Origin of the sequence: Brucella pseudogrignonensis (genome assembly GCF_002252525.1) — a bacterium.
GTDB lineage: Bacteria > Pseudomonadota > Alphaproteobacteria > Rhizobiales > Rhizobiaceae > Brucella > Brucella pseudogrignonensis.
The window spans coordinates 37,501-94,120 of sequence record NZ_NNRM01000012.1 but is presented as its reverse complement, the minus strand read 5'-3'; the positions used below and the strand labels follow the sequence as shown (position 1 = coordinate 94,120).

Sequence of the window (56,620 nt, the reverse complement as noted above, 5' to 3'; positions counted from 1 at the left end):
TGCGCGATTTCGCGCTGGTCGCAGGTGCCGATGTGATCGATCGCAAGATCGCCGATGAGGCGTTGTCGCGTCTCGAAGTCGATAATCGCGGGTTTGATCAGCTAGACCGGCGTTATCTCGATATGATCGCACGCAATTTTGGCGGTGGTCCGGTCGGTATCGAAACAATTGCAGCGGGATTGTCTGAACCGCGAGACGCAATCGAAGACATCATCGAACCCTATATGATCCAGCAGGGCTTTTTGCAGCGTACCCCACGAGGACGTGTTTTGACGGCACTTGCCTGGCAACATATGGGACTGGCCGCGCCTGCTGAGGTGACACAACAGTCGCAGTTCGGCCTTTTCATGGAAGACGAATAGTTATGGATCATGCACAGGTTGCGGGCGAACTGAAAGACGGGACCCATCATCTCTATGCCCGCATCTATTATGCCGATACGGATTTCTCGGGCTTCGTTTATCACGGTCGCTATCTCGAATTTTACGAGCGCGGCCGCACCGATTTCCTGCGTCTTCAGGATGTTCACCATATCGAGCTTGCTGAAGGTTCGCTTGGTGAGGAAATGGTCTGGGTCGTTCGCCGCATGGAGATCGACTATAAATCGCCTGCAAAGATGGACGACCTCATCCTGATCGAAACCCGTGTCAGCGAAATTCGCGGGGCACGGGTCATTATGGCGCAGAAGATCACCTGTGATGGACGATTGCTGTCAGAAGCCAAGGTCGAGGCGGTGATGATCACCAAGGAAGGTCACCCCCGCCGTATTCCCGATGAATGGCGTGAAGCTTTCACGAAAGCTGACTACAGCGTAACTCCCTAAACTTGGATCAGTTTAAGGTAAAATTATGCTGTAAAGATAGAGTGTTAGAGCGACCTTTGTGTGCCCAAGAGGGTGCAAGGCGCTCTAATAGTTTCAGAAACGCCCGCAATAATTAACGGGTACATGGCGCTTCTCTTTAAATGATAACGCATCCTTAACCATAATATTCCATTAATCATGCTGACGGAATCGGTTGAGAGGCTGGGTTGAAGTGCAGCGCCTTCCTTTCACCAAAATTAACCGTAACAAGCGCTGTGAGGATTTAAAGTTGAAATCCGACATGGCGGTTGTGGCGCAGAGCGTCAGCATATCCGTCAGGGTGTGCAAAAAGCTCGTTAGATAAAGCTGCGCAGGTTGGGGCGTTCGGAAACGGACGTTTCTAGAAGAATTTGCGATGCCGCCCGGTTATGACGCCGGGCGTTTGGATTCGAGGACGGTAGATCGATGGAAAATGTTGCGCTTGCGGCCCCTGCCGCCGATATTACCCTCTGGGGCCTGTTCATGCAGGCAGGCTGGGTCGTTAAGCTTGTTATGCTTGGTCTGATCGTTGCATCGGTTTGGACCTGGGCGATCATCGTAGACAAGATTGTCGCTTACGGTCGCGCACGCCGCGCAATTGATCGCTTCGAGCAGGCTTTCTGGTCCGGTCAATCGCTGGAAGAGCTCTACCGCAATCTCAATGACCGTCGCACAACGGGCATGGCCTCCATCTTCATGGCTGCCATGCGTGAGTGGAAAAAGTCGTTTGAGAAGGGTGCGCGGTCTCCGATTGCACTTCAGATGCGTATCGACAAGGCGATGGATGTGGCACTGGCGCGTGAAAGCGAAAAGCTGGAATCGCGGCTCGGCTTCCTTGCAACGATTGGTTCAGCGGCACCCTTTATCGGTCTGTTCGGTACGGTTGTCGGTATTATGACCTCGTTCCAGGCAATTGCGGCATCCAAAAACACCAATCTCGCCGTCGTGGCGCCGGGTATCGCGGAAGCGCTGCTTGCTACTGCTATCGGTCTTCTGGCCGCTATCCCTGCAGTTATCGCCTACAACAAGCTGTCGAGTGACGCGGGTAAGGTCAATGGCAGGCTCGAAGGCTTTGCGGATGAGTTCTCTGCCATACTGTCGCGCCAAATTGATGAGAAGCTGACGCCGCGCAGCTAAAGCATGTCGCGGAAAAGTGGGATCCGTTTTTCCGATAACGACAAGCGTGAAAACAAAATAGAGCGTTCCGGCATCAAAGCTAAATCGAGCCTTCGGGAATATTGAAATGGGCATGTCAGTTGGAAATCAGGGAATGCAATCGGGCGGACGCCGCAGGCGTGGCCGCAAGAAGGCATTGATGAGCGAAATCAACGTTACGCCATTCGTGGACGTGATGCTGGTGCTGCTTATCATCTTCATGGTCTCTGCTCCGCTTCTGACGGTTGGCGTGCCTATCGATCTGCCGGATACGCAGGCGAAAGCCATGAATGCCGACACGCAGCCGATCACTGTATCGGTCAGCAATGACGGCAAGATCTATCTGCAGGAAACTGAAATTCCGCTCGATGAAGTTGTTGCCAAACTTCAGGCGATTGCCAAGACCGGTTACGAAGAGCGCATTTTCGTGCGCGGTGACAAGGCTGCCGATTACGGCACCGTCATGAAGGTCATGGCTCGCATTTCCGCCGCCGGTTTCAAGAATATCGGCCTTGTGACACTCCAGGAGCAGGATAGCTGACGCCATCATGAAGGCTGGCCTGACATCTTCTGTAGCCCTCCATACCGTCGTTATCGCGTTGGGGCTTTTCTCCTTCTCCTCGCCGAAGGCTTTCGACGTGCAGGATTCGGAGTCGTTTCCGGTCGACATCGTGCCGATCGAATCGATTACCCAGATCCAGCAGGGCGATAAGACTGCGCCGATGAAGGAAAAATCGGCACCTGTTCCGACGAAAAAGCCGAATGTCGTTCCCGATGCTCAAAACGTCGGCGATAACGACGTCGATCTTCAGACGCCTCCAAAGCCTGATAACAAGGCGAAGCCCATTGAAGCGGCTGAGGAACCAAAAGCACAGCCGGAGCCGGTGAAAAAGCCGGAACCGAAGCCAGATCCAAAACCTGAACCCAAGCCGCAGGAACAGCCGACACCGGTGCCTGCGACCGAAGTTCAGACCAAGCCTGAAGAAAAGCAGGAAGTGAAGCCGGATCCGGTTGCGGAAGCAATCGAGAAGCAGGCGGAAGCACCTGATCAGACGGCTCCAAAATTGCCGGATAATGTTCCGGCACCACAGGCAAAGCCTAAACCTCCGCAGGCGCAGACGGCTAAGACGCCTGATCGCAAGCCGACGGAAGAAAAGAAACCTACGCAGTCGGCCTCGCAGACCTCGCAGTCGAAGAATGACGCCATTGCTGATGAAGTGGCAGCACTCCTCAACAAGCAGAAGGCATCGGGCGGCGGCGCAAAGCGTTCGACCGATCAGGCATCGCTGGGCGGCAAGAAGAATACAGGCGGCTCGAAGCTGAGCCAGAATGAAATGGATGCCCTTCGTGGTGCGATTTCCAAGTGCTGGAATGTGCCTGCCGGTGTGGCAGACGCTCGAGGCCTGGTCGTGACGGTGAAGATGCGTCTTAATCAGGACGGCTCTATCCAGGGTTCTCCTGAGGTAACATCTGGTGGCGGTGGTGATGGTGTGGGCCGTGCGGCGGCTGAAAGCGCCAAGCGCGCTGTGGCTCGTTGCGCACCATACAATCTGCCGGCAGACAAATATGATTCATGGTCGGAAGTGATCGTCAACTTCGACCCGAGCGAAATGTTCTGATCGGATTTCCGGTCGCAAACAAGTTGAATGCCAAGGACAAAAGAGGTCCCAGAAGATATGAAAATAGGCATCATGAAAACAAAGATCCGCGCAGCCTTGTCGGCTTTCGCCTGTGTGATCGCTGCAAGTCTTGTTTCCACCATGCCTGCTCGCGCGGTGGTGGAAATCAACATCAACAAGGGTGTGGTCGAGCCACTGCCAATTGCTATCACCGACTTCCTGTCGGCTGATCAGCTTGGACCGAACATCACTTCTGTCATTGCTGCGGATCTTGAGCGCTCTGGCCTTTTTGCGCCAATCAACAAAGGCGCGTTCATCGAAAAGATTTCCAATCCCGATGCATCGCCGCGTTTTGAAGACTGGAAAGTTATCAACGCGCAGGCACTGGTGACGGGCCGCATTACCAAGCAGCCAGATGGCCGTTTGAAGGCTGAGTTCCGCCTGTGGGATACGTTTGGCGGTCAGCAGATGATCGGCCAGCAGTTTTTCACCACGCCGGATAACTGGCGTCGTGTTGCGCACATCATCGCCGATGCTATTTATGAGCGCCTGACCGGTGAAAAGGGCTATTTCGATACACGTATCGTGTTTGTCGATGAATCGGGCCCGGCACAGAAGCGCGTCAAGCGTCTTGCGATCATGGATCAGGACGGCGCGAATGTGCGCTATCTTTCCGATGGCCGTGACATTGCTCTGACACCACGCTTCTCGCCGAACCGTCAGGAAGTCACCTATATGTCGTTTGCTGGTGGTCAGCCGCGCGTTTATCTGCTGCAGCTTGAAACCGGTCAGCGCGAACTTGTCGGCAACTTCCCCGGCATGTCGATTGCACCACGCTTTTCGCCAGATGGTCAGAAAGTTGTAATGAGCCTGCTGCAGGACGATGGCAGTGCGAACGTCTACACGATGGACCTGCGTAATCGCTCGACAACCCGTCTCACCAGCAGTCAGGCAATCGACACCAGTGCGTCTTATTCGCCTGATGGTTCGCAGATCGTCTTCTCGTCCGACCGTGGCGGCCGTCCGCAGCTTTATGTCATGGGCGCTGATGGCTCCAATCCGCGTCGTATCTCGGCGGGCGATGGCAGCTACTCGACCCCTGTCTGGTCGCCACGCGGTGATCTGATCGCCTTCACCAAGCAGTCGCAGGGCCAGTTCTCGATCGGTGTCATGAAGACCGATGGTACAGGTGAACGTCTGCTGACTTCTGGCTTCCACAATGAAGGTCCGACCTGGGCTCCAAACGGTCGCGTCCTGATGTTCTTCCGCAAAGCTGCCGGTGCCGGTGGACCAAAGCTGTTCACGATTGACCTGACCGGTCGTAACGAGCGCCAGATCCAGACTCCGAACTTCGGTTCCGATCCGGCATGGTCGCCACTGCTCGAATAGTGCCGTCAGCTGCATTGATATTTAACAAGGCGCGAAACTTCTGTTTCGCGCCTTTTATTTTGCACGACCAATACAGAGCTACAGGCGAATTAGGAGCGAACAGAGCTCTAGATTGGCTGATTATGCTCAAATTGCCACAATCTTAGCCTTTGGGCCGTGTTTCTGCCGCATTTAGCCATCAAGGGCTAGAAACAGAATTGCTGCCGGAAAAACCGGTTTGCATTTGGCCGAAAGAAATCGTTAACCATACTTCTTGAGCCTGCCTTAACCTAAATATGATTATTGGTTGGTTACGCAGGAACATCAAATCTTAAGGAGCTCCGGCCCATGCGCCGTTTCCAGTCGATTGCACGTAGCCCTATCGCTATTGCCCTTTTCATGACGCTCGCCGTTGCTGGTTGTGCGTCCAAGAAGAACCTTCCAAACAATGCCGGTGATCTTGGCCTTGCTGGTGGCGCTGCTACGCCCGGCTCGTCGCAGGATTTCACTGTGAATGTTGGCGACCGCATTCTGTTCGATCTCGATTCTTCGCTGATCCGTGCCGATGCACAGCAGACCTTGTCGAAGCAGGCTCAGTGGCTGCAGCGCTACCCACAGTACTCGATCACTGTTGAAGGCCATGCCGACGAACGCGGTACACGCGAATACAACCTGGCACTCGGCCAGCGTCGTGCAGCTGCAACCCGTGACTTCCTTGCAGCTCGTGGCGTTCCAACCAGCCGTATGCGTACCGTTTCCTACGGTAATGAACGTCCAATCGCTGTTTGCGATAGCGACTCGTGCTGGTCTCAGAACCGTCGTGCCGTTACCGTTCTTAACGGTGCTGGCAGCTAATAAACAGAATGAGGTGTCGAACATCTCATCTCGTTTGATTGCGTTCGCGCCTTTACTGGATATGCGATATCGCAACACTCATACGGAAAAGGCGGCCTTTTGGCCGCTTTTTTCGTTCTGGCAGGCGCATATTAGCCGCTTCGACAAATTTTGGCCGAAGTCGCCTGTGTCATAGGGAAAGCATCTTTGCTTTTTATGGATTTTCTCTAAAAGCTGAGAAGAGCCGTGAGAAATCGGGTGTTCAGATAATATTCAGGCGCGATACCTGAACATCGGGAACATGACGATATTTATCGCGGCCATAATTTCAGGGCACCATCATTTTTCGGAAATGAGCGATAGGGGCAAAAGGGAATGAGGAAACCAATGAGGAAAGTGACACTGGCTTTTGCCATGTTGCCGCTTTTGGCAAGTGCTCCGGTTCTGGCGGCATCTGTTTCTTCGCAGCAGGGGCAAATCCAGCTGGCGCAGGCGGGTAATCCCGGCGGCGACCAGTTCGCGCAGCAGGTATGTAATCTTGCGCACCAGAATGCGCAGTCTTATGCACGCATTCTGCAGTTGCGCGACAAGATGCTTAAAATTCAGCGCGACAATGAAACCCGCTTTCAGGCACTCGAAAAGGGCCGAGGCGGCGCACAGAATCATGTGAGCATCGGCTCAACGGCTATTCTTGACGACGCGATGCGCGATAATGGTGCTGGCGGTCAGGGTGGCTATCAGCAAAGTCCCGGCTTGCAGCAGGAAGTGATCCGCAATCTCACCGGTAAGGTAGAGGATGTGGATGCTCAGATTTCGTTCACCAACGAACAGCTGCAGAAGACGCAGGACGACAACCAGTTCCGCTTTGAAGAGCTTGAAAAGAAAAAGGGCGGTTCGACACCTGCACAGGCAAGCGCTGGTCAGGATGCTCCCGTTACGCCGCCGCCGGGCAGCGATCTTTGCGCACAGGGTATGCCGAATCCTACAGCGATTGCCGATACGCTTGGCGCTCGCGCTGAAGCCATGAACTTCCAGGTTCTCGAATTGCAGGACCAGATGCAGAAGATGCAGGAAGAAAATGAACGCCGTTTCCAGGCGCTGGAAAATGGTGGTCGTGCGGATGCCGTTGGTGCGCCGACAGATGGCAACAACGGTACATCGCTGGCTGATGCAGCTCCGGCTGGAAACCCCGATAACGGGGTTTCAGGTGGTGCTTCGTCAGATGGTAATTTCGGTTCTTCTTCTCAAACGGCGGCGAACAATCCATCGGGCGCCGATTCCACTGCTATTGGTTCTGGCACAGCTCCTCAGGGCGGCCCGCAGCGTGGGGAGCCGCCACAGTCGCTCGGCTCCATTCGTTTCGATAACAATGGCAATGTAATCGGCGAAACGATCAATGCTCAGCCGCGCCCGGTTGAACATGGCGCAGCACTTCCTGCAGGGCAGGCTGTCGCTTCTCTGCCGACCGACGACAATCCAAACTCGCTCTATCAGGCTGCCTATCAGTATCTGATGTCGGGCGATTACAAGGCCGCCGAGACTGGTTTCCGTGAGCATATCAAACGCTACCCTGCGGACCCCACGACAGCTGAGGCGCGTTATTGGCTGGGTGAATCGCTTTACGGTCAATCACGTTTCCCGGAAGCTGCGACGGTATTCATCGATACGCAGCGCGATTATCCGGATTCAAAACGCGCGCCAGAGAATATGTTCAAGCTCGGTATGACGCTTGAGAAAATGGATAATCACGATGTTGCATGTGCGACATTCAAGCAGATTCCGGACCGCTATCCGAATGCAGCGCCGGCAGTTTTGAAGCGGGTCACGGACGAGCGCACGCGTATTAAATGCTGATTTTGGAGACTATGAGTGGGGCTTTCCCCGATCAAAATTTTTGAACCCTTCGGACTTGAGCGTGCAAAAGGAATTGTTGCTGCTGTTTCAGGTGGCAGCGATTCTCTTGCGCTCCTTTTCCTCCTCAAAGATCATCTGGCGACATTGGAAAATCCGCCGCCACTGACAGCTGTTACCATCGACCATCGCCTGCGCGCTGTATCCGCCGATGAAGCGGAAAATGTCGGCAAACTGTGCCATGCCTACGGCATTGCACATCGCGTTTTTGCCTGGGAAGAAGCCAAGCCCAAGACCGGCATTGCGGCAGCAGCGCGGTCGGCGCGCTACCGCTTGCTGGTTCAGGCCGCACAGGAAGTGGGCGCTGATTTTATCGCGACAGGTCATACGCGCGACGATCAGATAGAGACGTTTCTGATGCGTCAGGAGCGAAGCTCTCATTCGGAAGCGCGTGGACTTGCCGCCATGGCTTCCCGTTCATGGCTGGAGAGTTCTGTTGAGTTGATCCGCCCCCTGCTTGATCAGTCGCGCATGACGTTACGTGATGAACTGACGAAGAAGGGTATCCGCTGGATAGATGATCCAAGCAACGTCAATACCAGCTATGAACGTCCGCGTGTAAGGCTTACTTCCGCTGCAGAAGCAGATCCGGAAACGATCCTCGCACAGATCGCTTTGGCAGGTGCTGCACGTAAACGCGACAACGCGGCGCTGATGTCAGCGCTGGCTGATCCAGACTGCGTGAAGATGAGCCCTCTCGGCACGATCTCGGTCGACGCGGAAATTTATGCAGCATTGCCAGAAAATGTTCGACGTCTGTTTTCAGGCCTGCTTGCATCTATTGCAGGCGGACGACGTTTTCTCCCCGGCGATGCCGAGCGATCACGCATAGAAAGAGTTTTGTCCGGGAATGAAAAAACTGATCGTATGACGGTTTTTGGAGCACTCGTCGAACTTGGGCGAAGAGGATTGCCGCACCGGTTTCGTCGTGAGAGGCGCAACCTGCCGATTATGCGGCTTGAGACAGGTCAGCGGATTATCTGGGACGGGCGGTTTCGTTTCACAAATGAGGGCAACCGCACGCTGGAGATACGGAGCCCGGATCGCCAAGAGCTGGCAGATTTCATAGAGCTTTCCGAACTCGACGTCGATTCCGTTCAAAGAGACGCTTTGCTGGTTTTGCCTGCTATCTATGAAAACGGCAAACTATTGCAACTTCCAGCAGTTAACGGGCAGCAGCTGCCTGCAGGAATCACTGTCGAGAAACACTTCGCAATCTTCGATCATGTGCTTCCGGGCTATGATTTTGGGCTGGCAAATGCCGTTGAAAAGCGGTTTGGCCGTGAATGTCCTAATTTTTATAAACCAGATTGACAAGAATCGAAGGTGAGGGGGCTCTCGCGCCTTGGCAAGGCCTTCCTTCGATCCTATGTTAAGCCGAAACATCGTACCGCCCTTTTCTCGGGTGGCCGTGGTATCGATTGGACCCGATATGAATCCGAACTATCGCAACTTCGCCCTCTGGGCGATCATTGCTCTACTTTTGATAGCGCTGTTCAACCTGTTCCAGAGTCCTGGCCAGCGCACGAATTCCCGTGAAGTTTCTTACTCCCAATTTATCGATGACGTTTCCAACGGACGCGTGAAAGCGGTCACCATCACTGGTGAACGGATCAGCGGTACGTTTGCCGATAACGGATCGACCTTCCAGACCTATTCGCCGGGTGATACCGGACTGGTTTCTCGTCTTGAAGAGAAGGGCGTTGCAATCACCGCTCGTCCTGAAAGCGACGGCTCCAGCTCGCTCCTTGGCATTCTGCTTTCATGGTTGCCGATGATCCTTATTCTCGGCGTGTGGATTTTCTTCATGCGTCAGATGCAGGGTGGCTCGCGCGGTGCGATGGGCTTTGGCAAGTCGAAGGCCAAGCTTCTGACCGAAGCGCATGGTCGTGTGACGTTCCAGGACGTTGCAGGCGTTGAAGAAGCCAAGCAGGATCTCGAAGAAATCGTCGAATTCCTGCGTGATCCGCAGAAGTTCCAGCGTCTGGGCGGTAAGATCCCACGCGGCGTTCTGCTCGTAGGCCCTCCCGGAACCGGTAAGACTTTGCTCGCGCGCTCTGTTGCAGGCGAAGCCAATGTTCCGTTCTTCACGATCTCTGGTTCTGACTTCGTTGAAATGTTTGTTGGTGTTGGTGCAAGCCGCGTCCGCGACATGTTCGAGCAGGCCAAGAAGAATGCGCCGTGCATTATCTTCATCGACGAAATCGATGCTGTCGGTCGTCATCGTGGTGCCGGTCTTGGCGGCGGTAACGACGAACGCGAACAGACACTCAACCAGCTCCTCGTTGAGATGGATGGCTTTGAAGCAAACGAATCGATCATTCTGATCGCTGCAACCAACCGTCCTGACGTTCTTGATCCAGCGCTCTTGCGTCCGGGCCGTTTCGACCGTCAGGTCGTGGTTCCGAACCCGGATATCGTTGGTCGTGAGCAGATCCTCAAAGTGCATGTGCGCAATGTGCCGCTTGCACCCAATGTTGATCTCAAGGTTGTCGCACGCGGTACACCGGGCTTCTCCGGTGCCGATCTTGCAAACCTCGTCAATGAATCTGCTCTTATGGCTGCGCGTCGCAACAAGCGTCTCGTGACCATGCAGGAATTCGAAGACGCCAAGGACAAGATCATGATGGGTGCGGAACGCCGTTCCGCCATGACGCCACAGGAAAAGGCCAATACGGCCTATCATGAGGCAGGTCACGCAATCGTTGCGATCAACGTACCGAGCACCGATCCTGTTCATAAGGCGACAATCATTCCGCGCGGTCGTGCGTTGGGTATGGTGATGCAGCTTCCTGAAGGCGACCGTTATTCGGCAACCTATACCTGGATGGTATCGCGCCTTGCGATCCTGATGGGCGGTCGCGTCGCGGAAGAGCTGAAATTCGGCAAAGAAAACATCACGTCCGGTGCATCCTCCGACATTCAGCAGGCAACCAAGCTTGCGCGCTCGATGGTGACGCAGTGGGGTTATTCCGACAAGCTCGGTCGCGTGGCCTATGGCGACAATCAGGAAGAAGTGTTCCTGGGTCATTCGGTTTCGCGCACGCAGAATATTTCGGAAGCAACCGCGCAGATCATTGATGGTGAAGTGCGTCGTCTGGTTGATGAAGCCTATGCCGAAGCAACCCGCATCCTGACTGAAAAGCGCGAGGACTGGATTGCTCTGGCCGAAGGTCTGCTCGAATACGAAACGCTGAGCGGCGATGAAATCAAGGAACTGATTGCTGGCAACAAGCCATCGCGCGATCAGGGCAATGATACGCCGTCACGCGGTTCGGGCGTGCCGAAAGCCGGTAGCCCGCGCAAGCGTAAGGGTGAGGAACCAGGTGGTGAACCTGGCATCGAACCAAACCCGCAGCCGCAATAAGCATCTGCAAAACTTACGAAAAGCCGGGCAGTTTGCCCGGCTTTTCTGCTTTTTTGGCAGACCAGATGAGAAAGGCTCGGTTAATGATTTCGGCGCATCATGGGAAAGATTTGGAGTTTCACGCTTTAAAGTAGTTTGTTTCTCCGAAAGGCGAAATTGCAATGACGGGTGGTTTTGCGGTAATAACGCAGACAATCGATTACCGGGCTAACAATCCCGGATGCCATTGCCGTCTCACGGATTAACAGCGACTGTATTTGATTGGTTCGAGACAGCTCTATGGCGCAACGCAAGGCTAAGAATATGACACGTAAATATTTTGGAACCGACGGCATTCGCGGCAAGGCCAACAGCTTTCCGATGACGCCTGATATTGCCATGAAAGTTGGTATGGCTGTCGGGCATATTTTCCGCCGCAAAGGCCAGGCCTCGCGCGTCGTGATCGGCAAGGATACGCGCCGTTCAGGCTATATGCTGGAAAACGCACTGGTTGCAGGTTTCACTGCCGCCGGTATGGACGTGTTTCTGCTTGGTCCAATTCCAACGCCTGCGGTCGCCATGCTCTGCCGTTCCTTGCGTGCGGATATCGGCGTGATGATCTCGGCTTCGCATAATCCTTTCTATGATAATGGCATCAAGCTGTTTGGCCCTGATGGCTTCAAGCTGTCCGATGAGATCGAGCTTAAGATTGAAAGCCTGATCGACAGCGATCTGTCCGCGCATCTCGCAACCCACGGTGAAGTGGGCAAGGCCAAGCGCGTCGACGGCGATATCTATCGCTATATCGAATTTGCGAAGCGTACGCTGCCGCGCAATATCTCGCTTAATGGTCTGCGCGTTGTGGTCGATTGCGCCAATGGCGCGGGCTACAAGGTTGCGCCTGCAGCTCTTTGGGAACTTGGTGCAGAAGTCATCACCATCAATGATGAGCCGAACGGCATCAATATCAATGAGGATTGCGGCTCGACCCATCCGATTGGTCTGATGAAGAAGGTGCATGAAGTGCGCGCCGATGTCGGTATTGCGCTGGATGGCGATGCGGATCGCGTTCTGCTTGTCGATGAAAACGGCACCGTGATCGATGGCGATCAGCTTCTGGCAGTTATTGCCGAATCATGGGCTAAATCGGATCGTCTGCAGGGCGGCGGCATTGTCGCGACGATCATGTCCAATCTCGGCCTTGAGCGCTTCCTACATGATCACAATATGACGCTGGCCCGTACCAAGGTTGGCGACCGCTACGTGGTTGAACATATGCGCGAGTATGGCTTCAATGTTGGTGGCGAACAGTCCGGTCATATTGTTTTGTCGGATTTTGCAACGACTGGCGACGGTCTGGTGTCTGCGCTACAGATTCTTGCTGTTGCTCAGGAAGAGAACAAGCCGCTAAGCGAATTGTGCCGCAAGTTCGAGCCAGTGCCGCAGCTCCTCAAGAATGTTCGTACTGCTGGCGGAAAGCCGCTTGAGAACAAGAAGGTCAAGAGCGCTATCGACGAAGCGACTGATCGTCTGGGTTCGCAGGGACGTCTGGTTATTCGTCCATCCGGAACTGAACCGCTCATCCGGGTCATGGCGGAAGGCGATGACCGCGCACTCGTTGAAAAGGTCGTCAATGACATCATCAACGTGATTTCTTCGGAAAGTGCTGCGGCCTGATAAAACACCGATCTCAATAGAAATGGCGCGGCTTGTCCGCGCTATTTTTTTGTCCGGTGCAGCAGAGATTGTAGTTTAGCAACTGTTAATAAACGTAGTTAAAAAACAAGGTTAAGTTGTATTTAACTTTTCCTGAATATTCTGCCTTTGAAAACTCGGTTCCGACGCGGTTGTGGCGTGACAGATTGATGGGGCAGATGAATGAACAGTCTTATTAAAACCTTTTGCGCAAGCCTTGCTGTATCGGCTGCCCTGACGGCAATGGCTCCTGCGGCTTTCGCTGCAGATTATATCGAGCCAGTGCCGGAAGTCGTTGTCGCTCCTCCAGCCGTTGGTGGTTGGTATTTGCGTGGCGATATCGGTTATTCTGCAGCGAAATTCCGTGGCGCAACCTACAGCTTGCCGGGTGGCGGTGGTTGCAACACCTGTGGTGAAGGCGACCCCGAAATTCATGGCGGCAAGCTGAAGGGCTCATTCTTGCTGGGCGGTGGTGTTGGTTATCAGGTCACTGATTATTTCCGCACCGACCTGACGCTCGACTATATGACGCGCGCTAAATTCACGAGCGATCGCGATGAAAGCAAGATGTCTGCTTTGTCGCTTCTGGCTAACGCCTATGTCGATCTCGGCAATTTCGGCGGCGTTACGCCTTACGTTGGCGCCGGTATCGGTGGCACTCGCGTCAAGTGGAACGACCTCGTCGACACCACCAATGGTGGTGTTCTCGAAGGTGATGCTGACTGGCGCTTCACCTACGCGCTTATGGCTGGTGCGTCAGTTGATCTGACACACAATCTCAAGCTTGATGCTGGTTATCGTTTCCGCCATATCAACGGCGGCAAGATGTTCAACGGAAACTATGGCGTTGGCGACGGCTACGACAAGGGCATGAACATCCACGATGTCCGTGTGGGTCTTCGATACATGTTCGGTGGCTGAAAACGCTTATCATTGAATTCAAAGGCCCGGATTTCCGGGCCTTTTTGCTGCGACAAATAATCTTTCGCGCCGCCTTGTGAAATTTTTGCTTTCCGATATTTTCATCAGCGGGCCACGCCTCCCCAACGAGGCGCGTGCTATCTGAGAGGATAGGAAACAAAATGACGACGATTGCGAAGCCGGCAGTTCGCCCGGCTAACCCTAATTTTTCTTCAGGTCCCTGTGCTAAACGCCCCGGCTGGTCGCTTCAAGCGCTTGCCGATGCGCCGCTTGGCCGTTCGCACCGTGCGAAAATCGGCAAGACCAAGCTGAAAGAAGCTATCGACCTTACCCGCGAAATTCTCGGCGTTCCGGCTGATTACCGCATTGGCATCGTGCCTGCATCCGACACGGGTGCGGTGGAAATGGCCTTGTGGTCGCTGCTCGGTGAGCGCGGCGTTGATATGGTCGCATGGGAAAGCTTCGGCTCGGGCTGGGTCACAGACGTGATCAAGCAGCTCAAGTTGGAAGATACCCGCAGCTTTGTTGCGCCCTATGGCGAACTGGTTGATTTTGCTGAGGTTGATTTCGACCGTGACGTCGTTTTCACCTGGAACGGCACCACATCCGGCGTTCGCGTGCCCAATGCAGATTTCATTCCTGCAAATCGTGAAGGCCTGACCATTTGCGATGCGACCTCGGCTGCTTTCGCGCAGCGTCTTGATTTTGCAAAGCTCGATGTTGTCACTTTCTCATGGCAGAAAGTGCTTGGCGGCGAGGGCGCACACGGCATTCTCATTCTTTCCCCACGCGCTGTTGCGCGTCTGGAAAGCTATAAGCCAGCATGGCCGCTGCCAAAGATTTTCCGCCTGACTTCTGGCGGCAAGCTGATCGAAGGCATCTTCGTTGGCGAAACAATCAACACCCCTTCAATGCTCTGCGTTGAAGATTATCTCGATGCACTGAGCTGGGCGCGTTCTGTCGGCGGTCTCGACGGTCTTGTCGGACGTGCGGATGCAAATTTCGCTGTGCTTGATGCTTTCATCGAGCGGACGCCATGGATCGCTAATCTGGCTCAGAAGCCTGAAACGCGCTCCAACACATCTGTTTGCGTGACGATTGTTGATCCGGAAGTGACGGCGCTTTCGGCTGATGCACAGGCAGCTTTTGCCAAGGGCATCGTCTCGGCGCTCGAAAAAGAAGGCGTTGCCTTCGACATCGGTGCATATCGCGATGCGCCTTCCGGTTTGCGTATCTGGGCGGGTGCTACGGTTGAAGCTTCTGATCTTGAAGCCCTGACTGCATGGCTCGACTGGGCCTTTGCTGCACAGAAAGCTGCTCTGAAAGCCGCTGCATAATCGCAAGCGATGACAGTGCTGTGGCCGGAGTTGGGACGGCCATAGCCTGCTTGCCTTTCATTTTCGTACAATTCGAAGGAGGCCCTTATGGCACCTCGCGTACTCGTATCCGATAAATTGTCGCCGACCGCCGTTCAGATTTTCAAAGACCGCGGCGTTGAAGTTGATTACCTGCCAGATCTTGGCAAGGACAAAGAAAAACTGCTCGAAGTCATTGGCCAATATGATGGTCTTGCTATCCGCTCCGCCACCAAGGCAACGGAAAAGCTGATCGCAGCAGCAACGAAGCTCAAGGTCATTGGTCGCGCCGGTATTGGCGTGGACAATGTCGATATTCCGGCAGCATCGCGCCGTGGTATCATTGTGATGAATACGCCTTTCGGCAATTCGATCACCACTGCAGAACATGCAATTGCACTGATGTTTGCAGTTGCGCGTCAGCTCCCCGAAGCTGACGTTTCCACGCGCGCTGGCAAGTGGGAAAAGAACCGCTTCATGGGTGTGGAAATCACAGGCAAGACGCTTGGTGTGGTTGGCTGCGGCAATATTGGTGCTGTGGTTGCAGCGCGCGGTATCGGCCTCAAGATGCATGTTGTTGCGTTTGATCCGTTTCTATCGGAAGCGCGGGCGCAGGAACTTGGCGTCGAAAAGCTGGAGCTTGATGAGCTTCTGGCGCGTGCCGATTTCATCACACTGCACACGCCACTGACCGACAAGACACGCGGCATCATCAATGCCGACGCACTGGCTAAGACCAAGCCGGGTGTCCGCATTATCAACTGTGCACGCGGCGGTCTGATCGTTGAAAAGGATCTGGTTGCAGCACTGAAATCCGGCCATGTTGCCGGTGCTGGTATCGATGTTTTCGAGACTGAGCCCGCAACAGACAACGAATTGTTCAATCTGCCCAACGTGGTCTGCACACCGCATCTTGGTGCTTCAACTTCCGAAGCGCAGGAAAATGTGGCGATCCAGGTGGCCGAGCAAATGTCGGATTATCTGGTCAAGGGTGCTGTTTCCAACGCGATCAACATGCCGTCGATCACGGCTGAGGAAGCGCCGCGTCTCAAGCCATTCGTCAAGCTCGCAGAAGTTCTGGGTGCCTTTGTCGGTCAGGTGACGGACGAGCCAATTCAGGAAGTCGAAGTGCTTTTTGACGGCTCAACAGCTGGTATGAACACCCGCGCTCTGGTTAGTGCCGCACTTGCCGGTCTGATCCGTCCGCAGGTGGCTGACGTGAACATGGTTTCTGCACCGATCATGGTGAAGGAACGTGGAATCATCGTTTCCGAGATCAAGCGCGACAAGTCGGGTATCTTCGACGGCTATATCAAGCTGACCGTGAAGACCACGGAACGTGAACGCTCGATTGCAGGAACGTGCTTCTCTGACGGTAAGGCCCGTTTCATCCAGATCAAGGGGATCAACCTTGATGCGGAAGTCGGTCCGCACATGCTTTATGTCACCAATGTCGACATTCCAGGCATGATCGGTCTGCTCGGAACGATCTGCGGTAAGCACAAAATCAACATCGCAAACTTCGCTCTCGGACGTAATCATCCGGGCGGTGATGCCATTGCGATGCTTTATGTCGATGACAGGATTCCACAAGCAGCACTTGACGAACTCATTGCTCAAGAGGCAATCAAGGCGGCAAGACCTTTGGAATTTAACATCGAGGAAGCTTGAGCGACATGACAGACGGGATTGAACAGGCAGAATGGCGGCGAATGCAAGCGCAGGACATAGCGCGCGTAACAGCCGTGGCCAATGTCGTTCACCCCGACTTCTTCGAGGATGAGGCGGTCTTCCGGGACCGCTTCAAAGTCTATCCGGCCGGTTGTTTTGTACTGGCCAATGGCAGCGAAATTCTCGGTTACGGCATCAGCCATCCATGGCAACTCGATTCGGTGCCTGCCTTGAATTCGATTCTCGGTGAGCTGCCGAAGGAAACCAGCACCTATTATATTCACGACATCGCACTTTTGCCGGTGGTCCGCTCAGGCGGGCAGGCATCGCGTGTGGTCGAACTGATGGCTGCTCAGGCAGAGCGGGATGGTTTCGTCACCATGGCTCTTGTTGCCGTTAATGGTTCTCAGGGATTCTGGGAGAAAAAGGGCTTTGTTACCCGTGATGTGACCGCACTCGAAGAAAAGCTGAAAGGCTATTCGGACGAGGCGCTCTATATGGTCCGCGCCGGCTAAAAAGCGTTTTGCCGCTAAATCGCCATATTCCTGACACCTCTTAGCCATGGTTTTCCACGTTTTGCGAGCCGCTTTTCCACGTTTTGGTGAAAATATTCGCATTTTCTGCATGAAAGAGTCGCGCAAGCGGGATTGAGTCTGTATAGAGACGAGGGATCAGCACCCCGCGTTTCATTGACGGGGTTTGCTTGCGATCCTTGGGCTATATTTACGGCTGAGATGCCGTACCGAGGAGTTTTCTCAATGGCGAATGTAGTTGTCGTCGGGTCGCAATGGGGCGACGAAGGCAAGGGAAAGATCGTGGACTGGTTGTCCGAGCGCGCCGATGTGATCGTGCGCTATCAGGGCGGTCATAACGCGGGTCATACACTTGTCATCGATGGCGTCAGCTACAAGCTTTCGCTTCTGCCATCCGGCCTTGTACGCGGCAAACTGAGCGTGATCGGCAATGGTGTTGTGGTTGACCCGCATCATTTCGTCATGGAAGTCGAAAAGCTGCGCGGCCAGGGCATCGAAATCACCCCTGAAGTTCTGCGTATTGCAGAAAACGCACCGCTTATTCTGTCCGTTCATCGCGAATTGGATGCGATGCGTGAAGGCGCTACCGAAGGCCTCAAGATCGGCACCACCAAGCGTGGTATCGGCCCAGCATATGAAGACAAGGTTGGCCGTCGTGCGATCCGCGTCATCGATCTGACCGAACCAGACACCTTAGAGCCAAAGGTTGAGCGTCTGCTTGCTCACCACAACCTGCTGCGTCGCGGCATGGGCCTTGAGGAAATCGCGGTTGCGACCATTCTTGAAGAGCTGACCTCGGTTGCAGACAAGATTCTCCCTTATATCGATCAGGTCTGGCGCGTTCTCGACGAACGCCGCAAGGCTGGCGACCGCATCCTTTTCGAAGGTGCACAGGGCGCGCTTCTTGATAACGACCACGGCACCTATCCGTTCGTCACCTCGTCCAACACTGTTGCCGGTCAGGCAGCTGCCGGTTCGGGTCTTGGTCCGACAGCAATCGGTTATGTTCTCGGCATTACCAAGGCTTACACCACTCGCGTTGGTGAAGGTCCGTTCCCGACCGAACTCAACGATGAAATCGGCGAGTTCCTTGGCACCAAGGGCCATGAATTTGGCGTGGTGACGGGTCGTAAGCGTCGTTGCGGCTGGTTCGATGCCGTTATCGTTCGCCAGACGGTTCGCACTTCGGGCATCACCGGTATTGCACTGACCAAGCTTGATGTTCTCGACGGTCTTGAAGAAATCAAGATCTGCGTGGCCTATGAGCTTGATGGCAAGCGCATCGACTATCTGCCATCCTCGATGGGTGCGCAGGCCCGCGTGAAGCCGATCTATGAAACGCTGCCGGGCTGGTCGGAAACGACAGCTGGTGCACGTTCGTGGAACGATCTTCCAGCGCAGGCTGTCAAATATGTCCGCCACATCGAAGAGCTGATCGGCGCGCCGGTTGCAATGCTTTCGACGAGCCCTGAACGCGAAGACACGATCCTCGTTACCGATCCATTTCAGGATTGATTGATCTGAACTTCGGTTCTGCAAAAATAAAACACCCGGTTTGTCATCATGGCGGACCGGGTATTTTTTTAAGGTTTTTTCGCGATCATTTTGAAAGCGTTCACTTAATCGTTGCCGCAACCTTTGCTTTCCATCGATTATTGTGATTATTGAGACATTTACTGCATTTCGAACTCGCGGAAACTGGGTAAAACGGCATGGCGGATTTTGTAGCGGTTCTGAAAAAGACAATCGATGCGCAGGCAGACAAATCGCCTGAACTGCGGCAGCGTGTCTATGCAAAGGCACGCGCGACGATTGAACAGAAGCTTGTGACGGCGAATGCCTCGCAAGTTGTCGCTGTTCGCCAGCGCAAAATCCTCGAAGACGCTATTGAAGAAGTTGAGGCCTTTTATGCGCCTCCAGCTTCCCAACCGGCTTTTGAAGAACCCCAGACCGATCCGTTGGAAGATTTTCTGCACGAATCAACGCGTGCGGCAAACACATCTTCTTATGCAGATCGCGAACCGCAGATTGCAACCGAGCCCCGCTACTCGGATGATGACCATGACAAAGAAGATGAAGCATCGCAGGTTCAGCCCGGTCGTCGCGATGACTGGGGAGTGGAACGCGACCAGAATCGCGCAGACGAGAAGGCCTTTGCACGTCGCGGTGAATATACCGAACGCAGCAGCCCGAAGGAAAAGCGTTCCTACAAGGGGCTAATCATCGGTCTTATTGCTGTACTCGCTCTTGGTGGCGCAGGCTATGGCGTTTGGGCAAACAAGGACAAGCTTCAGGAGCTGTCATCAAGCCTTGGTCGCAGCGACGCACCGGCAAGCGGCGATAGCGGTACAGCGCAACAGCCGGACGGGCAAACGCCTCCGGCGGGACAGACTGCAGGCTCTGAACAGCCGCAGACGGGCGAGACACAAACCGGTCAGCAGCCGTCAACGCCTGAAGAACAGAAGATGACGCAGCGTCTGATGCCGGATGGCAGCGAAGTCGATGACGGTCCATCGGGCGGTCAGAACGGTTTGGGTGAAGGCAAGTCGACCGCGGCTTCAACGCCTGGTGCCGAACAAACCAATACCCAGAATCAGCAGCAGCCTCAGCAGGCCGTGGCCGTTGGCCAGCAGGCGCTGCTTTATGAAGAACGTGGCGGCACGGAATCAGGTTCTGTTGAACGCGGCAATGTCGTCTGGTCGGAAATTCAGGAAAGCCCGAGTGAGGGTGAACCTGCAGCCCCAGCTATTCGCGCCAGCGTGACCATGCCTGACAGCAAGGTTGAGCTGAAAATGACGGTCCGCAAAAATACGGATCAGTCGATTCCAGCGAGCCATCTGATCGAAATGGTCTTCACCGTTCCAGATAATTTTGCCGGCGGTGCCGTCGATAATGTGCAGCGTATAACGTTCAAAGATACGGAACAGGCAGCTGGCAATCCGCTGATTGCAGTTCCTTCCAAGATTGCGGATAATTTCTTCATTATCTGGCTTAATGACGCAAAGACTGCACAGGACACCAATCTTTCGCTGATGCGTCGTTTGCAGTGGATCGATATTCCGATTTCCTATCGCAATGGCCGTCGCGCACTGATCAGCCTTGAAAAAGGTGTTCCGGGCGAGAAAGTCTTCAACGACGTTCTGGGCGCAAGCTAAACGAGACGAAATAAAAAAGGCCGCTTTGAGCGGCCTTTTCGTTTCAGCGATATACGCTTGATTATTTCTTTTCAGAGAAAGCCTTGATCGCCTTGGCTACTTCGTTTGCTGCGGTTTCAGCAGTATCGAAGCCTCCGAGTTCAACGGACTTGCGGCCTTCAGGCAGCTGCTTGTAAACGCGGAAGAAAGCTTCAAGGCGCTGCTGCTCGATCTTTGGCAAATCAGCAATTTCCTTGATGTTGTCGTAGGTCGGGTCGATCTTCGAGGTAGGGACAGCGACGATCTTATCGTCGGTCTCGCCGCCATCGATCATCTTAAGAACGCCGATTGGGCGAACCTTGATGATTGCGCCTGGAACGATTGGTTCGCGGGTGTAGACGAGCGCGTCGAGCGGATCACCGTCGCCTGCAAGCGTGCTGGTGATCGAGCCGTAATTGGCCGGATAGACGACTGGCATCGACTGATAGCGATCGACGATGATGTGGCCGGTCTTGTCGTTGATTTCGTATTTGGTGAAGCTGCCCTGTGGGATTTCAATGGCAGTGAAGAATTCTTTTCCGTCCTGCTCTTTCTGAGGATAGTCCAGATAAGAGACATATTCAGACGCAGATACAGCAGTGGCAGCAGTAAGAGCGAGCGTTGCAGCAAGCAGGAGCTTTTTCATTGGGAGACCTTCAGGCTTCGGTGAAACACGTCACGTTGCCTAAAGCCATTCCATTACAGTTATTTGACGGTTTTTTATCGGTTGGATGACAGGTTGCATCGAATGATGCTTAGGCGGATCGAAACCCGATCCTGTATGAAAATCAGACTTTGTTTTTCTTGATACATTTCAAAAGCAAACTGCCGCAAAACGGTTTCCCACTTTGCGGCAGTAGAAGGGTCTGAAAATTATCAGTTTCAGGCGTGAGCTTCCTCGACATGGTTCAACGCCTTCTGCTGTTTGAAAGCTGCAGCCTTGACGGCAGCCTGTACTTTTTCAAAGGCACGCACTTCGATCTGGCGCACGCGTTCACGGCTGATGCCAAACTCGCCGGAAAGATCTTCCAGCGTCATTGGGTCTTCCGAAAGGCGGCGGGCTTCAAAGATGCGACGTTCACGTTCGTTGAGCGTGTCCATGGCCTGTTCAAGCAGCGAGCGGCGGCTTTCCAGTTCGTCCTGCTCGATCAGAACCTGTTCCTGGCTGCTGCTATCGTCAACGAGCCAATCCTGCCATTCGCCCGATTCACCTTCGCTTGCGCGCAGTGGCGCATTGAGCGAAGCGTCACCCGACAGACGGCGGTTCATGGACACCACTTCGTCTTCGCTAACCTTCAGCTTGGTCGCAATCTGCTTGACCTGATCCGGGTTGAGATCGCCATCGTCCAGCGCCTGAATCTTGCTCTTCATCTTGCGCAGATTGAAGAACAGGCGCTTCTGGTTGGCAGTCGTACCCATCTTCACAAGGCTCCACGAACGCAGGATATATTCCTGGATCGAAGCCTTGATCCACCACATCGCATATGTGGCCAGGCGGAAGCCGCGTTCCGGCTCGAAGCGCTTGACTGCCTGCATGAGACCGACATTGCCTTCGGAGATGACTTCGCCAATTGGCAAGCCATAACCGCGATAGCCCATTGCAATCTTCGCGACGAGGCGAAGATGGCTGGTCACCAGCTTGTGTGCGGCTTTCGGATCAGTGTGCTCGTGATAGCGCTTCGCCAGCATGTATTCTTCCTGCGGCTGAAGCATTGGAAAGCGGCGAATTTCTTCCAGATAACGGGTTAGGCCACCGTCACCGGATGTGATGCTTGGGAGATTAACCTGGGCCATAGAGCACCCTCCTTTATAATTTCAGGCTCCCTTTTGGCGAACCTGTCACGCTGGCTGCCTCCTGCACTTCCATCGTGAGCTTACATATATAGGTATGATTTTGGCGAAAACACGATCCTTAACCTCATGAAACAATGTGTCACTAGAATGTGAACAGTTGCCCAAGCTTAAAGGGCTGCACCAAATGGGCTGCAACCTTTTAAGATACCGTGTTTCCGCCCTGAAAATGCAATTTTTACAGGTCGTTTCATGCAGTGTGAAACTGCTAGATTTATCAGTATTATATAGAGTGCTGGCGGAAATTTTCCAGAAGCTGCTCCATATCTTCGGGTACATCCGCTTCAAAACGCATGATTTCTTCCGTTGTCGGATGGGCGAATGCCAGCAAAAAGGCATGTAGCGCCTGACGATGGAAACCCTGAACCGCGTTTTTCAAGGGCTCAGGCAACTTGTTTGCCTTGGTCTTGTATGCGCTGCCATAATCCATGTCGCCGACGAGAGGATGGCCGATATGAGCCATGTGGACGCGGATCTGGTGGGTGCGTCCGGTCTCAAGGCGGCATTCGACGAGCGAGGCTAAGGCTGTCGCATCTTCTTGCGGGGCAAATTTTTCAATCGTCGAATAGTGTGTGATGGCATGGCGCGCATCTTCACGTTCTTCGTTGACGACTGCCTGTTTGGTGCGGTCGCGATGCGAACGGCCAAGATGGGCGTCGATATAGCCCTGCGGACGCTCGGTCATGCCCCAGACAAGCGCGAGATAGGCGCGTTCCAGATCGCCGGTACGGCCATGATCGGCAAACTGCTCGCTTAAATGCCGATGGGAATGGTCGTTCTTGGCAACGACCATGACGCCACTGGTATCCTTGTCGAGACGGTGAACGATGCCCGGACGACGGATTCCTCCGATGCCGGACAAGCTATCGCCACAATGATATATGAGGGCATTGACGAGCGTTCCCGTCCAGTTGCCGTTGCCCGGATGGACAACCAGGCCTGCGGGCTTGTTGATGACGATGAGATCATCGTCTTCATAGAGAATATCCAACGGGATGTTTTCGCCTTGCGGGTCGGCAGGTTCAGGCTCTGGCAGCACGACGGTAATCTTCATACCTTCGCGCAGCTTTTGCTTTGCACCACTGGCAGGGACATCATCGATGGTCACATGGCCATCAGCAATCAGGGACTGGACGCGACTGCGGGAGAGTTCCGGCCCCAATGCTGCGGCCAGCCACTGGTCTAATCTTTTGCCTGCAGCATCGAGGTCGGCAATTAGTTCTTTCAATTGTCTCTTCCCTTCGTTATCACGCGCCCACGCGGGTGCATGAACCGGAGTCATTTAATGCAGGATCCACACTATCCCCGATATCAGAATCAGCAGGATTCCGGATATCAGGACTATCAGCAGGGCTATTATCCGGAAGAGCAACAGCCGGAACCCCCGCTTGATCCAGCGATGGAGAAAGTCCGTCGCAAGATGATCCGTCTGCTTGCGGTTTCCATCGGTGTTATGTTGATTGGTCTTATGGCTGTGCTTGTCGCAGTTGTCTACAAGATCAATCGTGCTCCGGACGCAACAGAGACCGAAGCTGCCCGTTCCGACATTCCAGGACAGGCTGCAATTGCACCCCCTCAGCCGGAACCAGTCAAGTTGATCGAATCGCAGATCGAACTTGCACCGGGCACACGCCTGTTGTCACAGAGCCTTTCTGGTCAGCAGCTTTCGCTGGAAACATTGCTGCCGGATGGCGGCACGGAAATTATCGTTTACGACTATCGCGAATCTCGCATCGTTGGCCGTATTAAACTCGGCAATGTCGAGTAATCGATGAGATTGAGGGCGGCAGCGATGCCGCCTTTTTCAATTTTAGCATATTATTGTGCTCTTGATTGCACTCGGGCCTTTTCAGGCTTATATCGGCAGTAGCTTTTGCTCCGCGCCCATCGTCTAGCGGTTAGGACGGCGCCCTCTCACGGCGCAAACAGGGGTTCGATTCCCCTTGGGCGTACCAATCATTTCAACAACTTCAATCAAATCGATCGACTTGCAAATTGATATGACGTCAATTTGTGGCAAACATGCACGCGCACTTTTTGAGATGCCTGATGTCTCTAGCATTCCATCTCAACGTCGCTTAATGAAATAAGTAACTGATAATGTTTGCGACAAATCTACTCCCGATTAAAGACAGGCCGACACAAGTCGAACCGCTAGAATACTGAGAGTGAAAAAATGCGTCTTACGAAATACGCCTTTATCTTAAGCGCCGCTTTGGGAATTTACGCACCCTTGCAGGTTCCGGCACTGGCTCAGGCCGGGTTCGACTGTGGTAAAGCTTCGAGCGCAACGGAAAAAGCAATTTGCTCCAAGCCGGATATTGCCGAAGCGGATCGCGCGATGTCGCTGGCCTATTCTGCACTGCTTGAAAGATCCAGCCCGGCCTTGAAGACAGCGCTTCGCAACGATCAGGCCGCCTTTATCAAGACCCGGTCTGAAGCATTTGAAAGCAATCTGTCCAATCTGGACAACAGACTGACCGGCTTGCATGACCGGACAGAGATGCGCGCAGAGTTCCTGAACTGGGTTTCGGTTGTCGACAACACTTCGCTTGAAGGCAAATGGAGCAATGCCTGGGGCGTCATTAATGTCGAGAAGGACCAATCCGGAAAGCTCACCGTGAGCCTTGATGTTGCCGATCAGGCAAACGGCACCTGGGTATGCAGCTTCAGTGGTGCACTTGAGCAGAAATCAGCCAGTGAGGCTGAATTCAAAGGTGATGGTGGCCCTCTGGTGTTGCGTCTCGACGGGGCTACGCTCAATGTTCCGACACCGTTCTGCGATGAGACAACATCAGGTGGCTTTGGCACTGCGGCTGGCACGTACTTCCGGATGGGTGCCCCTTAGCCGCTGATGTTGCCGGCGTGCCGTTATATTTTGTTCTGCTCAGGAACTTAATCGAGGAACTGGCCGGGCATGAACCAATCGAAATCTGTCAGAAAGCGGAATTGGTGCTTCTCGGCGATCATATCCCTGATTTTTGGGGCCGTGACGGCATTCATTTTCTATTACATCGTCTTCTTCGGCGTGGGTAGCGACGGCTACCTCGTCATTTTCTGTGTTTATACGGCGCCGGTAGGGATCCTTTTTGGTCTTTGGGGCCTGTTTTACTGGCGCAGCTCTGTTGCTTTCCTAGGGCTGGTTCTGAGCCTTTCGCCCCTCGTCTATCTGTGATTACACGATGAAAAGGGTTCCTCAGCAGGCGTGATCGATAAATGGTCTGGGGAGATGTTCCAATGCCAGTTGCGAAAATTTGCAACTGGCGCTCGGGAGGTGCATAATCGCGCTATGAGTGAATCGCACAAAAAACCCGATTATGAGTATGAGCTACGGCAGGCTGGGGTCCGAATTACACGGCCACGCCGCATCATTCTCAATATTTTGACCGAAACGGAAGACCATCCGGATGCGCTTGAGATTTTTCGGCGCGCGGTCGAGATCGATACCAGCATTTCGCTTTCGACCGTCTATCGGACAATGAAGCTGCTGGAAGAGCGCGGCGCAATTCATCGTCATGCTTTTGCTGGCGGGCCGTCGCGCTTTGAACAGGCGAGTGGCGCCCATCATGACCATATCATCGATATGGACAGTGGCGAGGTCGTCGAATTTCGCTCCGACAAGATCGAAAAACTGCAGGAAGAAATCGCCCGCACGCTCGGTTATGAGATCGTTCATCACCGTCTCGAACTTTATTGTAAAAAAATAAAATCCTAACGGAACTAAAATCGCTCATCGGCGTTTTGCATATGAAGACCACAACCCGCCCCGCAAGTGGTCTTCATCGCCCGCTTCAATCTCCCCGTATGAAGTGGGCAGCGAGAATGCCGCGCAGACGCCCCCGTTTATGCAGCTGGCGTTCCGCATATTCAAAGAAAAGCCGTTGTGGTGAGGACCATAACGGCTTCTCTTTTATCCAGCTTTAGAGCGCCATGCGCCCTCTCGGGCGCATAAAGGTCTCTCTAACACTCTAAATTTACAGCATAATTCCTTAAACTGATTCAAGTTTAAGGAATTATGCTGTAGAGCGCGTTTCACCCTTTCCGGGATGCGCGTTAATGCAAAAACTCCACGAGTATGACTCATGGAGTTTTGTTCAAGCTCAAGTGGCAACTGAACTTGTTCCAGGCGTGATACGTCAGCATCTTGAGCCGCCTTGGTATAATTGATGTTTAAAATATGCAGCTCAGGAATCGAACTGTTCGGCTGGCACTGTCAGAGAATAGACGGCACCTGCGCCATCGACGCGGTAATCTGCCTTGCCGCCGACTGCTGCTGGCACGATCCGTTGCAGGACTGCACTGCCAAAGCGCGGGTCATGATTATAAACCTCTGGCATGGCCGGATTGGTTTCTTCCCAATGGATGACGAGTTCTTCATCGCCTTTTTCGGAGCGGTGGATTTTTGCAGAAATCACCACGCGACCGTAAGGGATAGAGAGGCCGCCAAAAGAGGTCGCATTGATAATCAGTTCATGCAGCGCCAAGCCGACATGCAAAGCCGCGCCCGGGAAGAGATAGGGATTATCACTTTCGACAGTCAGGCGGTCATCATTGATGTCGATATATTTCTCGATCTGCGAATGAACGAGGTCGAGAAACAACGCTCCGTGCCAATTGGAATCCGTCACCAGGTCCTGTGAATAGGAGAGGGACTGTATGCGGCCGCGAAACTTGAGAAGGAAATCATCAACAGAATCGGTGAAGCGAGCAGTCTGGCTCGCAATGCTTTGCACGATGGCGAGCAGATTCTTGGAGCGGTGACTGACTTCGCGGAGCAGTGTTTTCAACACCTGCTCACGGCGTTTCATTTCGCTGATCTCAAGTGCGGTCGTAACAAGACCGAGCACATTGCCTTCAGAATCACGATCGCAGTCGATGTGAAATTCTATCCAGCGCAGCTTGTCGCCGTCGTTGATGGCGAGCTCGACATTCTGTGCGGTTCCACTTTCCAACGCCGTGCGTTTGGCGTGATCGAGCCGGGACATAGAGGTTGAGAAAATGAAATCGCAATCCTGACCGCCAACTCTCCATTTTTCCTGCCAGTAGGAGGGAATATTTTCACCCCAGGCATAGAAAAGGTCGGGCGTCTGATACAGAACGCAAACATTGCTGTTACGGACAGCTCTCAGCAGTGCGCGCAAACGTGAAGCATCGGGCTCTGTGTCTTTGAGGGATTGGTGTGATGCTGCCATGAATGCCTCAACTGCCGCCCGTTTTAGAATCAAAATTGACTGGTGATTTATAAAAGCTCGTACTGGAAAAATGAACGACACTCGGCATTGTGTTAGGATGGATGCTGACTGTCATAGTGCTCAAAGGTTTTGATTTGTTATGAAAACCAATAATCGCGCCGTTGTTTGAGGCCATACAACGGCGCGATGGTTCTTTGGACTTATGGAAGGCGATATAGCGCCCCCCGCCTGTAAGCAGATTTCTGTCTATTACGCCTTGCGGATGGCCGATGCGATCAGAGATACGACCAACAGGGCAAGGAATACGAAGAACAGAATCTGAGCGATACCTGCTGAAGCACCGGCGATACCACCGAAGCCCAGAGCACCTGCTACCAGAGCTACGACGAGAAAAACGAGAGCGTAATAAAGCATTTTGAATCTCCTCTTCACTGATTGAAAGAGAAACGTTCGATCTATGCTTTTGGTTCCTCGAAATAGACAATTTACAGGTCCCGCCCCCAAAAAAATCACGCTTTTTCAAACGGATGGTTATTTGCCTCGTGCGCAGCTATGAGAAAGCGAATTCAGGTCTTTCGCTATGCGCTTTAAAGCCAATCCCCCTGAAAAGAGCGGATCTTTACAGGGGGGCTAACTTACCGGCTACAGCACAAAGGTCGCTCTATGTGCAGAAACTTTACGCAGCAACCTGCGCAGCTTCCTCAAAGAACAGAGCCTGGCTTATGAGCGCTTTGACCATGTCCGGGTTAAATGGCTTCGTCACCAGGAACGTCGGCTCTGGTCGTTCTCCCGTCAGGAGGCGTTCGGGGAAGGCCGTGATGAAGATCACGGGAACGGTATCGTCCTGCAAAATTTCGTTGACTGCATCGATACCCGAACTGCCGTCGGCAAGCTGGATGTCGGCGAGAACCATGCGCGGCTTTTCTTTGCGATAAAGCTCAAGCGCTTCATCTTTGGTGCGTGCAATACCCACGACCTCATGGCCGAGGCTCTCCACCATCTGCTCGATATCCATGGCGATGAGCGGCTCGTCTTCGATAATCATGATGCGGGTTGCAACCTGCTTCGAGATTTCGGTGGAAGCTGCTGCAAGAATTCGCCCGAACTCACCATCTTCGAGTTCGAGAATTTCGGCTGCTTCACGATCGTTGAAACCTTCGACTGCGACGAGAAGAAATGCCTGTCGCGGCAAGGGGGCAATATGTGAGAGATTGCGCGCTGCCTGTTTTTCCCAAGCAAACTCGGAAGCAGGTTCCGGAATTTGAACAGAGGCCGTTTTGTAAAGATTGCAGAAAAGTCGATAAAGCGCGATCCGGTCCGCGGAGGCCTGCGGGAAAATGCTTATATCTGCGATCAGGGCTTCCAATGTGGCTGCTACATATGCATCACCCGAAGCCTGCGACCCGGTGAGGGCGCGCGAAAAACGGCGAAGATAGGGAAGGTGCGGCGCAATACGCGTCGATAACGTCATGATTCTGAGACTCCTCACTGCCGCAATTCTTGTTTTTCTACATACACCGCTGAAACCCGAAAGTTTCTGGAGAATGTTATAGAGCGCGGCATTATGGTACTCAAAACGCCACGGATTTAAAAAAGTTCCATGCAGATGCGATAAATTAGGGAACTTTTTGAGATCGGGTGCATTTAGGCTGTCGAGCAGGGGCTTGGTAACAGTGGAACATGGCTTGATGCCTGGATTTAATTAGAGATGACTGAAAAGAAAAACCTTCATGCGAACGGGGCTGGGTTACGGCTTAACGGGCGCGTCCGGAAGGACATTTTGGGTCCGAACTGCGAAGTGGGTCTCAAACTAAAAGCGCTTTATACTTCGATACAGGACGAGACCATTCCGGATCGTTTTCTGGATTTGCTGGAAAAACTCGATCAGGTTGAACAGGAGAGTATGCGTGAGCAGAACACTGGTTCCGTCGGCTGAGGAGTTGGCGCAGTTCAAGCGCGAACTGCTCGCGTCCTTGCCGAGCTTGCGCGCGTTTGCAGTATCGTTGATCGGTAAGCATGACCGCGCCGACGATCTCGTTCAGGACACAATCATGAAAGCCTGGGCCAAGCAGGATTCTTTCGAGTTGGGCACCAACATGAAGGCTTGGCTGTTTACAATTCTGCGCAATGAATTCTACACGCAGATGCGTAAGCGTGGTCGCGAAGTGCAAGACACGGATGGTATCTTCAGCGAACAGCTTGCAGTGCATCCTTCCCAATATGGCACGCTTGATCTGCAGGATTTCAAGGCAGCTCTTGAACAGTTGCCGGATGACCAGCGCGAAGCCATTATTCTGATTGGCGCATCTGGCTTTGCCTATGAGGAAGCGGCAGAGATTTGCGGATGTGCTGTTGGCACAATTAAGAGCCGTGTGAGCCGCGCCCGTACGCGTCTGCAAGAGATTTTGAAGATCGAAGGCGATGGCGATTATGGTCCTGATGCCGATTCCTCTCGCGTAACTTTGAGAAGTTTTGCCTGACAGTCGTCGTCTGACTTCAATATTTGCATCCAGCGGTGCATGCGCTGAGCAAATGTTGGAACTAAAAACGGCCACTAGAGCGCCGTGCGCCCTCTTGGGCGCACAAAGGTCGCTCTAACACCTATATTTACAGCATAATTTTACCTTAAACTGATTCAAGTTTGAGGAATTATGCTGTAGGCTTTATCGACTTGAAGATTTCGCCTTACTAATATTTGTTAACTAAACCAGCGCCAGAGAACGTTCACGCTCTCTGGCGCTGGTTTGCAGCTTCAAAACGTTGACGTGCGGACCAGATAGGGATGCGTGAAACGCGAGGCCAAAACTTAAAGCGCATTCCGAAAAGTGCGACGCGGTTTTCGGAGCAAGATGCGCGTAAAAACAAACGGATCGAGCATTTTCAATGATCCAATCAAAGCAGGAAATGCTCTATTAGATTTATCGTGGACCGACCTTTGCCAGCAGCCTTTTCAAACCGTGTTATTAAGCCGTCATGGCGACCGATTGCTCTTATCGTGTCGCTCAGTCTGGTTTTGCTTTCGGCATTGATAACGCTGTTTCTTTCCTCCGGCGTTAACAGTCAGGTCGTTGATATATCGAAGAATTTCGAACTGCGTGAGCAGGTCGGACGCGTGACCAGAATTGCTTATAACATCGAGATGAGCCGGCGCGGCTATCTTCTGACGCTCGATGATACCTATCTTGAACTGTATCAGCGCTCTATCGTGAACATCGATCAGACCATGTCCGATCTTGCGGCGCTGACGCAGGACAATCCACAACAGGATGCTCGTGTTCGAAAGATAAAAGCGCTGGTCGAGCGCGCGCATGATGACGTGCGTGAAACGATTAATCTTGCCAAGGCCGGTAAGGTGCAGGAGGCGATCAACAAGGTGAGGGGTGATGAGGGCAAAATCCTCATGGACCAGCTCTCAGATACCGTTTCCCAGTTTATCGATATCGAAGAACGTGAATTGGCTGAACGCAACGCGCATATTGATCGGATGCGCTACTGGATGACCGCTGCGTCGATCGTTGCGCTGATATCGGCTGTCATGCTGGGCTTTTTGCTTTTCACACGCGTTCAGCGTACAGCGCGTGCCCTCATTGAAGGGCAGACTGTGTTGCGCTCGGAGAAGGAGCTTCTTGAAGAGCGTGTGAGAGAACGGACGATGGAACTGGAACAGGAACGCGCCATCGCTGAACACGAGCGCAAGCGCGTCGAGATTTTGTTGCAGGATTCCAATCATCGCATCGGCAATTCGCTGGCAACAGTGTCGTCACTGCTTGGGCTGCAATTGCGCCAGACACAGAGCGAAGAAGCACGCGCTGCGCTGTCTGCCGCACGCGACCGAGTTCAGACCGTTTCGACGGCGCATCGCAGGCTAAGGCTTGGCGAAGATATGGAATCGACCCGTGTCGATGAATTCCTCGAGACTGTTATCGAAGATATTCGCAATGCCATTGGCGAGGACCGCAAGATCAGCTTCCATACGGATTTTGCACCGCTTGATCTGAAGGCGCGAGATGTCACCACCATCGGCATCATTTTGGGTGAGCTTATAACCAATGCCGTCAAGCACGCCTTCAAGGGTCGTTCCGAAGGTGAGATTTCCGTAAGCTTCACGCTGGATGACGATACCGGACCCCCTGCGCTGATCGTAGAGGATAACGGCGTGGGCTGGCAGAAGAACAGCACGGCGGATGTTAAGGAACAGACGGGTCTCGGAACGCTGGTTGTCGAGCAGCTCTGTATGCAGTTTGGCGAAAAGCCGGTCTATGCTTTGGCTGAGAACGGCTCAGGTACGCGCGTCATCGTGCGGCTCGCATCCCTCGCAAATGTGAAATCTGAAGACGCAGCAAAGTAAAATTGATTAGCAATGAAGAAGACGGCTATGGCTATTATCGACCATAGCCGTCCGCATATTATTTGCGCTTCTTTTTGTCTGAAAGCAGACTAACCAAAGCAATACCTGCAAGTGGTAATGCGACTGCCAAAATCGGCCGTTTCAAAATCGAAGGCACAGTTGCGATGGCTGCAGTGGCCATCAAAGCCGACTTATCTGCTTCGATGCGTTGTTTGCGCTTCTTCTCCTCAGCTGCAGCCTGAATTTTCAGAACTGCGAGAATGAGCAGAGCGAGGATCAGCGACAAGCCCGCCAGAATGAGCGCTGCAATCGGGCCACCGTAATTTTCTGCAAGCGCCAGAAAAGCAGCAACACAAAGAAACACCACCGCGATAAGGCCGAAGACAGCGATTGCCGCACCGAAAATAGCGGCGCGCTTGGCGCGTCCGGTGAGGAGCTTCAACTCTTCACCGGCAAGGGATGCCACGACTGGCGCGAGAAGTTTCAGCATGGCGCGGATCAGCGGCGCGAGAGGAGCGCAAGAAGATAGCCGACGCCAAGTGCTGTCGCTATCGATGCAATCGGGCGTTCGCGGATGGTTTCAGTAAGCTGTGCTTCGACGTCCTGCGCTTTGTTCTTCAAGTCGCCGACAACATCTTCGCTCTGATGATATGCGCTTTTATAGGTTTCCTTGGCCGTGCGCTTGGCGTCGCGAACCGTCTGCGTGCCGAGATTTGCCAGGGTTGCAGCAATGGCTGCGATATCTTCTTTGAGCTGTTCGACCTGAGCCTGAAGGTCTTCGGTTGTCGAATCGGTCAGTGCTTCTTCGATCTTTTCCTCAATCTTACGCGTATTGGTTGTTCCGCGCGCCATATCAGGCCTCCTGTTCGATCACTGGTCTGCAACATCTGTTGTTCAGCCAATATAACGTTGGTCAGGCCCAATGGTTGCATGCAAAGAGGCGCAACAGCAACTCAATGCACGACCTTCTATCAGTCATGGTAAATATCGTCAGATGCGCTCACTGAGAGTGGTTCCATTTAATAGGAACCATTGAAACCGCTCTATCTTTTTGTTTCTAAGCATTATCCGACGCAAAACCGCTTCGCACTTTTGCTGGAAATGCTTTAATCAAGCGAAGAGCAGGTAAGCAGCACCGAGGATCGTGATGACTGCAAGACCGTAATGCGCTGGCTTGAGCAGGCGCTGCTGCACAGGCATTGGATCTTCATTGCCTGCCATGGCTGTGCGTGCTGCATGTTCGAGCACCTGAATATCCTTGAGCATCATTGGCATGTCCTCCACAAGCCTCACGCAAACCCGTGCAATTCATGAGAAATGTCAGGTCTGTCCGTCTTATCTATATCACGTCTGATTTGAAGTTTTTATGCAATAGGTATTTCTTACGTGCTCTACCTAGATTTTGGGTTCCTGACTGCGGGAAATTGTCACTAAATTCAAAACATGACTTGCATCATCATGTTAATGAGAGGTAAGAAAAGGCCCAACAAGCGGCGCAACGGTCTGCATGGACCATCTGTTATGCGCGCTCGGACCTGAACAATCAAAAGGCGATCAAAATGACTGGTTTCTGGCGAAAAGGCTTCACGGCTGCGGCGATGGGCGTGGGGCTGCTGGCATTTGCGGGTTCTGCACTTGCGCAAAGCGCGTCTGAACCTGCAACCAATAATCCGGCTGCGACCAGTCCTGCGCCAACAGCTCCTGCACCAGCAGCGCCCGCTGCAAACGAGCCAACAACGCCAGCGCCGACCAATCCGGCACCAGCGCCTGCAGCGCAAGAGCCTGCAACTCCAGCGCCTGCAACCCCCGCGCCAGCTGCTCAGGAACCTGCATCGCAGACTCCTGCCGCCAATCCGGCGCCTGCGACTGAACCAGCCGCCGCACAGCAGCCAGCGCCAGAAGCAGCGCAGCCAATTGCGCCTGCAGCAGAAGCGCCTGCATTTGTACTGCCACACGATCTGTCGCCTTGGGGCATGTTTATGGCGGCTGACTGGGTGGTCAAGTCGGTCATGATCGGCCTTGCTCTTGCATCGCTTGCAACCTGGACCGTCTGGGTTGCCAAGTCGCTCGAACTGGCTGGCGCACGCAGCCGTGCCAAGCGCGCTTTGAAGATCATCGGACATTCTGCAACGCTGTCAGACGCAGTTCGCTCGCTTGAAGGTGCGAAAGGACCTGCTGCAATCCTCGTGCGTGCGGCGGAGGACGAAGTGCGACTCTCCGGTCCTGCTCTGGCTCGCGCCGGTGGCGAAGGACTTAAAGAGCGTGTTTCTTCGCGTCTGTCGCGAATTGAAGCTAAGGCTGGCCGCCGCCTTTCCAAAGGTACGGGCGTTCTTGCAACCATCGGCTCGGTCGCGCCTTTCGTCGGCCTGTTCGGTACTGTTTGGGGCATCATGAACTCGTTCATCGGCATCAGCCAGGCGCAGACCACCAACCTTGCAGTTGTTGCCCCTGGTATCGCTGAGGCGCTGCTGGCAACAGCTATTGGCCTCGTTGCCGCTATCCCGGCTGTTGTGATCTATAACGTGTTTGCCCGCGCCATCACCGGTTATCGCTCGCTGCTGGCTGATGCCGGGGCAGGCGTTGAACGCCTCGTAAGCCGTGATCTCGACTTCAGAACAGCTGGTGTGTCTGAAGGCAAGCTACACGCTGCGGAGTAAGCAATATGGCTGGCAAAATTCGCGAAGGCGGCGGCGACGATCTGGAGCTGAACCATGAAATCAACGTGACGCCGTTTATCGACGTCATGCTGGTTCTGCTGATCATCTTCATGGTTGCCGCACCACTGGCAACGGTTGACATCAATGTGGACTTGCCTGCATCGAGCGCAACACCTGCGCCGCGCCCTGACAAGCCGATTTATGTGACGCTGAAAGAAGATCTCAGCATCAGCGTTGGCAACGACACTGTGGTTCGTGAAGGTCTTGGACCAAAACTCGACGTCGTATCCGAAAAGAACAAGGAAGCACGCGTCTTCCTGCGCGCCGACAAAAATGTCGGCTATGGCGAGTTGATGCGTGTGATGAACCTGTTGCGTGAAGCAGGCTATCTCAAGATTGCGCTGGTAGGCCTTGAAACACTCGGAGCGACGACGCCCGATGGTTCGGCTCCCGCTACGCAAGCGCCCGCTACACAAGCTCCAGCGACGCAGGGAGCGCAGTAAAATGAGCAGGCTTCCGCCCGAACATCCCCCAATAAAGAATGTGGCGTCGGCTGATAGCCATCATCATTCCTTTTGGCATGATGCAGGGCGTTGGCTTGGTGCAGGCATTATCGTGCTCAGCGTTCATGCGGCTGGTGCTTATGCCGTGCATATGACCAGGGATGAAGACCAGCCGGATGGCGCGCAGGTCGCCGCGATGGTGATTGAGCTTGCTCCCGAGCCCGAAGCGCCGATGGAAGAGCAGGTATCAGAAGCACCGCAGCAGGAAACCGCTGCCGAGCCTGAAGAGCAGGTCGAGCCTGAGCCTGTACCTGAAGAAATCAAGGAACCGGAACCGGAGCCTGAGCCAGAACCTGTTCAGGAACCTGAAGAAGTTGTTCCGGATGTGGTTGAAGCGCCCAAGCCGGAAGTGGCCGTGCCGCTGCCGATTGAAAAGCCTGAACCAAAGCCTGAAAAGAAAGTTGAAAAGCCTAAGCCTGAAAAGCCTAAGCCGGTGCAGAAGGTTGAAAAACCCAAGCCCAAAAAGGCTGAAAAAGCCAAGGAAACCAGACAGGCCAGCGCTCCGCGTATGGATGCCGATAACGGCGCCAGGGCTGCTGCCAATCGCCGTGGTGAGAATAATGCCTCAGCCGGTGTGAGCTCCGCCAAGTGGACATCCAAGCTGCAAGCCCATATGGCGCGTAATGTACGGTTCTTGCAGCGTAAGGCGAGCAGAAATTCCAAGGGGCTGGTGCAGGTTACTTTCGTCATCGATCCGTCGGGCAACGTGCTGTCTGCACGCCTTGCGGGGTCATCGGGCGATCCAACTGTGGATCAGATGGCACTGGAAGCCGCGCGCCGCGCCTCTCCGGTTCCTGCACCTCCTGCAGCAATGGCGAAAGCGCGTATGCCGATTACTCTGCCATTGCTTTTCAAGTAAGCAACGCAATATCTCAATAAAAACGCCGGTCTGTGTCCAGACCGGCTTTTTACGTTCCGGATGCAGTTGGTTTTATTCAGACGACAGTGCCACTGCCGGTAACAGCCGTGAAGCCTTGCGGGCTGGCAGGAAGCCAAATACCAGACCTGTCGCGAACGCACAGGTGAATGCAAGCAATACAGGTCCCGCGCTGAAGGCTACCGATACGCCTGCAAGCGATATGAGGGTTGCTGCACCAACACCCAGTATTACGCCAAACGCACCGCCAATCGCAGAGACAGTAAGAGCCTCGGTGATGAACTGGAGCAGAATGTCGCGCCGGCGCGCGCCTGTTGCCATGCGGACACCGATTTCGCGGGTGCGTTCGGTTACGCTTACAAGCATGATATTCATCACGCCAATGCCGCCGACCAGCAGCGATATTGCTGCCACCGATCCCAGAAACAGTGTGAGCGTACTGCCCATGGCTGCCGCATCGTCACGAATGGACGACATGTTGGTAATCATCGTGTCGCGTTGCTTATGACGCTGGTCAAGAAGCTCCTGAATTTGGTCCTGTGTCGTGTCGATCAGATCGGGATCTTTGACCTGAACCGTGATGGTGCGGACATATTTCTGCCCAAAGAGCCGGAGATTGCCGGTTGAGAGCGGGACGATAACCACGTCATCCTGATCGGAACCGCCGAAACCTGCTCCTTTTGATTCCAGAGTGCCGATCACCTGAAACGGTATTTTCTGGATCAGGATATATTGGCCGATCGGGTTCGAGCCATCAGGGAACAGGGTTTTGACCACAGTCGAGCCAAGCACGGCAACCGGCGTATAGGTTTCCATGTCATGTTCGGTGATGAAGTCACCCGTTGTAACTTTCCACGACTTGGCTTCAGAGAAAGCTGCAACCGTGCCATTGGCCTGCGATTGATAATCAACATTGCCACGCCGCAAGGTGACGCTGCCGGTCACTTCCGGGACAGCTGTCTTCACATTGGGCAATTGCAGGATTGCATCGGCATCGGCCGGGACAAGTGTTGCGACGGAGCCAGAACCCCGAAAGCCCGGCATCGACGGTCGAATGAGAACAAGGTCGGTGCCCATCGCATTGATGCGATCCAGAATGGAGTTCTGCGCTCCTGTGCCGATTGCCAGCATGGTGACAACCGAACTAACACCGATGATGATGCCAAGCAGTGTCAGGACCGTGCGGAAAATATTGGCGCGCAGCGCACGCATCGCCATTTTGACCGCTTCAGAAATATCGGCGATATGAGCAGCGCCGCTTTGGGTCATCTGTTGCAGCGTTTTAGGCGCATCAGTATCCGGCATTTCACGCTTGGTGGTGTCGGACAGGATTTGACCATCGCGGATTTCAATCAGGCGGTCAGCCCGTTCCGCAACTTCGCGCGCATGGGTGATGACGATGATCGTATGACCCTGCTCATGCATGGAACGCAGAAGCGCCATGACGTCTTCACCGCTCTGGCTATCGAGCGCACCGGTCGGTTCATCGGCGAGAATGATGCGTCCGCCATTCATCAAGGCGCGCGCAATCGAGACGCGCTGTTGCTGGCCGCCAGAAAGCTGATTGGGTCGATGGTCCAGCCGGTCACCCAGTTTCAGCGATCCCAGAAGCTCGGCTGCGCGTTCGTGGCGTTCTGCAGCAGGCATACCCGCATAGATAGCCGGAACCTCGACATTTTCCTGCGCGGTCGATGTGGCTATCAGATTGTAGCTCTGGAAGACGAAGCCGAAAGTGCGGCGGCGTAGTGCTGCCAACTCATCTGCATCAAGCGTTGATACGTCTTCGCCATCGAGCAGATATTGCCCACCGCTGGGGCTGTCCAGACAGCCAAGAATGTTCATCAGTGTTGACTTGCCGGAGCCGGACGCACCCTTGATGGCGACGAATTCACCGGCCCTGATGTCGAGCGTTATCCCGTGCAGCACCTCAACGGCTAAATCGCCATTGTGATAGGTTTTGCGGATATCCTGCAATCTGATGAGGGGAGCGTCATTCATGGCGGTGCTCATCAGAAGAACATGCCGCCCGGTCTGCGGCCGCGCTGGGTTGAGCCTGCCGTCGCAGATGCGGATGTGACGACCACCTTGTCGCCTTCTTCAAGGCCGCTTTTAACCTCTGCCTGCACGCGATTACGAACGCCAATTTCCACAACGCGTTCTGCGGTTGCGCCGCTCTTATCCACGACCTGAACGGTCGTTTGTGGCTTGCCGGTACCTTCGCGTTTCTGGTTCAGCGCGGCAGTTGGAATAATCAGCACATTGTCTGCGTGGTCGAGAACAAAATAGACCTGTGCGCTCATATTGATCATGAGTTCGCCGGTTGGGTTCGGAACGTCGAACAGCGCGTAGTAGAGAACGACGTTGTTGTCGGTCTGCGGGGTAGGCTTGATCTGACGCAGAGTTCCGGTAAAGCGCTTGTCTGGTTGACCGAGCAATGTGAAGTAGACCGGCATATTGGGCTTCAACTTGCTGATATCGGCTTCCGAAACCTGTGCTTCAACGGTCATGACCTTGAGGTCAGCGACTGTGACAACTGTCGGTGCGCTCTGCACTGCGTTGAGCGTTTCGCCTTCCTTGGCGCTCTGATCGACGACGGTGCCGACCATCGGGCTGTAGATCTTGGTGTAGCCGAGATCGACCTTGTCGCTGGCGAGCTGTGCTTCCTGTTGACGGATTTGCGCGCTCAGGGCTTTCACATCGGCTTCCGCCATGGCGAGATCGGCATCGGCCTGATCGATGGTCGATTGCGATGCGTTGCGGGTCGCAAGCAGTGAGCGCTGGCGAGCGGCATTGGACTTTTTCAATGTCAGCTGCGCCTGCTTGCTCAGAAGCTGTGCCTTGAGATTATCGAGCTGTGCGCTGGCAATCTCGACCTTCTTTTCGAACGGTGATGGGTCGATTTCGGCAATCAGATCGCCCTGCTTGACCTCGTCGCCGATCTCAACTTTGACGCTTTTCAGCTGTCCCGAGACCTGCGCGCCAACATTGATGCTGCGCAGCGCGCTCAGCGTGCCGACTGCGGTGATCGAGTTTTCGATGTTGCCGCGTTCAACGGTTTCAGCCAGATAGGTGCTTTTCTGGCTGCCGGCTTCCCGCCCACTCAGGAAATACCAGCCCGCGCCCAAGGCAATGGCCACTATCGGCAGCCAGACCCACAAGCGGTTACGCCCACGCGATGCGCGTTTACCTGATGCGGTCGTCTTTGGACCCGTGGCCTGTGAATCGGTGGATCTAAGCACCCTGCAACCCCTGAGAATTCATTATAAAAAATAGTGTTCTGCGGATATCTATGCCGACCAACTCAGGAATTCATCTTAATTATTTGTCATGCGCCTAATGGTCATAGGCTTGGGCTCTGTTAGAAATGGCGCTTTAGAGAGTGCATATAAAAAAAAGCCGGAACGAGGTTCCGGCTTTTTATCATAATGGTTGGATTGCCTAATCAGGCTGTGCCGGTTGAACCGAAGCCGCCAGCGCCGCGTGCGGTTTCGCTGACCTGTGAGCGCTCTTCGATCTTTGGCTGGACGACTGGCGCGAAGACGGCCTGTGCAATGCGCATACCGCGTTCGATGCGGAAATCGTCGTCACTCAGGTTGATGAGCAGTACCTTCACTTCGCCACGATAATCAGAATCGATTGTGCCCGGCGTGTTGAGGCAGGTGATGCCGTTCTTGAAGGCCAAGCCCGAACGAGGGCGGATCTGCACTTCATAGCCTTCCGGGATTTCAAAGATGAGACCGGTTGGCACCAGAGTGCGGCGACCCGGCAGAAGTACGATCTGGCGGTCTTCGGCGACGGCGGCTCGAAGATCCATGCCAGCCGAACCGGAAGTTTCGTAAGCGGGGAGTTCAAGGCCTTCCGCATGTTCAAGGCGAATGATGCCGAGCGTTGGTGCTGTCATGAGGGGGCCTTTCCTACGTGAAGTTAAATTGGCGACGCTCATACGTGAAAACACATGAAAGGTGTACCGCCTATTTTCAGTTTTGCAATGATAGTGCGGCACAGGATCATGCTTTTTGCTGATGGATCAGTATTTAATGAGCCCGCCATCCACAGCATACTGACTGCCGGTAACATAGGATGCGTCATCAGAAAGCAGGAAAAGAGCCACGGCTGCTGCTTCATCAGCCGTACCTGCACGCCCGAGCGGCACCTGATCGACGACAAAACGTTCAAATCCGCTTCGCGCCTCATCGGGCAGAAAATGCCGGAAATTCGTTTCTATTGGTCCGGGAACGATGACGTTGGCCCTGATGCCACGGGGTGCGAGCGCGGACGCCCAGGAGCGTGTCATGGCAATGACCGCGCCTTTGGTTGCAGCGTAAAGACTGGTGGCTGCAGCGCCTTCATAGGTTGAGCTGGACGATGTGACGACGACCGAGCTGCCCTGATTGAGATATGGCGAAAGGCTGGCCAGTTGGAGCATTGGCCCGCGAACATTGGTTGCCATCATGGCATCGAAATCCGCAGCCGTGATGTCTTCAGGCGCTCCCAGCGAAGCAAAGGCTGCATTCAGCCAAAGCCCATCAAGCGGACCAATGGCTTTCACCGCTTCAGCGAGACTGTTTGCTGCATCAGGATCGGCAGCGTCATTGCGAATGACTTCAGCCTTCTCACCGAGCGTCTGACGGACTGAGTGAATTCGTTCGTTGTTCATACCGGTCAGAACAACATGACCGCCTTCAGCAATGATCCGGCGGGCACCCGCCAAGCCCATGCCGCTCGTTCCGCCTGTGATCAGAATGCGTTTATTGTGAAACCGGCTCATCTGGATGTCCTTGCTGTTGCGTGACGGTCGCGCAGCACTCAAATCGTATCGAGCGGCACGGCTGTCGTTTCCTTGATCTCCTCCATGACGAAAGACGCTGATACATCCGATAGAGGTACACTGGCAATCAATCGCTGATAGAGGCGGTCATAGGCTTTGACGTCGGAAACGCGCGCTTTGAGCACATAGTCGAGATCGCCGGTCATGCGGTAGACGCCAACGATTTCCGGAAAGCGTGCCATGGCGCTGCGAAACTTGCCAAGCCAATCGGGGTCGTGGCTCGATGTGCGAACCAGAATGAAGACGGATAGGCCGCAACCGGCCATCTCGGCATCAATCAGAGCGACACGCGCCTTGATTATCCCTGCGTCTTCCATGCGCTTGACCCGTCGCCAGCAGGCATTGCGGGACAGGTGCACGCGCTCGGAGAGAGAATCAACGGACAGAGTGCCGTCAATCTGCAATTCATCCAAGATTTTGCGGTCAATTTCGTCTAAAGTGAGTTTCATATTGGGATGATTGTCTCATAAAATGTCAATTATCAAGGATAAATTGAGATTTCATCTCGTCTGCTTTTGCTAGAATGATTTTCTAGTAAGGCGCTTTAGAGCACCGGACAAAAGGGAACGAATTGCTCATTGACGGGAGTATTTCCAATGACCACTCGCATCACACGCCTCTTTACTGAACATCCAGAGTCAGTTGACGAAACCTATTTTCAGCATATGGCCTTTGCTGGTCGCTTTTCATTCAAGCTTTTTTGTGCAGCCTTCGCCGCACTCATTCATGCAATTTTGCCATTTTTGTTCGAGAAGACTGCGAGCACAATCGTTCGCCAGCTTTATGAGCGGACTCATAACCGGAGCCGGTAAACACCGGATCGAAAATGTGTCGTTGGGCCGCCTATCTCGGACCTGAAACCTATCTGGAAGACATCATATCGTCTCCATGTCATTCGCTCGTGGCGCAAAGCCACGACGCGCATGAAGCGAAAACGCGTACCAATGGCGATGGCTTCGGCGTCGCCTGGTATGGCAACCGAAGCGAGCCGGGGCTTTATCGGGATATTTTGCCCGCCTGGTCCGATCAGAATTTACGCAGTCTTGCGCGGCAGATCCGGTCGCGCCTTTTTCTTGCGCATGTCCGCGCCTCAACAGGTGGGCTGACAAGTCGTTCCAACTGCCATCCGTTTGTCTCGGGGCGCTGGAGCTTCATGCATAATGGACAGATCGGGGATTTTGACCGGCTGCGGCGCAGGCTTGAAAGCCACCTGAGCGATGAGATTTATGTTCAGAAGCATGGCGCAACGGATTCCGAGCTGATCTTTCTGCTGATGCTGGAATTTGGTCTCGAAAGTGATCCGGTTCTCGCCATGAAGCGCATGGTCGGGACAATCGTGGAAGAGGCCGTGCGCGCCGGGGTGCCACCATTCTTGCGACTGACAGCTGCTTTTTCGGATGGCAATCAGCTTTATGCAATCCGTTATGCCACCGATGCCTTTGCGCCGACGCTCTATACGGCGACGCTGGGCAGTGTATCCGGCATCTGTGTTGTATCCGAGCCGCTTGATGGTGAGGCTGCCAACTGGATGGCTGTGCCGGCAAACAGTTTTGTCACCGTTTCCCGGCAGGGCCGCATTGCGATTGATGTCTTTGAAGGTCCGGTTTCTCAGCCTCGTGACGAAGTGCGGGTTTAAGCGCTACCAATCAATATACCTGCTGCCAGAACAAGCGCGCCGCCGAAGACAACCTGAAGGGCTGCGCGGAAGAACGGCGTTTCCATATAGCGGTTCTGGATGAAGGCGATGGCCCAGAGCTCGAAGAAAACCAGGATTGCAGCGATGCTTGTTGCGGTCCAGAAATCCTTGATGAGATAGGGCAGGGTATGGCCAAGGCCGCCCAGTGTCGTCATCACGCCACAGGAAATGCCGCGCTTGATCGGTGAACCACGGCCTGAAAGCTTGCCATCATCATGCACGGCTTCCGTGAAACCCATCGAAATACCCGCACCGACCGAGGCTGAAAGGCCGACGAGGAATGTCTGCCATGTATCCTGAGTGGCAAAAGCTGCCGCGAAGATTGGTGCGAGGGTGGAAACGGAACCGTCCATCAATCCCGCGAGACCCGGCTGCACATAAGTCAGGATGAATTGCTTGCGTTCCGCCGCACGCTCGTCGTCCTGCACATTATTCGGTGTCAGTTCGTTCTCAAGCGACTCAGCCTTGGCTTCGTGTTTCTTTTCCTGCTGTGCCAGATCGCCCAGAAGCTTGCGGGTCTGTGCATCGGTCACATGTTTTGCGGCCTCAATGTAAAAGCGATAGGCCTGCTCTTCCATTTGCGCTGCTGCATCGCGCACCTTGTCGATGCCAAGCGGGCGTACAAGCCAGTCCGGCTTGCGCTCGTAATAGCCGCTGACATGTTCGCGACGAATAAGCGGGATGCGGTCGCCAAAGCGTGTGCGGTGCCGCTCAATCAATGCATCGCGATGTTCATGCTCTTCTGCGGCCATCTGCTCGAAGATTTTCGCCGATTGTGGGAACTCGTCGCGCAGCCCATCCGCATAAGCAAGATAGATGCGTGCATCGTCTTCCTCGGACGAAATCGCGAGCGCTAGAATCTCCTGTTCGGAGAGTGAACCAAAGGGGCGGCGACCATTATTGAAGAACCGGCTGAGCATTTCTCAAATCCGTAGTTTAGAATAGTTCTAAAATAAGTTTTGTTGGCTTAAAGTCAAGCCTTGCAGCGAAGGCACAATTGGCGCATTAAACCGAAGCCCTTAAACAGGGCTTCATATCAGGATACCCGATCAAAAGAGATGGAATCGATGGCATCGACAAACTCCCCTACAAGCATCAATCCGCGACCGCTAAACCGGCAGGATTTCCGCACCCTTGGCCTTTCGGCATTGGGCGGCGCGCTGGAGTTTTATGATTTCATCATCTTCGTATTTTTCGCGAGCGTTATCGGACATCTGTTTTTTCCGCCGGATATGCCGGACTGGCTGGTGCTGATCCAGACTTTTGGCATTTTCGCAGCTGGCTATCTGGTGCGCCCGATTGGCGGCATCGTGCTGGCGCATTTTGGCGACAAGTTTGGCCGCAAGCGCGTCTTCGCTTTCTCGGTGTTTCTGATGTCGATCTCGACATTGGCCATGGCCTGCCTGCCAACCTATGCAACGCTCGGTGTTGGCGCGCCGATCCTGCTGATTATCTTCCGCATGTTGCAGGGCGCTGCCATCGGTGGTGAAGTCCCCGGTGCATGGACCTTTGTGGCGGAGCATGTTCCCGCCAATCGTGTTGGCATGGCGTGTGGTTTCCTGTGCTCGGGCCTGACGCTCGGCATCATGATCGGCTCGCTGATCGCGACCGCTATCAACTGGATTTTCACGCCGGAAGAACTCGCCGGTTACGCATGGCGCATTCCGTTCTTCATCGGTGGTGTTTTCGGCCTGTTCGCCGTTTACCTGCGCCGCTGGTTGGCTGAAACGCCGATCTTCACCGAGATGAAGAACAGCCATCTTCTGAAAGATAAGCTGCCGCTCGGTACTGTTCTGCGCAACCACATGCATGGCGTTATCATTTCCGTGCTGCTGACCTGGATTCTGTCGGCTGGCATCGTCGTCACCACATTGATGACTGCGACCTTCCTGCAGAAGCTTTATGGTTACACGCCTTTGCAGTCGCTTGCCGCCACAAGCTTCGGCACGCTGTTTCTGATGTTCGGAACGGTGAGCGCAGGCGCGATTGTTGATCGCATTGGCAGCGGCCGCTTCTTTGCGGTTGCAGGCATTTTCTTCGGTGTTGCAACTTTCGTGTTCTACACCTATGCGGCGGTTTCCCTGCCTGTTCTGTTCGCGCTTTATGCGGTGATGGGTCTTTCGGTCGGCATGGTTGGCGCGGTCCCTTATGTGATGGTGCGCGCATTCCCGGCGCCTGTTCGCTTCTCGGGCCTGTCGTTTTCCTACAATATTTCCTATGCGGTCTTTGGCGGACTGACGCCGGTGATCGTAACCTCGCTTCTGGCGGTCAACCCGATGGCACATGCCTGGTATCTGGTGTTCATCGCGGTTCTGACCTCTGTGCTCGGCCTCTACCTGATGGCCCGAAGCGATCAGGTTGAAGGTGATATCGGTCTGACAGAGCTTTCGACCGGGACTGCCGTTCCACAGCCGAACTGATAAAAAAGGGCCGCGAAAGCGGCCCTTTTCCTTTGTTTTTAAGCATGTCTTTGTCCCAAAACCGGTTCCCACTTTTGGGAGACATGCTCTAGTGTACCGCCAGTTTTGCGGCACCGATTTCCTTATCGTGGACAGCGAAGCGGTCGATCATATCGCTACTTGCTTCATTAAAGCCGATCACCGAAACATCCGTACCGCTGGCACGGTATTTCAGCACCACCTTGTCGAGCGCACCGACCGAGGTGATGTCCCACAGATGAGCATGGCTGACATCGATCGTCACCTTTTTTGCAGGTGATGAAAAATCGAAAGCTGCAATGAAGTTTTGTGCCGAGGCAAAGAAGATCTGGCCCTGAACAGTATAGGTGCGCTCGGTTCCATCTTCGCTCGTTGTTTCGCTCACGCGGAACATCTTTGCGACCTTTCCTGCGAAGAACACGCCGGAAAGCAGCACGCCGACCAGAACACCCTTGGCAAGATCATGGGTGGAAACCACCGTTAAGACGGTTGCCAGCATGACAATGGAGGATGATGGCGGGTTGCGGCGCAGATCGAGGATCGAGCGCCATGAGAAGGTGCCTATCGAGACCATGATCATCACCGCCACCAGTGCGGCCATCGGAATGATCCGCACCAAATCGTCGAGAACGAGAATGAGAAACAGCAGGAAAGAGCCAGCAACAAAGGTTGAAAGCCTGCCGCGACCGCCAGACGACACATTGATCACCGACTGTCCGATCATGGCGCAACCGCCCATGCCGCCAATCATGGCGGATGCGATATTGCTGGTGCCCTGACCAATACATTCCTGGTTTTTGTTGCTGTTGGTATCCGTCATGTCATCGACAATCTGGGCCGTCATCAGCGATTCAAGCAGGCCGACAGCTGCCAGCGTGATCGAATATGGCAGGATGATCTGCAGCGTTTCCAGCGTCAGCGGTACTTGTGGAAGCGCGAAGATCGGCAATGCGGATGGCAACTCGCCGAGATCGCCAACCGTTCGCAGATCCATGCCGGTTGTCCATGCAAGCGTGGTGAGGACAGCAATCGCAACGAGCGGCGAGGGGATGGCTTTGGTTAAGCGCGGGAAGAGATAGATGATGGCGAGACCGCCTGCGATCATCCAGTAGGTCTCAACCGGAACATGAATGAGTTCCGGAAGCTGCGCCATGAAAATGAGGATAGCAAGCGCATTGACGAAGCCGGTGATGACCGAGCGCGATACAAAACGCATCAGGCGCCCGAGTTTGAGAAAGCCTGCAAAGATTTGCAGAATGCCCATCAGGATCGTGGCTGCAAAGAGATATTGCAACCCGTGTTCCTTGACGAGCGAGACCATCACCACAGCAGTTGCAGCGGTTGCAGCAGAGATCATGCCAGGACGTCCACCAGTGAAGGCGGAAACGCAGGCAATGGCGAAAGAGGCGAAGAGGCCGACCTTGGGGTCGACGCCAGCGATGACCGAAAAGCCGATGGCTTCCGGGATAAGGGCAAGTGCTACGACGATGCCGGAAAGAATATCGCCGCGAATATTGGAGAACCACTCGCGGCGGTAGGCAGCAAGACGTGTCATTGAATTTTCCGCAAATAGAAGACGGGCGTTGAGAGCCGTCCGATTCAACATGGCCGATTGTAAAAATGGGGGATGTTGTTGCGTTGTCTGGCGGATAGGCGGCCAGAAGAGCCACCCGGGCTTTCACCGGGTCCTTGCGAATACGCCTGTATAAACAAAAAAAGCGCAGCAGGGCAATGGCCCGCTGCGCTTTCTATTGCACGGTGCTGATTAGAGTATCTTTTGCATGAAGGTCAGATCAAGCCAACGTCCGAATTTCTGGCCGACCTGTTTCAGCGTGCCACTATCTTCAAAGCCTTGCGATTTGTGCAAGGCGATGGATGCGGTGTTGCCTGCTTCAATGCCTGCCACCAGCACATGGACTTTACGCTCGCGTGCTTCTTCCACAAGCTCTGCCAGAAGTGCGCGTCCGATACCGCCGCCGCGCGCATCGCTTGCCACATAAACAGAGAGTTCCGATGAGTGGCGGAAGCCTTCAAACGGGCGGAAAGGGCCATAACTCGCATAGCCGACGACCTGTTCCTCGCGTTCGGCCACCAGAACCGGAAAGCCGTCGCGGTTGCGGGCTTTGAGCCATTCGCGACGGTTTTCCAGATCGACGAGCGTTTCGTTCCAGATGGCAAGCGTGTTCTCAACTGCATCATTGTAGATCGCAAGCAGAGCAGGGAGGTCAGCTTCGTTGGCAAACCGGATGGTGAGGGTCATTTCAGAGGCCTTTATAGAAAAGTGTGGTCGCGCAGGGGCTGCCGTCAGGATAAAGCGCATAATTCGGGATAACACCTACCCGCTCCCAGCCGAGATGGGTGTAAATTGCTTCCGCCGGACTGCCGGTTGCGGTGTCCAGGCAGAGAAGTGTCTTGCGTCGGTTACGTGCTTCTTCTTCAATGGCTTCCATCAGCTTGCGTGCAAGACCAAGGCCGCGCGCCTTGCGATGGATCAGCAGTTTTTTAAGATCGGCACGATGCGGCTGATTGGGCATTTGTGCGAGACCAAGCTGAACCGTGCCGACGATTTCGCCGTCATGTTCGGCAACCAGAAGGGCCGTGTCGCCTCGCTCTACTTCATTAAAGACGCGGTTCCAGTAGGGGATGAAACCCTGCCATTCACATGGCGCCATGAAGCCAACTGACGCGCCATCATTAACGCAATCGGTCAGGATTTCTGCCAGTGGGAGAAGCGAGGAGCCAGCGTCTTCGTAGTTAAGGACACGAATCATATTGTACTTTCAGAGACTGCTGCGGCGTTCGAGTACGATTGTATAACGGGCGGTCGAGTTGCCGGGATTATGAAAGGTGATGCCTTCAACGAGCGGCATATAAAGACAGTCACCGGTATGAAGCTGATAGGCGGTTGCTCCAACGGTGATTTCCATCTGCCCATTCAGGAGCCACAAATGCTGTGTGATGCCTGCATTGGCCGCCTGTGATGCGAAGGTCACTCTGGCGCCTGCGGGAAATTCGACCTCGATCATGTCGACATTCGACCCCGTTGCCGGTGGTGAAACAGACCGCCGGATATAGCCCGTATCCGGATCACGCCAGACTGGCTGGCGATCATGCGTGAGCAAGGGAGAGGCGGGGGCTTCCGCATCAGCAAAGAAGGCTGAGAGCGATGTGCCGAGCGCTGCACAAATGCGCGCCAGAAGCTGTGCGGTGGGGCTGGTTTCGCCACGCTCGATCCGCGAGATCATGGCGCGGCTGACACCTGACGCATCACCAAGCGCATCCAGCGTCATACCTCGCGCAAGGCGCAGGCGGCGCAGATTTTCGCCAATGGCGTTGTCTAGATGCTCATTTATATTTTCCATTATCGTAGAATTAATATCTATTATAATGGAGTCAAGCAATTTCGAAAACAGAAACGGCGGGATTTCTCCCGCCGCTTTCCGTCTATCCTGTAATCCAGATTAACCCTGTGCCTTTAATTCAAGGCGGCGGCGATGCAGGACTGGCTCGGTGTAACCATTTGGCTGTTCGCGGCCCTTGAAAACCAGATCGCAAGCGGCTTGAAAAGCAATCGACTTGTCGAAGTTTGCGGCCATCGGGCGATAAAGGGGATCGCCTTCATTCTGCTTGTCCACGACGGCTGCCATGCGCTTCAGCGTTTCCATGACTTGCGCTTCCGAAACCACGCCATGATAGAGCCAGTTGGCGATGTGCTGTGCCGAGATGCGCAGCGTTGCACGATCTTCCATCAGGCCGACATTGTTGATGTCCGGCACTTTCGAGCAGCCAACGCCCTGATCAACCCAGCGCACGACATAACCGAGGATACCCTGTGCGTTGTTGTCGATTTCGTGCTGGATGTCTTCCGGCGTCCAGTTTGGACGCGGGGCGACCGGCACCGACAGAATATCGTCGAGCTTGGCACGCGGGCGGCTCTTCAGCTTTTCCTGAACGCTTGCAACATCAATCTGATGATAATGAGTTGCGTGGAGCGTTGCAGCGGTTGGCGATGGCACCCAGGCGGTGTTCGCACCAGCCTTCGGATGGGCGATTTTCTGTTCCAGCATCGCAGCCATCAGGTCCGGCATTGCCCACATGCCCTTACCGATCTGCGCATGGCCGGAAAGGCCGCATTCAAGACCGATATCGACATTCCACTGTTCATAAGCGCCGATCCAGGCGGCCTGCTTCATGTCGCCCTTGCGGATCATCGGGCCAGCTTCCATCGAGGTATGGATTTCGTCGCCGGTGCGATCAAGGAAGCCGGTATTGATGAAGACGACGCGTTCCTTGGCAGCGCGGATCGCTTCCTTGAGGTTAACCGTGGTGCGGCGTTCCTCATCCATGATGCCGATTTTCAGCGTATTCGGCTTCATACCAAGCAGCTCTTCGGTGCGGGTGAAGATTTCATTGGCGAATGCCACTTCTTCCGGCCCGTGCATCTTTGGCTTGACGATATAGACCGAGCCTTCGCGCGAATTCATGTGGCGACCATTCGCGCCAATATCATGCAGTGCGATCAGGCTGGTGAAGGCGGCATCCATGATGCCTTCCGGCACTTCGTGACCTTCGGCATCAATGATCGCCGGATTGGTCATGAGGTGGCCGACATTGCGCACCAGCATCAGCGAACGGCCCTTGAGGCTGAGTTCCGAGCCATCGGCAGCCTTATAGCCGCGGTCGCCATTAAGGCGGCGCGTCATCTGCTTGCCGCCCTTCTCGAAGGTGTCTTCGAGCTTGCCATTCATCAGGCCAAGCCAGTTGCGGTAGACGGCAACCTTGTCTTCCGCATCGACTGCTGCAATCGAATCTTCGCAATCCTGGATCGTGCTGACGGCCGATTCCAGAACCATGTCTGCGATATGCGCCGGGTCAGTCTTGCCGATCGGGCTGTCCGCATTGATTACGATGTCAACATGCATGTTGTTCTTGGCCAGCAGCACATTGGTCGGTGCCGCCGCATCGCCATTATATCCCTTGAACTGGCTCCCGTCCTTCAAGGCGGTGCTCGAACCGTCGGCAAGCGTTACAGCGAGTTTGCCGTCCGTGACGGAAAGGCCGGTGACGTCGGCCCACTTGCCCGCATTGAGCGGTGCACTTTCGTCGAGGAAATTCTTGGCCCATGCGATGACTTTTTCGCCGCGCTTCGGGTTGTAGCCTTTGCCTTTTTCCGCGCCATCATCTTCAGAGATAGCATCGGTGCCGTAAAGCGCGTCATAGAGCGAACCCCAGCGTGCATTGGCAGCATTGAGCGCATAGCGGGCATTCATGACCGGAACGACAAGCTGCGGTCCTGCAATATGCATGATTTCCGGATCGACATTGGCGGTCGAGACCTTGAACTCTCCGCCTTCGGGCAGGAGATAGCCGATATCTTTCAGGAATTGCTGGTAATCAGCCTGCGAATAGCGTTTGTCGCGATTATCCTTATACCAGGCATCGATCTTGGCCTGCAGGTCGTCGCGCTTCTTGAGGAGGGCGCGATTCTTCGGTGCGAGATCGCGGATGATGGCGGCGAAGCCCTTCCAGAAGGCGTCTGGTTCAACGCCAGTGCCGGGTGCGGCTTCCTTGGCCAGAAACTCCACCAGTTCAGGGGCAACGCGCAAGCCTTCTATCTCAACGTAGTTACCGGCTTTCTGAGAAACCATGGCTCTGCCTCCTTCAAAATAAACAAAATCACCGCCAGCACTCTTCAGTGCCAGCTATCATGCTGTCTTTGAACCGCTTTAGCGCGCTTTCGTCAATCAGCGTGCGGGCACATCATCTGTGACGCTGCGGCGAAAATAGTTTTACAGCGACAGTCTTGCGCGGATATCGTCAGGCGTAAAGCCCTGTTCGCGCAAGCTGCTGAGTGCCGTATCCCTGCGGCTTTTGGATAGTTTCAAACCATCGTCGCCCAGCACCAGATCATGATGATGATAAAGCGGTTCCGGCAGGCCCAGAAGCTTTTGCAGAAGCCGATGCACGGATGTTGCATGAAACAGATCGCGTCCGCGGACAATATGGGTGATGCCTTGCAATGCATCATCCACCACGACGGAAAGATGATAGCTGGTGGGAGTGTCTTTGCGCGCGATCACCACGTCACCCCATTGCGCAGGATTTGCCTCAATAGGCCCAATGCTGATTTGGGTGCCGATTTCGTTCCAGAACAGCGTTTCGCCAGCCACCTCGAGCGCTTTCTCCATATTGAGCCGCCATGCATAGGGGGCACCGGAGACGATGCGCTCCATCTGCTCTTTTTCGCTCAAGTTTCGTTCGCCCTGCGGATAAAGCGGTGTACCGTCAGGGTCGGCGGGCCATTCCTGGCCTTTGGCATGTGCTTCGCCGATGATCTCGCGCACTTCGGTGCGGCTCAGAAAGGCGGGATAGACGAGCCCCTTCTCGGCAAGCTTGGTCAGTGCATTGCGATATTCGCCGAAATGCTCTGACTGGCGGCGTACCGGCTGTTCCCATTCAAGCCCGAGCCAGTGGAGATCATCGTAGATGCCCTGTTCAAGTTGCGGTGTGCAGCGGGCGGTGTCGATGTCTTCCATGCGAAGCAGAAAGCGCCCTTCGCTTGTCCGTGCCATTTGTGCATTGAGAAGTGCGGAATAGGCGTGGCCAAGATGCAATTGCCCATTGGGGCTTGGAGCGAAGCGATATACGGGCTGGGTCATGATCATGTCAGTTGATTGTCATCTGATTGCATTGGTATTTTGCAGTTACAGCATTGGCCCGAAAATCGGAATCGATTTTCGGAAAGCACGATGCGTAGGTTCGATAGTTTAGAGCGTCCTTTGTGCGTCCGAAAGGACGCGCGGCGCTCTAACTGAAACGGAAGGCCAGGCGATGCGGCGGATCGATACATTGGACGATATTGAAGCCGGGCTCGAAGCACTGGGATTAGCCGACGCACGGTTGCTTGATATCCGCAGTCGGTCCCACGCTGTTCCGCTTCGAAGGTCTCAGCCGGGCTTTGAAAGTCTTGCCTCGATTATCGTTGCGCAACAGGTTTCAACTGCAAGCGCGGCAGCAATATGGGCGCGGTTCAAGCAGGTGATCGATCCGATGACACCCGAGGCTTATATTGCAGGCGGGGAAGAGGCATGGCGTTTTGCCGGGCTTTCGCGACCAAAACAGAGAACGCTGTTTGCTTTGAGTGAAGCTTTGGCAGAAGAGGCAATCGATCTGCATGGGCTGTGCGATTTGCCTGCCGAAGAAGCGATCAGGGCGCTGACCGCTATCAAGGGCATCGGTCCATGGACGGCTGAAGTGTATCTGCTGTTTGCCGCTGGTCATCCCGACGTGTTTCCGGCTGGCGATGTGGCGTTGCAAACGGCTGTCGGTCACGCTTTTGCGCATGAAACGAGACCGGATACAAAGGCGCTTCGCTTGCTTGCGGAAGACTGGGCGCCATGGCGCGGTGTGGCAGCACGTTTGTTCTGGGCATATTACGCTGCGATCAAGGGACGGGAGGCTGCGCCCCTTCTGTAAAAGTTGCGTGTTTCCGGGGACATAAATGCGTTTCTGCTTCACAATGCTGTCACGTCGGGATTACATTATTTGCATCAGGTGAATGACGGCATTTCGATTCGCAGAAACTTGGTATCCTGCCTATCGCACTGCTGCCTTACAGCGGTGGCCCCGCTGTAACCATCTGTTTCTACGCATTATCCTACGCAAAGCCGCTTAGCACTTTTGCTGGAAATGCTATTACAAGGTTGGAGCGTTGTAGGTTGCGCCCAGAATGGACGCGCGGCGCTTCGATGAAGAGCGCAATTCCGTACGGAAAGCCATTCGCACTTTTCCTTTCGGAGTTGCTCTGAAGGAGGTGCGCCCTTGAATGTAGCCGTCTCTCCCCGAACCGTTTCGAGCAGTGGTTTGCCTGCTCTGGTTCTCAATGCGGATTATCGGCCGCTCAGCTATTACCCTTTATCGCTCTGGTCCTGGCAGGACGCGATCAAGGCAGTCTTTCTTGAACGCGTGCATATCGTGGCGGAATACGATCAGGTTGTATCCTCGCCATCGTTTTCCATGCGTTTGCCAAGCGTGATCTGTCTGAAGGATTATGTGAAGCCGCCGCGCTATCCGGCGTTTACGCGCTTCAATCTTTTTCTGCGTGATCGTTTTGAATGTCAGTATTGCGGCTCACCGCATGATCTGACGTTTGATCACGTCACCCCGCGTTGCCATGGCGGCGAGACGACGTGGGAAAATGTGGTCGCCGCGTGTTCGCCTTGCAATCTGCGCAAAGGCGGCTTGATGCCGGCAAGCGCACATATGTGGCCGCGCCAGAAGCCGGTCCAGCCCACTGTGCAGGATCTGCATAACAATGGGCGTCTTTTCCCACCCAACCATCTCCACGACAGCTGGCTCGACTTTCTTTACTGGGATGTCGAATTGGAGCCTTAGTATCTGTTCCAAAAGTCGCCATGCCGATCTGCAAATGGCAATTTGTCTGCGTTCCGATGCTCATGTACCCAAAAGTACACTCCGCTTCGGTACTCGAAAATCACCATTTTCGCCACGGCCTGCCGTTTTTTGATCAAGATATTTGAGCTCTTGCTAAGAAAGAAAAACTTCCTCAGAATTCGCTCTTACTTCCCACCTTTTGCAAAAGCGCCGTAGTAGCCAATCGCTGCAAAGAGCAGGCTTGCGACGACGTTCCATCCGGCAAATGACAGGCCGAGGAAGAAGCCCGGTGCGCTGTCACACGCAGGCGGGCGGGTCGCGTTGAGATCGCCAAGCAGATTGCCTGCATCGAGTGTGACCTTCATGGTGGCCGCACTGCAATCAGCCGGACCCGGCCAGTATTTAAGTTCGACGCCGGTGTGATAGATGGCAAGCGCCAAACCAAAGGTCATCAGCAGCGCGCCGATCAGGATGAGACCACGCGTGAGAACCGGAGGCCATTTCAATCCATAGGAAATAAAGGCCGCAGCCAGAACCGGGACGCCGACATAATATGGCGTGCGTTCTTCAAGACAGAGCTTGCAGGGCATGAAGCCAGCCAGATGCTCAAAGCCTAAAGCCGTTCCGACAGTTGCGGCGAGGCCCACCGTCATGATGCCTGCGGTCCAAGCCTGCGTTTTGCCGACCGGTTTGTTAAGTGCAAATGCCATTTGAAATTTCCTGCGCCACACTGGCTCTGTCTATTTTTTCGCGCATCTTGTTCCGAAAACCGGTTCCCACTTTTCGGGATGCGCTCTAGTAATCAAAAATACTGCTTCGTCTCCAAGCAATTAAATTTGACTGACTTGAGGCAAAATCAAAAGTGAAGATATTTTACCGCTAAGAACAGCGCAATCAGCACCACGGCAACAAGGCCAGCCAGCAGACCAAGACGCTTTTCGATAAAGCCGCGGATTGGTTCGCCATAACGCTTCAACAGCCATGCAAGGAAGAAGAAGCGTGCGCCGCGCGCAATGATGGCCGATGCGATGAACAGCCAGATATTGATGCCCGCAGCACCGGACAGAATGGTGACAACCTTGATCGGCGGCAGGTGCGCGAGGCCTGATGTGATGAGCATCAGCAGAATCATGTCGGCGCTGGTCGTCCCGCGCATTTGCTCGAACGTGTCGAGCTTGCCATACATTTCAAGCACAGGCTTTGCGACCTGCTCATAGGCATGATAGCCGAGATACCAGCCCGCTATGCCGCCAAGAACGGAAAAGATGGTTGCGACGAGCGCATAGCGGTAGGCTTGCTCCGGGCGGGCAAGCGCCATCGGCAGATAGAGCACATCGGCTGGCACCAGAAACACTGAGCTTTCTACAAAAGCGATGAAAGCAAGCCAATATTCGGCAGACTTTCGGGCAGCAAGCGAGATCGTCCAGTCATAGAGTCGGCGCAGCATGAAGTTTTCCGGATTTTTTGCGGGCAAGCACCCAGGGATTGTCTGCGTCGTCTATAAATAAAAAAAGTGGCACGAACAATGCGTGCCACCTTTTAATGTCGCTAAGCGTAATTTCAGCGCTTGTAGGCGCTGCAGATGTACTTGGTTTCGAGATATTCCTCGATGCCATATTTCGAGCCTTCGCGACCGAGGCCCGACTGCTTCACGCCGCCGAATGGTGCGACTTCGTTGGAGATCAGGCCGGTATTGTGTCCGACCATGCCATATTCCAGGCCTTCGCTGACGCGGATCGCGCGGCTGAAGTTCTCGGTATAGAAGTAGGCAGCCAGACCGAAGATCGTGTCGTTGGCAGCAGCGATAACTTCTTCTTCTGTGTCGAAGGCAAAGAGTGGTGCGAGCGGGCCGAAGGTTTCTTCCTTGGCAACAAGCATATCCGAGGTGACGCCGGTCAGAATGCCCGGTTCAAAAAACAGGCCGCCCAGTTCCTTGCCGCCTGAGATGAGCTTTGCACCTTTTGAAACCGCATCTTCAATATGCGCTTTGACCTTGGTGATGGCTTTTTCTTCGATCATCGGGCCGATGACGACGCCTGGCTCGGTGCCGTTGCCGACTTTCAGCTCTTTCACTTTCGCTGCCAGTTTTTCAGCGAACTTGTCGTAAACGCCGCGCTGGACATAGATGCGGTTGGCGCAAACACAGGTCTGACCGGCATTGCGATATTTGGAAAGCATCGCGCCGTCCACAGCAGCGTCGATGTCTGCATCGTCGAATACGATGAAGGGTGCATTGCCGCCAAGCTCAAGTGAGATGCGCTTGATGGTTGGGGCGCACTGCGCCATCAGCAGGCGGCCAACTTCGGTCGAGCCGGTGAAGGAAAGCTTGCGGACAATGTCATTGCTGGTGAGTTCGGCGCCGATTTCGCGGGCCTTGCCGGTCACGATCTGCAGAACGCCTGCAGGAATGCCAGCCTTTTCAGCCAGAACACCAAGCGCAAGCGCGGTTAGCGGGGTGAGATCAGCCGGGCGGACGATCATCGTGCAGCCAGCAGCCAGTGCGGGCGCTGCCTTTCGCGTAATCATTGCCGCCGGGAAGTTCCATGGCGTGATTGCAGCGGTCACACCGACTGGCTGACGGATGACGGTCAAGCGCTGGCCGGGCTGTGTTGCCGGAATTGTGTCGCCATAGACGCGTTTGGCTTCTTCTGCGAACCATTCAATGAAAGATGCAGCATAAAGAACTTCACCACGCGCCTCGGCGAGTGGTTTGCCCTGTTCCGATGTCATGATAAGGGCAATGTCGTCTGCACTGGCGACGATCAGATCAAACCATTTGCGCAGGATTCCAGCGCGTTCTTTGGCGGTCTTCGCAGCCCATGCCGGAAGTGCCTTGTTCGAAGCGTTGATTGCTTCTTTAATAGTATCGACAGAGAGGGAAGGAACGGTGCCAATGACAGAACCATCTGCCGGATTGGTTACGTCAATGGTCTTGCCGTCTGCTGCGTCGATCCAGTTTCCATCCACAAGGCATTGCGATTTAAGCAGTGAGGGGTCTTTCAAAGCGAGCATATCTGATATTCCATCCCGATGTTGCGTCAGACGGTCGTTCATTATATTGAACGACATACGATATACTGAATAAATCAGCCGGCAGCGCTAAAGTCAATTCGCCTGTCGATTGGTCAAAGAGGGCATATGGACAAAACCTTACTCGATGAAGAAAGTTCCTTGAAACTGGTTCCGGCTGTGGTCAGGGCAGCGCAAATTCTTGATTGCGTTGCCGAGAGCCGCGAAGGCATCAAACTTTCCGATCTCGTTCGCCAGACCAGCTTGCCCAAAAGCAGTGTTCACGGTCTTTGCCAGACTCTTACGCATTTGAAGTTATTGAAGCTCAATAGCGATGGAAGCTTT

The 56,620-nt window shown here is 54.3% G+C and carries 57 protein-coding genes, 1 tRNA gene and 1 other annotated feature (2 of these 59 running past the window's edge); of the genes, 34 read left to right on the top strand and 24 right to left on the bottom strand.

The window, feature by feature from the left end; translation table 11 throughout:
- The 17 genes from ruvB to CEV34_RS04325 all read left to right on the top strand — a co-directional run.
- Positions 1-362, top strand: partial view of a Holliday junction branch migration DNA helicase RuvB gene (gene ruvB, locus CEV34_RS04415; protein WP_007876583.1) — the end only. 682 nt of this gene lie to the left of the window's left edge; the window shows 362 of its 1,044 coding nt (coding positions 683-1,044); its start codon lies beyond the left edge, outside the window; it ends in the stop codon at positions 360-362.
- Between the two features lie 2 nt (positions 363-364).
- Positions 365-823: a YbgC/FadM family acyl-CoA thioesterase gene (locus CEV34_RS04410; protein ID WP_007876581.1), complete on the top strand. Its 459-nt coding sequence runs from the start codon at positions 365-367 to the stop codon at positions 821-823.
- 444 nt (positions 824-1,267) lie between these two features.
- On the top strand, positions 1,268-1,978 hold the full coding sequence (gene tolQ / locus CEV34_RS04405; protein WP_007876578.1) for a protein TolQ: 711 nt from the start codon (positions 1,268-1,270) through the stop codon (positions 1,976-1,978).
- A gap of 106 nt (positions 1,979-2,084) precedes the next feature.
- Positions 2,085-2,537: a protein TolR gene (gene tolR / locus CEV34_RS04400; protein WP_007876576.1), complete on the top strand. Its 453-nt coding sequence runs from the start codon at positions 2,085-2,087 to the stop codon at positions 2,535-2,537.
- A 7-nt stretch (positions 2,538-2,544) separates the two neighbouring features.
- On the top strand, positions 2,545-3,615 hold the full coding sequence (locus CEV34_RS04395; RefSeq protein WP_007876574.1) for a cell envelope integrity TolA family protein: 1,071 nt from the start codon (positions 2,545-2,547) through the stop codon (positions 3,613-3,615).
- A 57-nt stretch (positions 3,616-3,672) separates the two neighbouring features.
- Positions 3,673-5,004 carry a Tol-Pal system beta propeller repeat protein TolB gene (gene tolB, locus CEV34_RS04390; protein ID WP_007876573.1) on the top strand — a complete coding sequence of 444 codons (1,332 nt, stop codon included), beginning with the start codon at positions 3,673-3,675 and terminating at the stop codon, positions 5,002-5,004.
- Between the two features lie 327 nt (positions 5,005-5,331).
- Positions 5,332-5,838: a peptidoglycan-associated lipoprotein Pal gene (pal, locus tag CEV34_RS04380; RefSeq protein ID WP_007876572.1), complete on the top strand. Its 507-nt coding sequence runs from the start codon at positions 5,332-5,334 to the stop codon at positions 5,836-5,838.
- Between the two features lie 354 nt (positions 5,839-6,192).
- Positions 6,193-7,671, top strand: coding sequence for a tol-pal system protein YbgF (gene ybgF / locus CEV34_RS04370; RefSeq protein ID WP_007876571.1), 1,479 nt, complete (start codon positions 6,193-6,195; stop codon positions 7,669-7,671).
- Between the two features lie 15 nt (positions 7,672-7,686).
- Positions 7,687-9,042 carry a tRNA lysidine(34) synthetase TilS gene (gene tilS, locus CEV34_RS04365; RefSeq protein WP_007876569.1) on the top strand — a complete coding sequence of 452 codons (1,356 nt, stop codon included), beginning with the start codon at positions 7,687-7,689 and terminating at the stop codon, positions 9,040-9,042.
- Positions 9,043-9,160: 118 nt separating this feature from the next.
- Positions 9,161-11,095 (top strand): ATP-dependent zinc metalloprotease FtsH, encoded by a 1,935-nt coding sequence (gene ftsH / locus CEV34_RS04360; protein WP_007876567.1) that lies wholly within the window; start codon positions 9,161-9,163, stop codon positions 11,093-11,095.
- A gap of 303 nt (positions 11,096-11,398) precedes the next feature.
- Positions 11,399-12,751, top strand: coding sequence for a phosphoglucosamine mutase (gene glmM, locus CEV34_RS04355; protein WP_007876564.1), 1,353 nt, complete (start codon positions 11,399-11,401; stop codon positions 12,749-12,751).
- Positions 12,752-12,952: 201 nt separating this feature from the next.
- Positions 12,953-13,690: an outer membrane protein gene (locus tag CEV34_RS04350; RefSeq protein ID WP_007876562.1), complete on the top strand. Its 738-nt coding sequence runs from the start codon at positions 12,953-12,955 to the stop codon at positions 13,688-13,690.
- Between the two features lie 161 nt (positions 13,691-13,851).
- On the top strand, positions 13,852-15,027 hold the full coding sequence (locus tag CEV34_RS04345; protein WP_007876560.1) for a phosphoserine transaminase: 1,176 nt from the start codon (positions 13,852-13,854) through the stop codon (positions 15,025-15,027).
- Positions 15,028-15,114: 87 nt separating this feature from the next.
- Positions 15,115-16,716, top strand: a complete 1,602-nt coding sequence (gene serA / locus CEV34_RS04340; protein ID WP_007876558.1) for a phosphoglycerate dehydrogenase — start codon at positions 15,115-15,117, stop codon at positions 16,714-16,716.
- A gap of 5 nt (positions 16,717-16,721) precedes the next feature.
- Positions 16,722-17,231 (top strand): GNAT family N-acetyltransferase, encoded by a 510-nt coding sequence (locus CEV34_RS04335; protein ID WP_007876556.1) that lies wholly within the window; start codon positions 16,722-16,724, stop codon positions 17,229-17,231.
- A gap of 243 nt (positions 17,232-17,474) precedes the next feature.
- Positions 17,475-18,764: an adenylosuccinate synthase gene (locus tag CEV34_RS04330; RefSeq protein WP_007876553.1), complete on the top strand. Its 1,290-nt coding sequence runs from the start codon at positions 17,475-17,477 to the stop codon at positions 18,762-18,764.
- A 197-nt stretch (positions 18,765-18,961) separates the two neighbouring features.
- Complete coding sequence (locus CEV34_RS04325; protein WP_094543314.1) at positions 18,962-20,404, top strand: transcriptional regulator; 1,443 nt, start codon at positions 18,962-18,964, stop codon at positions 20,402-20,404.
- A gap of 61 nt (positions 20,405-20,465) precedes the next feature.
- On the opposite strand, the gene CEV34_RS04320 is transcribed toward CEV34_RS04325, so the two are convergent.
- From CEV34_RS04320 to CEV34_RS04310, 3 genes are all read right to left on the bottom strand, one after another.
- A complete protein-coding gene (locus CEV34_RS04320; RefSeq protein WP_007876549.1) occupies positions 20,466-21,068 on the bottom strand; it encodes an inorganic diphosphatase in 603 nt (200 codons plus the stop codon).
- Between the two features lie 236 nt (positions 21,069-21,304).
- Positions 21,305-22,216 carry an RNA polymerase sigma factor RpoH gene (gene rpoH / locus CEV34_RS04315; RefSeq protein WP_007876548.1) on the bottom strand — a complete coding sequence of 304 codons (912 nt, stop codon included), beginning with the start codon at positions 22,214-22,216 and terminating at the stop codon, positions 21,305-21,307.
- A gap of 280 nt (positions 22,217-22,496) precedes the next feature.
- Positions 22,497-23,555 carry an RluA family pseudouridine synthase gene (locus CEV34_RS04310; RefSeq protein ID WP_171380031.1) on the bottom strand — a complete coding sequence of 353 codons (1,059 nt, stop codon included), beginning with the start codon at positions 23,553-23,555 and terminating at the stop codon, positions 22,497-22,499.
- 3 nt (positions 23,556-23,558) lie between these two features.
- Here CEV34_RS04310 and CEV34_RS04305 point away from each other — a divergent pair, with 3 nt between their 5' ends.
- The 5 genes from CEV34_RS04305 to CEV34_RS04285 all read left to right on the top strand — a co-directional run bounded on the left by CEV34_RS04305 (position 23,559) and on the right by CEV34_RS04285 (position 25,988).
- Entirely contained in the window at positions 23,559-24,041 is a 483-nt protein-coding gene (locus CEV34_RS04305; RefSeq protein WP_007876543.1) for a hypothetical protein, read from the top strand.
- A 112-nt stretch (positions 24,042-24,153) separates the two neighbouring features.
- Positions 24,154-24,228, top strand: a tRNA-Glu gene (locus CEV34_RS04300).
- A 221-nt stretch (positions 24,229-24,449) separates the two neighbouring features.
- Complete coding sequence (locus CEV34_RS04295) at positions 24,450-25,121, top strand: lysozyme inhibitor LprI family protein (protein WP_007876542.1); 672 nt, start codon at positions 24,450-24,452, stop codon at positions 25,119-25,121.
- Positions 25,122-25,190: 69 nt separating this feature from the next.
- Entirely contained in the window at positions 25,191-25,448 is a 258-nt protein-coding gene (locus CEV34_RS04290) for a hypothetical protein (protein ID WP_039860144.1), read from the top strand.
- A gap of 114 nt (positions 25,449-25,562) precedes the next feature.
- On the top strand, positions 25,563-25,988 hold the full coding sequence (locus CEV34_RS04285) for a transcriptional repressor (RefSeq protein ID WP_007876540.1): 426 nt from the start codon (positions 25,563-25,565) through the stop codon (positions 25,986-25,988).
- Between the two features lie 469 nt (positions 25,989-26,457).
- On the opposite strand, the gene CEV34_RS04280 is transcribed toward CEV34_RS04285, so the two are convergent.
- From CEV34_RS04280 to CEV34_RS04270, 3 genes are all read right to left on the bottom strand, one after another.
- Complete coding sequence (locus CEV34_RS04280) at positions 26,458-27,465, bottom strand: sensor histidine kinase (RefSeq protein ID WP_007876539.1); 1,008 nt, start codon at positions 27,463-27,465, stop codon at positions 26,458-26,460.
- A 249-nt stretch (positions 27,466-27,714) separates the two neighbouring features.
- Positions 27,715-27,879: a DUF1328 domain-containing protein gene (locus tag CEV34_RS04275; RefSeq protein WP_007876538.1), complete on the bottom strand. Its 165-nt coding sequence runs from the start codon at positions 27,877-27,879 to the stop codon at positions 27,715-27,717.
- A gap of 262 nt (positions 27,880-28,141) precedes the next feature.
- Entirely contained in the window at positions 28,142-28,936 is a 795-nt protein-coding gene (locus CEV34_RS04270; RefSeq protein ID WP_007876537.1) for a response regulator, read from the bottom strand.
- Between the two features lie 237 nt (positions 28,937-29,173).
- Between CEV34_RS04270 and CEV34_RS04265 the strand changes: the two genes are divergently transcribed.
- The 3 genes from CEV34_RS04265 (at position 29,174) to CEV34_RS04255 (ending at position 31,813) form a co-directional block, all read left to right on the top strand.
- Positions 29,174-29,401 carry a NepR family anti-sigma factor gene (locus tag CEV34_RS04265; protein ID WP_007876536.1) on the top strand — a complete coding sequence of 76 codons (228 nt, stop codon included), beginning with the start codon at positions 29,174-29,176 and terminating at the stop codon, positions 29,399-29,401.
- Positions 29,373-29,945: an RNA polymerase sigma factor gene (locus CEV34_RS04260; RefSeq protein WP_007876535.1), complete on the top strand. Its 573-nt coding sequence runs from the start codon at positions 29,373-29,375 to the stop codon at positions 29,943-29,945. Before CEV34_RS04265 ends, CEV34_RS04260 begins: the two co-directional genes overlap by 29 nt.
- Before the next feature lie 455 nt (positions 29,946-30,400).
- Entirely contained in the window at positions 30,401-31,813 is a 1,413-nt protein-coding gene (locus tag CEV34_RS04255; RefSeq protein WP_039860142.1) for a sensor histidine kinase, read from the top strand.
- A 58-nt stretch (positions 31,814-31,871) separates the two neighbouring features.
- On the opposite strand, the gene CEV34_RS04250 is transcribed toward CEV34_RS04255, so the two are convergent.
- The 3 genes from CEV34_RS04250 to CEV34_RS26945 all read right to left on the bottom strand — a co-directional run bounded on the left by CEV34_RS04250 (position 31,872) and on the right by CEV34_RS26945 (position 33,082).
- Complete coding sequence (locus CEV34_RS04250) at positions 31,872-32,303, bottom strand: phage holin family protein (protein WP_007876533.1); 432 nt, start codon at positions 32,301-32,303, stop codon at positions 31,872-31,874.
- A gap of 8 nt (positions 32,304-32,311) precedes the next feature.
- Positions 32,312-32,665 carry an ElaB/YgaM/YqjD family protein gene (locus tag CEV34_RS04245; RefSeq protein WP_007876524.1) on the bottom strand — a complete coding sequence of 118 codons (354 nt, stop codon included), beginning with the start codon at positions 32,663-32,665 and terminating at the stop codon, positions 32,312-32,314.
- 258 nt (positions 32,666-32,923) lie between these two features.
- Entirely contained in the window at positions 32,924-33,082 is a 159-nt protein-coding gene (locus CEV34_RS26945) for a hypothetical protein (RefSeq protein WP_007876521.1), read from the bottom strand.
- A 290-nt stretch (positions 33,083-33,372) separates the two neighbouring features.
- On the opposite strand from CEV34_RS26945, the gene exbB reads away from it, so the two are divergent.
- The 3 genes from exbB to CEV34_RS04230 are packed head-to-tail and all read left to right on the top strand — an operon-like array spanning position 33,373 to position 35,892.
- Complete coding sequence (gene exbB / locus CEV34_RS04240; protein WP_007876519.1) at positions 33,373-34,470, top strand: tonB-system energizer ExbB; 1,098 nt, start codon at positions 33,373-33,375, stop codon at positions 34,468-34,470.
- A gap of 5 nt (positions 34,471-34,475) precedes the next feature.
- Positions 34,476-34,973, top strand: coding sequence for a TonB system transport protein ExbD (gene exbD, locus CEV34_RS04235; protein WP_007876518.1), 498 nt, complete (start codon positions 34,476-34,478; stop codon positions 34,971-34,973).
- Position 34,974: 1 nt separating this feature from the next.
- Positions 34,975-35,892, top strand: a complete 918-nt coding sequence (locus CEV34_RS04230) for an energy transducer TonB family protein (RefSeq protein ID WP_007876517.1) — start codon at positions 34,975-34,977, stop codon at positions 35,890-35,892.
- A gap of 72 nt (positions 35,893-35,964) precedes the next feature.
- On the opposite strand, the gene CEV34_RS04225 is transcribed toward CEV34_RS04230, so the two are convergent.
- From CEV34_RS04225 to CEV34_RS04205, 5 genes are all read right to left on the bottom strand, one after another.
- Positions 35,965-37,920: a MacB family efflux pump subunit gene (locus CEV34_RS04225; protein ID WP_007876516.1), complete on the bottom strand. Its 1,956-nt coding sequence runs from the start codon at positions 37,918-37,920 to the stop codon at positions 35,965-35,967.
- A complete protein-coding gene (locus tag CEV34_RS04220; RefSeq protein ID WP_094543313.1) occupies positions 37,920-39,149 on the bottom strand; it encodes an efflux RND transporter periplasmic adaptor subunit in 1,230 nt (409 codons plus the stop codon). Before CEV34_RS04220 ends, CEV34_RS04225 begins: the two co-directional genes overlap by 1 nt.
- A 203-nt stretch (positions 39,150-39,352) precedes the next feature.
- Entirely contained in the window at positions 39,353-39,811 is a 459-nt protein-coding gene (gene dut / locus CEV34_RS04215; protein ID WP_007876514.1) for a dUTP diphosphatase, read from the bottom strand.
- Positions 39,812-39,937: 126 nt separating this feature from the next.
- Positions 39,938-40,678: an SDR family oxidoreductase gene (locus CEV34_RS04210; protein WP_007876513.1), complete on the bottom strand. Its 741-nt coding sequence runs from the start codon at positions 40,676-40,678 to the stop codon at positions 39,938-39,940.
- A 38-nt stretch (positions 40,679-40,716) separates the two neighbouring features.
- On the bottom strand, positions 40,717-41,187 hold the full coding sequence (locus tag CEV34_RS04205; RefSeq protein WP_007876512.1) for an Lrp/AsnC family transcriptional regulator: 471 nt from the start codon (positions 41,185-41,187) through the stop codon (positions 40,717-40,719).
- A 147-nt stretch (positions 41,188-41,334) separates the two neighbouring features.
- On the opposite strand from CEV34_RS04205, the gene CEV34_RS04200 reads away from it, so the two are divergent.
- Both CEV34_RS04200 and CEV34_RS04195 read left to right on the top strand, forming a co-directional pair.
- The gene (locus tag CEV34_RS04200; RefSeq protein WP_007876511.1) at positions 41,335-41,550 is read left to right on the top strand and encodes a DUF6356 family protein; all 216 of its coding nucleotides are present in this window, start codon (positions 41,335-41,337) and stop codon (positions 41,548-41,550) included.
- 14 nt (positions 41,551-41,564) lie between these two features.
- A complete protein-coding gene (locus tag CEV34_RS04195) occupies positions 41,565-42,374 on the top strand; it encodes a class II glutamine amidotransferase (RefSeq protein ID WP_007876510.1) in 810 nt (269 codons plus the stop codon).
- Here CEV34_RS04195 and mbfA read toward each other — a convergent pair.
- The gene (gene mbfA, locus CEV34_RS04190; protein WP_007876508.1) at positions 42,371-43,354 is read right to left on the bottom strand and encodes an iron exporter MbfA; all 984 of its coding nucleotides are present in this window, start codon (positions 43,352-43,354) and stop codon (positions 42,371-42,373) included. The genes CEV34_RS04195 and mbfA overlap by 4 nt on opposite strands.
- A 147-nt stretch (positions 43,355-43,501) precedes the next feature.
- Here mbfA and CEV34_RS04185 point away from each other — a divergent pair, with 147 nt between their 5' ends.
- Positions 43,502-44,854, top strand: coding sequence for an MFS transporter (locus CEV34_RS04185; RefSeq protein ID WP_039860153.1), 1,353 nt, complete (start codon positions 43,502-43,504; stop codon positions 44,852-44,854).
- Positions 44,855-44,942: 88 nt separating this feature from the next.
- Here CEV34_RS04185 and CEV34_RS04180 read toward each other — a convergent pair whose 3' ends face one another.
- The 6 genes from CEV34_RS04180 to gluQRS all read right to left on the bottom strand — a co-directional run bounded on the left by CEV34_RS04180 (position 44,943) and on the right by gluQRS (position 51,531).
- Positions 44,943-46,427 (bottom strand): SulP family inorganic anion transporter, encoded by a 1,485-nt coding sequence (locus CEV34_RS04180; protein ID WP_094543311.1) that lies wholly within the window; start codon positions 46,425-46,427, stop codon positions 44,943-44,945.
- An 81-nt stretch (positions 46,428-46,508) separates the two neighbouring features.
- Positions 46,509-46,564 (bottom strand) — a sequence feature (sul1 is cis-regulatory element that is thought to sense ions involved in sulfur or methionine metabolism; They are found in Alphaproteobacteria).
- A gap of 73 nt (positions 46,565-46,637) precedes the next feature.
- Positions 46,638-47,132 carry a GNAT family N-acetyltransferase gene (locus CEV34_RS04175; protein WP_007876501.1) on the bottom strand — a complete coding sequence of 165 codons (495 nt, stop codon included), beginning with the start codon at positions 47,130-47,132 and terminating at the stop codon, positions 46,638-46,640.
- A 1-nt stretch (position 47,133) separates the two neighbouring features.
- A complete protein-coding gene (locus CEV34_RS04170; protein ID WP_007876500.1) occupies positions 47,134-47,643 on the bottom strand; it encodes a GNAT family N-acetyltransferase in 510 nt (169 codons plus the stop codon).
- Between the two features lie 9 nt (positions 47,644-47,652).
- Entirely contained in the window at positions 47,653-48,225 is a 573-nt protein-coding gene (locus tag CEV34_RS04165; protein ID WP_039860135.1) for a helix-turn-helix domain-containing protein, read from the bottom strand.
- 108 nt (positions 48,226-48,333) lie between these two features.
- Positions 48,334-50,520, bottom strand: a complete 2,187-nt coding sequence (locus CEV34_RS04160; protein ID WP_007876498.1) for a malate synthase G — start codon at positions 50,518-50,520, stop codon at positions 48,334-48,336.
- A gap of 141 nt (positions 50,521-50,661) precedes the next feature.
- Positions 50,662-51,531 (bottom strand): tRNA glutamyl-Q(34) synthetase GluQRS, encoded by an 870-nt coding sequence (gene gluQRS / locus CEV34_RS04155; RefSeq protein WP_007876497.1) that lies wholly within the window; start codon positions 51,529-51,531, stop codon positions 50,662-50,664.
- A gap of 172 nt (positions 51,532-51,703) precedes the next feature.
- On the opposite strand from gluQRS, the gene CEV34_RS04150 reads away from it, so the two are divergent.
- The gene (locus CEV34_RS04150; protein WP_007876491.1) at positions 51,704-52,348 is read left to right on the top strand and encodes a DNA-3-methyladenine glycosylase family protein; all 645 of its coding nucleotides are present in this window, start codon (positions 51,704-51,706) and stop codon (positions 52,346-52,348) included.
- 345 nt (positions 52,349-52,693) lie between these two features.
- Positions 52,694-53,266 carry an HNH endonuclease gene (locus CEV34_RS04145; RefSeq protein ID WP_007876487.1) on the top strand — a complete coding sequence of 191 codons (573 nt, stop codon included), beginning with the start codon at positions 52,694-52,696 and terminating at the stop codon, positions 53,264-53,266.
- Between the two features lie 185 nt (positions 53,267-53,451).
- Here the strand turns inward: CEV34_RS04145 and CEV34_RS04140 are convergent, their stop codons facing one another.
- The 3 genes from CEV34_RS04140 to CEV34_RS04130 form a co-directional block, all read right to left on the bottom strand.
- On the bottom strand, positions 53,452-53,976 hold the full coding sequence (locus tag CEV34_RS04140; protein ID WP_007876486.1) for a disulfide bond formation protein B: 525 nt from the start codon (positions 53,974-53,976) through the stop codon (positions 53,452-53,454).
- Between the two features lie 146 nt (positions 53,977-54,122).
- Entirely contained in the window at positions 54,123-54,713 is a 591-nt protein-coding gene (locus CEV34_RS04135; RefSeq protein WP_007876485.1) for a YqaA family protein, read from the bottom strand.
- Between the two features lie 113 nt (positions 54,714-54,826).
- Positions 54,827-56,278: an NAD-dependent succinate-semialdehyde dehydrogenase gene (locus CEV34_RS04130; protein WP_007876483.1), complete on the bottom strand. Its 1,452-nt coding sequence runs from the start codon at positions 56,276-56,278 to the stop codon at positions 54,827-54,829.
- 126 nt (positions 56,279-56,404) lie between these two features.
- Here CEV34_RS04130 and CEV34_RS04125 point away from each other — a divergent pair, with 126 nt between their 5' ends.
- Positions 56,405-56,620, top strand: partial view of an IclR family transcriptional regulator gene (locus CEV34_RS04125; RefSeq protein ID WP_007876482.1) — the beginning only. 585 nt of this gene lie beyond the right edge of the window; 216 of the gene's 801 nt are visible here — the first part of the coding sequence; the start codon lies at positions 56,405-56,407; its stop codon lies off the right edge, out of view.

Coding starts and splice junctions, on each gene's coding strand:
- CEV34_RS04410 (WP_007876581.1), top strand. CDS start 365: ATGGATCATGCACAGGTTGCGGGCGAACTGAAAGACGGGACCCATCAT.
- tolQ (WP_007876578.1), top strand. CDS start 1,268: ATGGAAAATGTTGCGCTTGCGGCCCCTGCCGCCGATATTACCCTCTGG.
- tolR (WP_007876576.1), top strand. CDS start 2,085: ATGGGCATGTCAGTTGGAAATCAGGGAATGCAATCGGGCGGACGCCGC.
- CEV34_RS04395 (WP_007876574.1), top strand. CDS start 2,545: ATGAAGGCTGGCCTGACATCTTCTGTAGCCCTCCATACCGTCGTTATC.
- tolB (WP_007876573.1), top strand. CDS start 3,673: ATGAAAATAGGCATCATGAAAACAAAGATCCGCGCAGCCTTGTCGGCT.
- pal (WP_007876572.1), top strand. CDS start 5,332: ATGCGCCGTTTCCAGTCGATTGCACGTAGCCCTATCGCTATTGCCCTT.
- ybgF (WP_007876571.1), top strand. CDS start 6,193: ATGAGGAAACCAATGAGGAAAGTGACACTGGCTTTTGCCATGTTGCCG.
- ftsH (WP_007876567.1), top strand. CDS start 9,161: ATGAATCCGAACTATCGCAACTTCGCCCTCTGGGCGATCATTGCTCTA.
- glmM (WP_007876564.1), top strand. CDS start 11,399: ATGACACGTAAATATTTTGGAACCGACGGCATTCGCGGCAAGGCCAAC.
- CEV34_RS04350 (WP_007876562.1), top strand. CDS start 12,953: ATGAACAGTCTTATTAAAACCTTTTGCGCAAGCCTTGCTGTATCGGCT.
- CEV34_RS04345 (WP_007876560.1), top strand. CDS start 13,852: ATGACGACGATTGCGAAGCCGGCAGTTCGCCCGGCTAACCCTAATTTT.
- serA (WP_007876558.1), top strand. CDS start 15,115: ATGGCACCTCGCGTACTCGTATCCGATAAATTGTCGCCGACCGCCGTT.
- CEV34_RS04335 (WP_007876556.1), top strand. CDS start 16,722: ATGACAGACGGGATTGAACAGGCAGAATGGCGGCGAATGCAAGCGCAG.
- CEV34_RS04330 (WP_007876553.1), top strand. CDS start 17,475: ATGGCGAATGTAGTTGTCGTCGGGTCGCAATGGGGCGACGAAGGCAAG.
- CEV34_RS04325 (WP_094543314.1), top strand. CDS start 18,962: ATGGCGGATTTTGTAGCGGTTCTGAAAAAGACAATCGATGCGCAGGCA.
- CEV34_RS04320 (WP_007876549.1), bottom strand. CDS start 21,068: ATGAAAAAGCTCCTGCTTGCTGCAACGCTCGCTCTTACTGCTGCCACT.
- rpoH (WP_007876548.1), bottom strand. CDS start 22,216: ATGGCCCAGGTTAATCTCCCAAGCATCACATCCGGTGACGGTGGCCTA.
- CEV34_RS04310 (WP_171380031.1), bottom strand. CDS start 23,555: ATGACTCCGGTTCATGCACCCGCGTGGGCGCGTGATAACGAAGGGAAG.
- CEV34_RS04305 (WP_007876543.1), top strand. CDS start 23,559: ATGCAGGATCCACACTATCCCCGATATCAGAATCAGCAGGATTCCGGA.
- CEV34_RS04295 (WP_007876542.1), top strand. CDS start 24,450: ATGCGTCTTACGAAATACGCCTTTATCTTAAGCGCCGCTTTGGGAATT.
- CEV34_RS04290 (WP_039860144.1), top strand. CDS start 25,191: ATGAACCAATCGAAATCTGTCAGAAAGCGGAATTGGTGCTTCTCGGCG.
- CEV34_RS04285 (WP_007876540.1), top strand. CDS start 25,563: ATGAGTGAATCGCACAAAAAACCCGATTATGAGTATGAGCTACGGCAG.
- CEV34_RS04280 (WP_007876539.1), bottom strand. CDS start 27,465: ATGGCAGCATCACACCAATCCCTCAAAGACACAGAGCCCGATGCTTCA.
- CEV34_RS04275 (WP_007876538.1), bottom strand. CDS start 27,879: ATGCTTTATTACGCTCTCGTTTTTCTCGTCGTAGCTCTGGTAGCAGGT.
- CEV34_RS04270 (WP_007876537.1), bottom strand. CDS start 28,936: ATGACGTTATCGACGCGTATTGCGCCGCACCTTCCCTATCTTCGCCGT.
- CEV34_RS04265 (WP_007876536.1), top strand. CDS start 29,174: ATGACTGAAAAGAAAAACCTTCATGCGAACGGGGCTGGGTTACGGCTT.
- CEV34_RS04250 (WP_007876533.1), bottom strand. CDS start 32,303: ATGCTGAAACTTCTCGCGCCAGTCGTGGCATCCCTTGCCGGTGAAGAG.
- CEV34_RS04245 (WP_007876524.1), bottom strand. CDS start 32,665: ATGGCGCGCGGAACAACCAATACGCGTAAGATTGAGGAAAAGATCGAA.
- CEV34_RS26945 (WP_007876521.1), bottom strand. CDS start 33,082: ATGATGCTCAAGGATATTCAGGTGCTCGAACATGCAGCACGCACAGCC.
- exbB (WP_007876519.1), top strand. CDS start 33,373: ATGACTGGTTTCTGGCGAAAAGGCTTCACGGCTGCGGCGATGGGCGTG.
- exbD (WP_007876518.1), top strand. CDS start 34,476: ATGGCTGGCAAAATTCGCGAAGGCGGCGGCGACGATCTGGAGCTGAAC.
- CEV34_RS04230 (WP_007876517.1), top strand. CDS start 34,975: ATGAGCAGGCTTCCGCCCGAACATCCCCCAATAAAGAATGTGGCGTCG.
- CEV34_RS04225 (WP_007876516.1), bottom strand. CDS start 37,920: ATGAGCACCGCCATGAATGACGCTCCCCTCATCAGATTGCAGGATATC.
- dut (WP_007876514.1), bottom strand. CDS start 39,811: ATGACAGCACCAACGCTCGGCATCATTCGCCTTGAACATGCGGAAGGC.
- CEV34_RS04210 (WP_007876513.1), bottom strand. CDS start 40,678: ATGAGCCGGTTTCACAATAAACGCATTCTGATCACAGGCGGAACGAGC.
- CEV34_RS04205 (WP_007876512.1), bottom strand. CDS start 41,187: ATGAAACTCACTTTAGACGAAATTGACCGCAAAATCTTGGATGAATTG.
- CEV34_RS04200 (WP_007876511.1), top strand. CDS start 41,335: ATGACCACTCGCATCACACGCCTCTTTACTGAACATCCAGAGTCAGTT.
- CEV34_RS04195 (WP_007876510.1), top strand. CDS start 41,565: ATGTGTCGTTGGGCCGCCTATCTCGGACCTGAAACCTATCTGGAAGAC.
- mbfA (WP_007876508.1), bottom strand. CDS start 43,354: ATGCTCAGCCGGTTCTTCAATAATGGTCGCCGCCCCTTTGGTTCACTC.
- CEV34_RS04185 (WP_039860153.1), top strand. CDS start 43,502: ATGGCATCGACAAACTCCCCTACAAGCATCAATCCGCGACCGCTAAAC.
- CEV34_RS04180 (WP_094543311.1), bottom strand. CDS start 46,427: ATGACACGTCTTGCTGCCTACCGCCGCGAGTGGTTCTCCAATATTCGC.
- CEV34_RS04175 (WP_007876501.1), bottom strand. CDS start 47,132: ATGACCCTCACCATCCGGTTTGCCAACGAAGCTGACCTCCCTGCTCTG.
- CEV34_RS04170 (WP_007876500.1), bottom strand. CDS start 47,643: ATGATTCGTGTCCTTAACTACGAAGACGCTGGCTCCTCGCTTCTCCCA.
- CEV34_RS04160 (WP_007876498.1), bottom strand. CDS start 50,520: ATGGTTTCTCAGAAAGCCGGTAACTACGTTGAGATAGAAGGCTTGCGC.
- gluQRS (WP_007876497.1), bottom strand. CDS start 51,531: ATGACCCAGCCCGTATATCGCTTCGCTCCAAGCCCCAATGGGCAATTG.
- CEV34_RS04150 (WP_007876491.1), top strand. CDS start 51,704: ATGCGGCGGATCGATACATTGGACGATATTGAAGCCGGGCTCGAAGCA.
- CEV34_RS04140 (WP_007876486.1), bottom strand. CDS start 53,976: ATGGCATTTGCACTTAACAAACCGGTCGGCAAAACGCAGGCTTGGACC.
- CEV34_RS04135 (WP_007876485.1), bottom strand. CDS start 54,713: ATGCTGCGCCGACTCTATGACTGGACGATCTCGCTTGCTGCCCGAAAG.
- CEV34_RS04130 (WP_007876483.1), bottom strand. CDS start 56,278: ATGCTCGCTTTGAAAGACCCCTCACTGCTTAAATCGCAATGCCTTGTG.